This is a genomic window from Nocardia vinacea (assembly GCF_035920345.1).
GTDB lineage: Bacteria > Actinomycetota > Actinomycetes > Mycobacteriales > Mycobacteriaceae > Nocardia > Nocardia vinacea_A.
Map to the genome: position 1 here is coordinate 7,170,490 of NZ_CP109149.1, position 57,671 is coordinate 7,228,160.

Annotated in this window: 49 protein-coding genes (1 of these 49 running past the window's edge); 22 read left to right on the forward strand and 27 right to left on the reverse strand. The window is 65.2% G+C overall.

The window, feature by feature from the left end; genetic code table 11:
• The 4 genes from OIE68_RS32700 to OIE68_RS32715 all read right to left on the reverse strand — a co-directional run.
• Positions 1 to 541 carry the 5' portion of a hypothetical protein gene (locus OIE68_RS32700; RefSeq protein WP_327094825.1) on the reverse strand. The gene continues 275 nt to the left of window position 1, outside the view, so 541 of the gene's 816 nt are visible here — the first part of the coding sequence; its start codon is at positions 539 to 541; its stop codon lies off the left edge, out of view.
• A gap of 124 nt (positions 542 to 665) precedes the next feature.
• Positions 666 to 1,586: an NAD(P)-dependent oxidoreductase gene (locus OIE68_RS32705; RefSeq protein WP_327094826.1), complete on the reverse strand. Its 921-nt coding sequence runs from the start codon at positions 1,584 to 1,586 to the stop codon at positions 666 to 668.
• Positions 1,587 to 1,674: 88 nt separating this feature from the next.
• Positions 1,675 to 5,259 (reverse strand): hydantoinase B/oxoprolinase family protein, encoded by a 3,585-nt coding sequence (locus OIE68_RS32710; protein ID WP_327094827.1) that lies wholly within the window; start codon positions 5,257 to 5,259, stop codon positions 1,675 to 1,677.
• Positions 5,260 to 5,344: 85 nt separating this feature from the next.
• Positions 5,345 to 6,949 carry a DUF4185 domain-containing protein gene (locus OIE68_RS32715; RefSeq protein WP_419150596.1) on the reverse strand — a complete coding sequence of 535 codons (1,605 nt, stop codon included), beginning with the start codon at positions 6,947 to 6,949 and terminating at the stop codon, positions 5,345 to 5,347.
• Between the two features lie 131 nt (positions 6,950 to 7,080).
• On the opposite strand from OIE68_RS32715, the gene OIE68_RS32720 reads away from it, so the two are divergent.
• Complete coding sequence (locus OIE68_RS32720) at positions 7,081 to 7,584, forward strand: hypothetical protein (protein ID WP_327094828.1); 504 nt, start codon at positions 7,081 to 7,083, stop codon at positions 7,582 to 7,584.
• Here the strand turns inward: OIE68_RS32720 and OIE68_RS32725 are convergent.
• Both OIE68_RS32725 and OIE68_RS32730 read right to left on the reverse strand, forming a co-directional pair.
• Complete coding sequence (locus OIE68_RS32725; RefSeq protein ID WP_327094829.1) at positions 7,574 to 8,926, reverse strand: MFS transporter; 1,353 nt, start codon at positions 8,924 to 8,926, stop codon at positions 7,574 to 7,576. The two genes, OIE68_RS32720 and OIE68_RS32725, sit on opposite strands and share 11 nt — an antisense overlap.
• Before the next feature lie 84 nt (positions 8,927 to 9,010).
• Positions 9,011 to 9,472 (reverse strand): NUDIX domain-containing protein, encoded by a 462-nt coding sequence (locus OIE68_RS32730; RefSeq protein WP_327094830.1) that lies wholly within the window; start codon positions 9,470 to 9,472, stop codon positions 9,011 to 9,013.
• Positions 9,473 to 9,768: 296 nt separating this feature from the next.
• On the opposite strand from OIE68_RS32730, the gene OIE68_RS32735 reads away from it, so the two are divergent.
• Together OIE68_RS32735 and OIE68_RS32740 are read left to right on the forward strand one after the other, a co-directional pair.
• Positions 9,769 to 10,551, forward strand: coding sequence for a pirin family protein (locus OIE68_RS32735; RefSeq protein WP_327094831.1), 783 nt, complete (start codon positions 9,769 to 9,771; stop codon positions 10,549 to 10,551).
• Between the two features lie 83 nt (positions 10,552 to 10,634).
• The gene (locus OIE68_RS32740) at positions 10,635 to 11,114 is read left to right on the forward strand and encodes a DUF4190 domain-containing protein (protein WP_327094832.1); all 480 of its coding nucleotides are present in this window, start codon (positions 10,635 to 10,637) and stop codon (positions 11,112 to 11,114) included.
• Here OIE68_RS32740 and OIE68_RS32745 read toward each other — a convergent pair.
• Positions 11,092 to 11,634 carry a hypothetical protein gene (locus OIE68_RS32745; protein ID WP_327094833.1) on the reverse strand — a complete coding sequence of 181 codons (543 nt, stop codon included), beginning with the start codon at positions 11,632 to 11,634 and terminating at the stop codon, positions 11,092 to 11,094. The genes OIE68_RS32740 and OIE68_RS32745 overlap by 23 nt on opposite strands.
• Before the next feature lie 132 nt (positions 11,635 to 11,766).
• Between OIE68_RS32745 and OIE68_RS32750 the strand changes: the two genes are divergently transcribed.
• The 3 genes from OIE68_RS32750 to OIE68_RS32760 all read left to right on the forward strand — a co-directional run bounded on the left by OIE68_RS32750 (position 11,767) and on the right by OIE68_RS32760 (position 15,104).
• Positions 11,767 to 12,618 (forward strand): Scr1 family TA system antitoxin-like transcriptional regulator, encoded by an 852-nt coding sequence (locus tag OIE68_RS32750; protein WP_327094834.1) that lies wholly within the window; start codon positions 11,767 to 11,769, stop codon positions 12,616 to 12,618.
• 10 nt (positions 12,619 to 12,628) lie between these two features.
• Positions 12,629 to 13,006, forward strand: a complete 378-nt coding sequence (locus tag OIE68_RS32755; protein WP_040697841.1) for a DUF397 domain-containing protein — start codon at positions 12,629 to 12,631, stop codon at positions 13,004 to 13,006.
• Between the two features lie 79 nt (positions 13,007 to 13,085).
• Positions 13,086 to 15,104, forward strand: a complete 2,019-nt coding sequence (locus OIE68_RS32760; RefSeq protein ID WP_327094835.1) for a M13 family metallopeptidase — start codon at positions 13,086 to 13,088, stop codon at positions 15,102 to 15,104.
• A gap of 30 nt (positions 15,105 to 15,134) precedes the next feature.
• On the opposite strand, the gene OIE68_RS32765 is transcribed toward OIE68_RS32760, so the two are convergent.
• From OIE68_RS32765 to OIE68_RS32800, 8 genes are all read right to left on the reverse strand, one after another.
• The gene (locus OIE68_RS32765) at positions 15,135 to 16,214 is read right to left on the reverse strand and encodes a sn-glycerol-3-phosphate ABC transporter ATP-binding protein UgpC (RefSeq protein ID WP_327094836.1); all 1,080 of its coding nucleotides are present in this window, start codon (positions 16,212 to 16,214) and stop codon (positions 15,135 to 15,137) included.
• 26 nt (positions 16,215 to 16,240) lie between these two features.
• Complete coding sequence (locus OIE68_RS32770) at positions 16,241 to 17,569, reverse strand: ABC transporter substrate-binding protein (protein ID WP_327094837.1); 1,329 nt, start codon at positions 17,567 to 17,569, stop codon at positions 16,241 to 16,243.
• A gap of 67 nt (positions 17,570 to 17,636) precedes the next feature.
• The gene (locus OIE68_RS32775) at positions 17,637 to 18,428 is read right to left on the reverse strand and encodes a carbohydrate ABC transporter permease (RefSeq protein ID WP_327101903.1); all 792 of its coding nucleotides are present in this window, start codon (positions 18,426 to 18,428) and stop codon (positions 17,637 to 17,639) included.
• A gap of 144 nt (positions 18,429 to 18,572) precedes the next feature.
• The gene (locus OIE68_RS32780; RefSeq protein WP_327094838.1) at positions 18,573 to 19,502 is read right to left on the reverse strand and encodes a sugar ABC transporter permease; all 930 of its coding nucleotides are present in this window, start codon (positions 19,500 to 19,502) and stop codon (positions 18,573 to 18,575) included.
• 449 nt (positions 19,503 to 19,951) lie between these two features.
• The gene (locus tag OIE68_RS32785; RefSeq protein WP_327094839.1) at positions 19,952 to 20,851 is read right to left on the reverse strand and encodes a L,D-transpeptidase; all 900 of its coding nucleotides are present in this window, start codon (positions 20,849 to 20,851) and stop codon (positions 19,952 to 19,954) included.
• 385 nt (positions 20,852 to 21,236) lie between these two features.
• Positions 21,237 to 22,664 carry a cytochrome P450 gene (locus tag OIE68_RS32790; protein ID WP_327094840.1) on the reverse strand — a complete coding sequence of 476 codons (1,428 nt, stop codon included), beginning with the start codon at positions 22,662 to 22,664 and terminating at the stop codon, positions 21,237 to 21,239.
• 16 nt (positions 22,665 to 22,680) lie between these two features.
• Complete coding sequence (locus OIE68_RS32795; protein ID WP_327094841.1) at positions 22,681 to 23,955, reverse strand: serine hydrolase domain-containing protein; 1,275 nt, start codon at positions 23,953 to 23,955, stop codon at positions 22,681 to 22,683.
• Between the two features lie 37 nt (positions 23,956 to 23,992).
• Positions 23,993 to 24,547, reverse strand: coding sequence for a DUF6764 family protein (locus OIE68_RS32800; RefSeq protein WP_327094842.1), 555 nt, complete (start codon positions 24,545 to 24,547; stop codon positions 23,993 to 23,995).
• Positions 24,548 to 24,820: 273 nt separating this feature from the next.
• Between OIE68_RS32800 and lppU the strand changes: the two genes are divergently transcribed.
• Both lppU and OIE68_RS32810 read left to right on the forward strand, forming a co-directional pair.
• Positions 24,821 to 25,456 carry an LppU family putative lipoprotein gene (gene lppU, locus OIE68_RS32805; protein WP_419150827.1) on the forward strand — a complete coding sequence of 212 codons (636 nt, stop codon included), beginning with the start codon at positions 24,821 to 24,823 and terminating at the stop codon, positions 25,454 to 25,456.
• Between the two features lie 106 nt (positions 25,457 to 25,562).
• Positions 25,563 to 27,083: an MFS transporter gene (locus OIE68_RS32810; RefSeq protein WP_327094844.1), complete on the forward strand. Its 1,521-nt coding sequence runs from the start codon at positions 25,563 to 25,565 to the stop codon at positions 27,081 to 27,083.
• A 43-nt stretch (positions 27,084 to 27,126) separates the two neighbouring features.
• Here OIE68_RS32810 and OIE68_RS32815 read toward each other — a convergent pair whose 3' ends face one another.
• Positions 27,127 to 27,801 (reverse strand): S1 family peptidase, encoded by a 675-nt coding sequence (locus OIE68_RS32815; protein WP_327094845.1) that lies wholly within the window; start codon positions 27,799 to 27,801, stop codon positions 27,127 to 27,129.
• Between the two features lie 565 nt (positions 27,802 to 28,366).
• Between OIE68_RS32815 and OIE68_RS32820 the strand changes: the two genes are divergently transcribed.
• The 9 genes from OIE68_RS32820 (at position 28,367) to OIE68_RS32860 (ending at position 37,945) form a co-directional block, all read left to right on the forward strand.
• Positions 28,367 to 29,185, forward strand: a complete 819-nt coding sequence (locus OIE68_RS32820; RefSeq protein ID WP_327094846.1) for an ABC transporter permease — start codon at positions 28,367 to 28,369, stop codon at positions 29,183 to 29,185.
• Between the two features lie 4 nt (positions 29,186 to 29,189).
• A complete protein-coding gene (locus OIE68_RS32825; RefSeq protein ID WP_327094847.1) occupies positions 29,190 to 30,053 on the forward strand; it encodes an ABC transporter permease in 864 nt (287 codons plus the stop codon).
• 6 nt (positions 30,054 to 30,059) lie between these two features.
• Entirely contained in the window at positions 30,060 to 31,553 is a 1,494-nt protein-coding gene (locus OIE68_RS32830; RefSeq protein ID WP_327094848.1) for an MCE family protein, read from the forward strand.
• The gene (locus OIE68_RS32835; protein WP_327094849.1) at positions 31,550 to 32,593 is read left to right on the forward strand and encodes an MCE family protein; all 1,044 of its coding nucleotides are present in this window, start codon (positions 31,550 to 31,552) and stop codon (positions 32,591 to 32,593) included. Before OIE68_RS32830 ends, OIE68_RS32835 begins: the two co-directional genes overlap by 4 nt.
• Positions 32,590 to 33,585: an MlaD family protein gene (locus tag OIE68_RS32840; RefSeq protein ID WP_327094850.1), complete on the forward strand. Its 996-nt coding sequence runs from the start codon at positions 32,590 to 32,592 to the stop codon at positions 33,583 to 33,585. The genes OIE68_RS32835 and OIE68_RS32840 overlap by 4 nt, the downstream gene beginning before the upstream one ends.
• 5 nt (positions 33,586 to 33,590) lie before the next feature.
• Positions 33,591 to 34,703, forward strand: coding sequence for an MlaD family protein (locus OIE68_RS32845; protein ID WP_327094851.1), 1,113 nt, complete (start codon positions 33,591 to 33,593; stop codon positions 34,701 to 34,703).
• The gene (locus tag OIE68_RS32850) at positions 34,700 to 35,806 is read left to right on the forward strand and encodes an MCE family protein (protein ID WP_327094852.1); all 1,107 of its coding nucleotides are present in this window, start codon (positions 34,700 to 34,702) and stop codon (positions 35,804 to 35,806) included. The genes OIE68_RS32845 and OIE68_RS32850 overlap by 4 nt, the downstream gene beginning before the upstream one ends.
• Positions 35,803 to 36,981, forward strand: a complete 1,179-nt coding sequence (locus OIE68_RS32855; RefSeq protein WP_327094853.1) for an MlaD family protein — start codon at positions 35,803 to 35,805, stop codon at positions 36,979 to 36,981. The genes OIE68_RS32850 and OIE68_RS32855 overlap by 4 nt, the downstream gene beginning before the upstream one ends.
• A 220-nt stretch (positions 36,982 to 37,201) precedes the next feature.
• Positions 37,202 to 37,945, forward strand: a complete 744-nt coding sequence (locus OIE68_RS32860; protein WP_327094854.1) for a hypothetical protein — start codon at positions 37,202 to 37,204, stop codon at positions 37,943 to 37,945.
• Positions 37,946 to 38,045: 100 nt separating this feature from the next.
• Here the strand turns inward: OIE68_RS32860 and OIE68_RS32865 are convergent, their stop codons facing one another.
• The 7 genes from OIE68_RS32865 to OIE68_RS32895 all read right to left on the reverse strand — a co-directional run bounded on the left by OIE68_RS32865 (position 38,046) and on the right by OIE68_RS32895 (position 44,345).
• Positions 38,046 to 38,624, reverse strand: a complete 579-nt coding sequence (locus tag OIE68_RS32865; RefSeq protein WP_040697702.1) for a ribonuclease H family protein — start codon at positions 38,622 to 38,624, stop codon at positions 38,046 to 38,048.
• Between the two features lie 10 nt (positions 38,625 to 38,634).
• A complete protein-coding gene (locus tag OIE68_RS32870) occupies positions 38,635 to 39,105 on the reverse strand; it encodes an SRPBCC family protein (RefSeq protein WP_327094855.1) in 471 nt (156 codons plus the stop codon).
• 151 nt (positions 39,106 to 39,256) lie between these two features.
• A complete protein-coding gene (lhgO, locus tag OIE68_RS32875; protein WP_327094856.1) occupies positions 39,257 to 40,435 on the reverse strand; it encodes an L-2-hydroxyglutarate oxidase in 1,179 nt (392 codons plus the stop codon).
• Between the two features lie 19 nt (positions 40,436 to 40,454).
• Complete coding sequence (locus OIE68_RS32880) at positions 40,455 to 41,162, reverse strand: hypothetical protein (protein WP_327094857.1); 708 nt, start codon at positions 41,160 to 41,162, stop codon at positions 40,455 to 40,457.
• Positions 41,163 to 41,510: 348 nt separating this feature from the next.
• Positions 41,511 to 42,296: a TIGR03084 family metal-binding protein gene (locus tag OIE68_RS32885; RefSeq protein WP_327094858.1), complete on the reverse strand. Its 786-nt coding sequence runs from the start codon at positions 42,294 to 42,296 to the stop codon at positions 41,511 to 41,513.
• A 130-nt stretch (positions 42,297 to 42,426) separates the two neighbouring features.
• Positions 42,427 to 43,782 carry a hypothetical protein gene (locus tag OIE68_RS32890; RefSeq protein WP_327094859.1) on the reverse strand — a complete coding sequence of 452 codons (1,356 nt, stop codon included), beginning with the start codon at positions 43,780 to 43,782 and terminating at the stop codon, positions 42,427 to 42,429.
• 119 nt (positions 43,783 to 43,901) lie between these two features.
• On the reverse strand, positions 43,902 to 44,345 hold the full coding sequence (locus OIE68_RS32895; protein WP_327094860.1) for a MerR family transcriptional regulator: 444 nt from the start codon (positions 44,343 to 44,345) through the stop codon (positions 43,902 to 43,904).
• A 184-nt stretch (positions 44,346 to 44,529) separates the two neighbouring features.
• On the opposite strand from OIE68_RS32895, the gene lon reads away from it, so the two are divergent.
• A complete protein-coding gene (gene lon / locus OIE68_RS32900) occupies positions 44,530 to 46,872 on the forward strand; it encodes an endopeptidase La (protein WP_419150828.1) in 2,343 nt (780 codons plus the stop codon).
• A gap of 107 nt (positions 46,873 to 46,979) precedes the next feature.
• Positions 46,980 to 48,599 (forward strand): FAD-dependent monooxygenase, encoded by a 1,620-nt coding sequence (locus OIE68_RS32905; RefSeq protein WP_327094862.1) that lies wholly within the window; start codon positions 46,980 to 46,982, stop codon positions 48,597 to 48,599.
• A gap of 47 nt (positions 48,600 to 48,646) precedes the next feature.
• Here OIE68_RS32905 and OIE68_RS32910 read toward each other — a convergent pair whose 3' ends face one another.
• The 3 genes from OIE68_RS32910 to OIE68_RS32920 are packed head-to-tail and all read right to left on the reverse strand — an operon-like array spanning position 48,647 to position 50,323.
• Positions 48,647 to 49,090, reverse strand: a complete 444-nt coding sequence (locus OIE68_RS32910) for a PaaI family thioesterase (RefSeq protein WP_327094863.1) — start codon at positions 49,088 to 49,090, stop codon at positions 48,647 to 48,649.
• A gap of 12 nt (positions 49,091 to 49,102) precedes the next feature.
• Positions 49,103 to 49,663: a TetR/AcrR family transcriptional regulator gene (locus OIE68_RS32915; RefSeq protein ID WP_327094864.1), complete on the reverse strand. Its 561-nt coding sequence runs from the start codon at positions 49,661 to 49,663 to the stop codon at positions 49,103 to 49,105.
• 60 nt (positions 49,664 to 49,723) lie between these two features.
• Positions 49,724 to 50,323, reverse strand: a complete 600-nt coding sequence (locus tag OIE68_RS32920; protein WP_327094865.1) for a DUF1707 domain-containing protein — start codon at positions 50,321 to 50,323, stop codon at positions 49,724 to 49,726.
• Positions 50,324 to 50,536: 213 nt separating this feature from the next.
• Between OIE68_RS32920 and OIE68_RS32925 the strand changes: the two genes are divergently transcribed.
• Together OIE68_RS32925 and OIE68_RS32930 are read left to right on the forward strand one after the other, a co-directional pair.
• Positions 50,537 to 51,607 carry a DNA polymerase IV gene (locus tag OIE68_RS32925; RefSeq protein WP_327094866.1) on the forward strand — a complete coding sequence of 357 codons (1,071 nt, stop codon included), beginning with the start codon at positions 50,537 to 50,539 and terminating at the stop codon, positions 51,605 to 51,607.
• A gap of 52 nt (positions 51,608 to 51,659) precedes the next feature.
• The gene (locus OIE68_RS32930) at positions 51,660 to 52,655 is read left to right on the forward strand and encodes an oxidoreductase (protein ID WP_327094867.1); all 996 of its coding nucleotides are present in this window, start codon (positions 51,660 to 51,662) and stop codon (positions 52,653 to 52,655) included.
• 48 nt (positions 52,656 to 52,703) lie between these two features.
• Here the strand turns inward: OIE68_RS32930 and OIE68_RS32935 are convergent, their stop codons facing one another.
• Positions 52,704 to 54,584 (reverse strand): ABC transporter ATP-binding protein, encoded by a 1,881-nt coding sequence (locus tag OIE68_RS32935; RefSeq protein WP_327094868.1) that lies wholly within the window; start codon positions 54,582 to 54,584, stop codon positions 52,704 to 52,706.
• Between the two features lie 152 nt (positions 54,585 to 54,736).
• On the opposite strand from OIE68_RS32935, the gene OIE68_RS32940 reads away from it, so the two are divergent.
• Complete coding sequence (locus tag OIE68_RS32940; RefSeq protein WP_327094869.1) at positions 54,737 to 57,514, forward strand: FAD-binding and (Fe-S)-binding domain-containing protein; 2,778 nt, start codon at positions 54,737 to 54,739, stop codon at positions 57,512 to 57,514.
• The last annotated feature ends 157 nt before the right edge of the window (positions 57,515 to 57,671 follow it).

Consider the following 57,671-nt stretch of genomic DNA (forward strand, 5'->3'; position numbering starts at 1 on the left):
GGCGTTTGCGATGCTTCGCCCGGATCAATCCGCTCGCGTCGACGTCGAGTTTCCAATCGGGCTGCTGGGTATCGAGCCAGCCCACGAGCGCCTCGGCGGTGACGGTCCCGTTCAGATCCAGCTGCTGCACCCGCGCCTTCGTCGGCACGCCGGGCACCAGCCGGACCCCGTGCGCGATCACGGTGACCTGCTCGATCGGGTGATCGTCCCAGCGTAGCCGGGACAGCACGGTCTTGGTCTGGAAATGCGCGCCGCGTCTGCGCACCTTGAGCACCTGCAGGGTCGCGTGCAGATCGTGGCCGAGCAGGGTGGCGCTGACCTCCTGGCCGCCGAACCGGCTGAGAATGCCCTCGCTGAGCACGGTCATCAGCACGTCCGGCATGAGCGCGGTCACCGTGCCCGCGCCGAAGTCGGCCAGTGGATCCACCCAGGCGGTCGTGTAGGCGAGCCATTGTTCGAGCAGTGATTGATCGAAGAGGCGTTTACCCATGTCGACGGCCCGCATCGGTGACCATGACATCGGATCGAAGTACGTGGCCATGATTGCTCCGAGCGTACTTGGCGTCGGCGCACCCGACCACGTTCGCGGCTGTGACGATGTGGGCAATTGTGCGTATCCACGGAATGACGCGACTCGGCGGCTCGCGGCTCTACGCGCTGATCGGCTAGCCGTGCTGCGCGGCGGCCAAAGCGCGCATGCCATCGGCGCAGGACGGATAGCGCGGTGTCCAACCGAGCTCCGTCTTCGCCTTGGCATTGGACACTCGCATACTGGCCTGCGTCATGCGGTAGGCGTACGACATGGGCCGCATCATCCAGGCCGGTACGGTCAATGGCTTTGGTGTGCCGAAGGTTTCGGCCACCAGCTTGACGTATGCACCGAAGCCGAGCGGGGTGTCGTCCACGATGTTGTATGCGGCACCGGGCTTTCCGCCTTCGACGGCCAGCGCCACCGCCGCACCCGCATCGGCCAGATCGACCCACGGCAGCACCCGTCCGTGATCGTTCACCGTCGGCAGCTGTCGCTTGCGCAGCATCTCGATAATGGCCTCTGTGCCGCCCGCGCCGTAGAACATGCCGTAGCGCAATGAGATCCCTTCGATCCCATCGGCATTCAGCATCAGCTCTTCCTTGACCCGCATGCCTTCGAGGTGGGGTTCCACCGCTTTGTCGCCGGTCGATGCGAAGGGGTCGTCCTCGGTGAGCACGTGATCGCCGAAATCGCCGTAGCCGTAACCGAGGACCACGGATTCGGCGATGACCCGCCGGGCACCGACGGCGCGCGCGGCCTCCAGCAGGTTGGCGGTGCCGGTGATCCGCAGCGCATTGGTCGCGTACATATCCTTGTGCCGCATGGGCGCCTTGCGCAGTGCCGTCGCCGCGTGCACCACGGTGTCGACGGTGCGACCCTCGACCGCGCGCAGCAGTTGGTCGCGATTCATCAGATCGGCCTGGACATCGGCCCCGGCGCCGCGGGACAGCGAAATCACGGTGTAGCCGGACTGCCGGAGAGCGGTGGTGATGTGGGCGCCCAGCACTCCGCTCGCCCCGGCCAGCAATACGTTCTTGTTGTCGTTCATGGTCATCAGACAGCTGACCTCCTTCCGACGTGACACTGCCGAATGTGAGCTACCTCACTCTCGAAAGCATGCCAGGGCGGCGCGCCGAACGTGATCAGTTCCCGTACCCGCCGCCGCCGGGCGTCTCGATGACCAGCACATCCCCGGGGTCGAGGTGCGCCGAATCCGCCCCGCTCAGGTCCTGCACCGTGCCATCGGCACGCTCGATCCGGTTTCGGCCGAGGGCGCCGGGCGCGCCGCCCGCCATGCCGTACGGCGGCACCCGGCGATGACTCGACAGCGTCGAGACCGTCACCGGCTCGGTGAATCGCAGCCGACGCACCGCACCGTCACCACCACGCCATCGACCGGTACCTCCGCTCCCCGCGCGTACCGAGAACTCCTCGAGCAGCACCGGCAGTCGCCACTCCAGCACCTCCGGATCGGTGAGCCGGGAGTTGGTCATATGGGTCTGGACCACCGGAGCGCCGTCGAAACCGTCGCCGGCACCCGATCCGGATCCGATCGTCTCGTAGTACTGGCTGCGATCATTGCCGAAGGTGATGTTGTTCATCGTGCCCGACCCCTCGGCCTGCACCCCGAGCGCCGCGTACAGCGCGCCGGTAATCGCCTGGGAGGTCTCGACATTGCCCGCGACGACCGCGGCGGGCGGTTCGGGCGCGAGCATCGAACCGGGCGGCACGATGATCCGCAGTGGTCGCAGGCAGCCGTCGTTGAGCGGAATATCGTCGGCGACCAGCGTGCGGAAGACATACAGGACCGCCGCGTTCACAACGGCATAGGGGGCGTTGAAGTTACCGTCGAGCTGCCCGGAGGTACCACTGAAATCGATAGTGGCGCTGCGGTTTTCCCGATCCACGGTGATCCGAACGCGAATGGTCGCACCCAGGTCGGTCGCATAGGCGTATTCGCCGTCGTCGAGCGCATCGATGACGCGCCGCACCGATTCCTCCGCATTGTCCTGCACATGCCGCATATACGCCTCGACGACGTCGAGCCCGAAGTGCTCGATCATCTTCCGGACTTCTTCGACACCCTTGGCATTGGCGGCGATCTGGGCGCGCAGATCGGCGAGGTTGGTGGCCGGATTGCGGGACGGGTACGGCGCTTCGGTGAGCAAGCGCAGCGTCTCGTCCTCGCGGAACCGGCCGTCCTCGACGAGCAGCCAGTTGTCGAAGATGACGCCCTCTTCCTCGATGCGACGGCTGTTCGCCGGCATCGAACCGGGCGCGATACCGCCGATTTCGGCGTGATGGCCGCGTGATGCGACATAGAAGAGGATCTCGGCGCCCGCGGTGTCGAATACCGGCGTGATCACCGTGACATCGGGCAGATGGGTGCCGCCGTGGTAGGGATCGTTGACGGCGTAGGTGTCACCGGGGCGCATGCCTCCGGCCTGCCTGCGCCGGATGACCTCCTTGACGCTGGTCCCCATCGATCCGAGATGGACCGGAATATGCGGCGCATTGGCGACGAGATTGCCGTCGGGATCGAAGAGCGCGCACGAGAAGTCCAGGCGCTCTTTGATATTGACCGACTGCGCGGTCGACTCCAGCCGCGCGCCCATCTGCTCGGCGATGGACATGAACAGATTGTTGAAGACCTCCAGCAGCACGGGGTCCGCTTCGGTGCCCGCCTCTGGTCCGGCCACCGCTTCGACCCGTTCCATGATCAGATGTCCGAGGTCGTTCACCACGGCCTGCCAACCGTCGTCGACGACCGTGGTGGAGTTGGCCTCGGTAATGATCGCGGGCCCGCGCACCGCTTTCGTCGGCACCAATTCCGCACGCCGGTAAAGGAATACCTCGCGCAGAACGCCACCGGTATGCAGTCGCACCGACTCCGGCTCGCCTGATTTTGCGCGCGGCCCGGCCAGGTCGGCGAGATCGGGTGGTTCGGTGAGCCCGATCGCCTCGACCGAAAGCGCCTCGATCACGATCGGGCGGTCCAGCACGAAGGAGTAGGTGCTGCGGTGTCGTTCGACGAAATCCGCTGCCATCTCCGCCGGTTCGGTGAGTTCGACGGTGAGCGTGGTGTCGGTGCCGTCGTAGCGCAGCTGGGCGCGCCGCACGATACGCACCCGGTGCACAGGCACGTCCTCATCGAGTAGTTCGGCGCGAGCGATGGCCTCCAGATCATCGGCGATCTCGCCGACATGGTCCATCGACTCCTCGTGCAGCGGCAACTCCACCGAACGTTCGCGCATGGCGGTGGTATCGGCGAGACCGATACCGAGGGCGGAGAGCACACCGGCCATGGGCGGCACCACAACGGTGCGAATGCCGAGGGAATCGGCCACCTTGCAGGCGAGTTGGCCGCCCGCGCCGCCGAAGGTGGTCAGCGCGTACCGGGTCACATCGTGGCCCTTCTGCACCGAGATCCGCTTGATGGCGGCGGCGATATTGGCGACCGCGATTTCGAGATAGCCCTCGGCGACCTGTTCCGGTGTGCGATCGTCACCGGTGCTCTCCGCGATTTCGGCGGCCAGTTCCGCGAATCGGTTGCGTACCAGCGCATCATCGAGCGGCGCATTGCCATCCGGCCCGAAAACCCTTGGAAAATGTGCGGATTGGATGCGGCCGAGCATCACGTTGGCATCAGTGACCGTCAGCGGTCCGCCGCCGCGATAACAGGCCGGTCCGGGTGCCGCGCCCGCGGAATCGGGTCCGACACGGTAGCGGCTGCCGTCGAAATGCAGGATCGAACCGCCACCCGCCGCGACGGTATGGATATCGAGCATCGGCGCGCGCAACCGGACACCGGCGATCTGCGTGATGAACACTCGCTCGTACTCGCCCGCGAAATGCGATACGTCCGTGGAGGTTCCACCCATATCGAAGCCGATGACGCGGTCGAATCCGGCGAGTTCGGACATCCGCACCATGCCGACGATGCCGCCCGCCGGACCGGACAGGATGGCGTCCTTACCGCGGAACTGCCCGGCCTCGGTGAGTCCGCCATTGGACTGCATGAACATCAGCCGCACACCCGTGAGCTGGTCGGCGACCTGCTGGACGTAGCGGCGCAGCACCGGTGAGAGATAGGCGTCCACCACCGTGGTGTCCCCGCGCGGCACCAGCTTCATCAGCGGGCTCACCTCGCTGGACAGCGAGATCTGCGGAAATCCGATTTCGCGCGCGACCCTGCCGATCGCCTTTTCGTGTTCGGGATAAAGATGGGAATGCATGCAGACGACGGCGACGGCGCGGATACCACTGTCGTACAACGGCTTCAGTTCGGCCGCCAGTGCTTCGAGATCCGGCGGGGTCAGCACCGTGCCATCCGCCGTGACGCGCTCGTCCACCTCGATCACGTGCTCGTGTAGCAACTCCGGCAGCACGATCTCCCGCGCGAAGATCTGCGGCCGATTCTGATAGGCGATGCGCAATGCGTCGCGGAAGCCGCGCGTGATGACCAGCACGGTGCGTTCGCCTTTGCGCTCGAGCAGCGCGTTGGTCGCGACCGTTGTGCCCATCCGGACGGCATCGATATCGGCGGTGCCGCCCGCGTCGGCGAGGATTTCGCGAATGCCTGCCACCGCGGAGTCGGCATAGCGCGCCGGATTCTCCGAGAGCAGCTTGTGCGTGACGAGCTTGCCGTCGGGTCGACGGGCCACCACATCGGTAAATGTGCCGCCCCGATCGATCCAGAACTGCCAGCCCGGTGTCTCGCTCGTCACCGGCGCCGCCCGTGCGAAGTACGTATGCGCTGGTCGATCACATGCGCACCATACCGAATCACCGTCGGCGCGGATCCGAGCGCGGTCAGTGCGGCGGATCGATCTTCGCGTGCATGAGATACACGTTGTAGCTATCCCACGCCGAGATGGTGAAGTACAGATCCTCGCTCGTCGACCACGGATGGATGAAGCCGCCGTAGGCCTTCGGATAGTCGTCGGTGGAGACCAGCTGGACACCGTCGGTCCAGGCACCCTGCGGGCTCGCCGCGCTGCGCATCACGATCGCGCTGCGCGCCGAATCCAGATAGACCATCTGCCACTGTTCGGTGTCCTTGTCGAAGCGCACCGACAGCTCGCTTGCCATACCGAGAACCAAAGGCGTGGCCTGGTTTTCGGCCGCAGGTGCCCAGGTTCCACCCACCCAGTACTGGTAGGCCGATTTGTTCAGCACCTCGGTCTTCGGCACCCTGGCCAGGCCGATCACGCCGACCCGGCCGTTGGGCGTGCCGAACATATAGACGTAATTGCCCTGCGGGACCATGGCCGCCACCTGGAACCGGCCGAGCCCGAAGAAGTTGTCCCACCGGGCATGCTGATCCTTGACCCAGGTGCGGCCGTTGTCGTCGGAGTACGCGAGCCCGCCGTAATTGGTCGACCACAGGCCGGGGATGCGGCTCCAGTGGTTCACCGACATATAGCTCATGAACTGGCGCCGCCCGATCGCGAACCCGGAGGTCGGGATGGTGGTCGTCTCCCAGTTCTTGATCTTGCGGCTGGACAGCAGTTCGGTGGCGTGACAACGGCTGTCCTGCACCATGGTGTCGATGCCGAGTCCGTCGGCGAGATCGTGGTCGGTGCTGTAGCCGAGTACATTGCTGCGCCAATCGGGTCCGCCCACGCCGCCACTGGTCCAGCCGTCGCCGAAGGTGTCGCCGAAGGCCACGGCGACCTCGCCCGGTTTGGTCTCCCACATGATGCCGAGGTCGGTGCCGTCGACCTGCCAGCGCATATCGGTGCGGTTAGCCGAACCGTGCCCGGTCACCTGACCGACCAGATCCACCGACTCCACCAGCGGCGGGGCGATGGCGGCTGTCAGCGGTCCGGGTTCGTCCGGGTGCACGATCGGCGGTGGTGCGGGTTGCGGTTCGATTCCGTCGGGGCCGGGCACCGGGATCGGAATGGGTTCGATCTCCGGGCGGAACTCTATGCGCGGCAGACGGATCGAGCCGGAACCCGAAGTCGAACCGGAGCTCGAGCCGGATCCGGAACCGGAGCTGGACCCGGTGTCGGGCGCGCCTTCCGGTTCCGGATCGGTGGCGGGATCCGACGGCTTCGGTGTATCCCGAATATCCGGGCACGGATTGCGGCACGGGTCGGTGGGCAGCGGTTCCGGATCGATCCGGGTGTTGTCCGGCGGCGGATCAGGGACCGGAACCGGCGTGATCTCGGGAACCGGTACCGGGATATCGATCTGCGGGGGCAAAGGGGGCAGCGGTGGAGGCGGCGGTGCGTTCGGGTCCGGCGCCCGGTTCAACGGGTCGAATCCGATCTCGCCACAACTGTTCACCGGCGGCGGCGCCCACGGATGCTGCGCCGCCTGCACGACGGGCGTCGGTACGGTCAGTGCTCCGGCGAGCAGCACGCCCAGGATTACGGGCGCACAGGAATAATTGGCCGACGACGCGAACACACGCGTACTGCTCGGCCGAAATCCCATCCGTTGCTGACTCCCTGTCGATTCGGGTCGATGGGAGATCAACTTACCCGACCGAATCGTGCGAAGCGTGGAACCGGATGAGGCGCATTCGCGTCCAACCAGATATGAACGAGATCGAGTACGTGTTCGGAACCGGTGACGGCACGGTGCACGTCTGGACCAGCCAGGCGGATTTGGATCTATCCGGCTCGGGCGTCGGCGATGCGGTGGGACTCGACTTCGACGGCGACGGCCTGGTCGATGATGTGCTGTGGGATTCGCACGGCACCGGCGTTGCCGATGTGGCCGGGCTGGATCTCGACGACGACGGCGTACTCGACCATTTCTTCACCGATCCGACCGGCAACGGCACCTGGAATCACCAGATCACCGGCAGTCCGGCCGATGCGGACAGCGAACACCTGGCCTGGATCGAGCGCACCGAGCCCGAGCCGGATCATCTCGCCGCCGATCAATTCGGCGCTGCCTTGTCGAATGACGATGAGCCGCCACGAGATTCGCGCTCGTTCGATCCGCAAGCTCCGATCGAGCATGTCGCCGCGCTCCGGGATCACCGGACCTGGTCGGGCGATGAATCCACTTATCCGACAATGCCGTTCAACGAGTAACCGGCACCCGCCGACTGTTGACGGCAATGGCCACTATTCCGGCGCAATAGATTCCGGCACCGACCAGCACCACGCCGATAGAGCGCCCATCGGCCGGTATCACCGATGCGGTGAGCGCGATCGCCAGCACGAACGCGATATTGAATACGGTGTCCTGCAATGCGAATACCTGACCGCGCCTGGTGTCATCGATATCGATCTGCATGGTCGCATCGCCGGTCAGTTTGATGGTCTGCCCCGCGAGCCCGAACAGGAATGCCGCGACCAGAAGCAATTGATGCGCCCGATGCGCCGCGGTCCCCGCCGTCACGATCGCGGTCGGGGTGACCAGCGCCAACTGCACCACGGTCGCGGTTAACAGCCCGAGGACCACCGTGCGTGAGCGGCCGAGCCGCGGAATCAATACCGGTGCGACGACCGCCGCCACCAACATCCCGGCGGCGGTACAGCCGATGGCGAGCCCGAACCGGGTCAGCCCGGTATTCGCGCCGCCACCGTCGACGGGCGCCTGCCGCAGCACCAGCACCATGATCAGCGTATTGGTGCCGAATACGATCCGATGCGTGCCGATGCCGATCATCGCGGTGGTGACCTGAACCGCTCCCCAGACCGCGGCTGCACCGTGGCGCAGGCCGGTCGCGATCGCCCGCACCGCACTGTCGCGCGTCGCGGTTCCCGGCTCCGGACCGAGCACCCCGGGCCCGAACCCGGCCGCGAATACCGCACCGCAGGCCGACCACACGGCACTGATCGCCACCGCGACCGCCGACGCGAAATCACCTGCACCGATCAACCCGATGATCGCGACCGCCGCCGCGGCGCCGACACCGGCACATCCGGACGCCACCGTGGCCAGCACCGAATTCGCGGGCACCAGCCAGTGCAGATCGAGCACTCGGGGCAACGCGGCCGACACGCCCGAGAGCACGAACCTGCTGATCCCGACCACGGCAAGCGCGAGCAACAACAACGGCGTCGCACTACTGCCCGCCAACAGCCCGACGCTCACCGCACCGATCAGCACCGCCCGCAGCACATTGGCGACCAGCAGCACCGCCCGCCGATCCCAGCGGTCCAGTAGCGCACCGGCATACGGCCCGATCAGCGAGTACGGCAGCAGCAATACCGCGAACGCGGCCGCGATGGCGAGCGGATCGGTCTCCCGTTCCGGGTTGAACAGAATGGCACCGGACAGCGCCGCCTGGAACATGCCGTCACCGAACTGACCGGTAAAGCGGATCAGCGCCAAACGCAACACGCCGGGACTCTCGCGCAGCGCCGTCTGTAGCGAAACCGGCCGCGCGTCCGCGGGAGTGTTGCCGTCGGGGCGACCAGTAGACACGCCCAGAGGCTACTGTGTTTGATTTGCCGCGCCTGCGGCGCGGCGTGTTCGCGGCCCCCTGGTGCAATGTGGGCCTGTGACGGATCAAACGCAGTCCACCAGTGTGGAGATTGTTTCGCGCATATCCGGTGCCATCGGCAAATCGGCGAGCGCGGCCGCATCGATCCAGGCGAAGGCGTCGTGTTCGCCCGGGGCCAGCGCCACCGCGCCGGGCTCCACCTCGACGATGAAGCTGTACTTGCGCACTCGGGGTTTGGTCCTGGTGGCGTAGTCGAAGTCGCCGAGGAACTCGGTGATGGCGCGCACCCGCAGCCCGGTCTCCTCGTACAGTTCCCGCACCACGCATTCGGCCAGGGTCTCCCCGGATTCGACTCCGCCACCGGGCAGTTCGTACATGCCGCCGTGGTAATCGTCGGGTACGCGGCGCACCACCAGGAGTTTGCGATCGCGGAATACCGCGACACCGACGACGAAATCGCTGATTCCGTCGCGCTCTGCCGCATCGCGGAGTTGCTGCTCGATGCGTGCGAGCACCTCGGTTCGCATCCGTTCGTCACCTCCGATTCCGTTGTGGCACATGATGTTACGAATCCGCCGTGCACGCGTACAGAGCCCCGCCGTGTGCTGGCGGGCCGTGCCGACCGCCGACTCGACTAACCGGTCGGTACTGCTCGCCTGCCGTTCACCCGCAGCCGCGAGTGACTGCTTGCACGTCACTCGCGAAGATCAGCTCGCGTAAAATGCCGAGTGCAGGACAATTTACTAGGAATTCGGAGTACCAACGTCGTAAGTGCTCCTACCCTGAAAGGTGATCGGTGCACGGTCCCGAGAGGAGGACCACGATGTCCACACTCACGACACCACACATCGATGTCCATCGCGGCGGCGATCGCATGAAAACGCGCGTGTCCTGGCTGGATTCGAAGCACTCGTTCTCCTTCGGGGAGCACTACGATCCCGACAACACCCATCACGGGCTGCTGCTCGTCAATAACGAAGATATTGTTTCCCCTGGTCAGGGCTTCGAAACCCATCCGCATCGGGATATGGAGATCGTGACGTGGGTGCTCGGCGGCTCGCTGGTGCACCAGGATTCGCTCGGGCACAGCGGTGTCATCTATCCCGGTCTGGCGCAGCGGATGAGCGCGGGCACCGGAATTCTGCATTCGGAGAAGAACGACTCCTGGCGTCTGGACCACAGCACCGAACATGACCAGCCGGTCCATTTCGTGCAGATGTGGGTCGTACCGGACGAACCGGGCCTCGAGCCCGGATATCAGCAGCTCGAGATCGACGACGAATTGGCCCGCGGCGGCCTGGTGACCGTGGCCTCCGGCCTGCCGCGTTATCGCGATCGGACCGCGATCGCCATCGGCAGCAGCCATTCGGCGCTGCATGTGGCGCGGCTGGCCGACAGCGGGGAAACCGAGCAGGCGATCGACCTACCGGACGCGCCGTATCTGCATCTGTTCGTCGCAAGGGGCGAGGTGGAGATGGAGGGCGTCGGTCCGTTGTACGCGGGTGACGCCGTGCGCCTGACCAGATCGGGTGGGCAGCTGGTGACCGCCCACGGGCCGGCGGAGATCCTGGTCTGGGAGATGCACGCGCGGCTCGGCTCGGAATAACCGGCTCGTCACTAACATCCCTGCTCAGGCAGTGCGATCAGAAGGCGACTGCAGCGCAAGCGCACCGGCTGAGAGGAAGTCCCATGGCGCAATATCCGCCGCCCGGTCAATATCCGCCACCGGGTCAGTACCCGCCGCCACCGGGCCAAGGGCAGCCGAACTACTGGCAGGAATCCCCCAAGCGCAAGGGCATGGCGATCACCGCACTGGTGCTCGGCATCGTCGGCTTCCTGAGTTGCTGGACACTGATCGGCGGCTATCTGTTCGGCTTCTTCGCGCTGATCTTCGGCATCATCGCGCTGGTCAAGATTCGTTCCGGCAGTGCGGGCGGCACCGGCATGGCGGTCACCGGATTGATCCTGGGTGTGCTCGCGCTGGTCGCCGCGGTTGTGCTCAGCATCGTCGGCTGGAGCTTCTTCGTCGACTCCGGCGGCAAGGACTATCTGGACTGCATGCAGCAGGCGGGCGACGATCAGACCAAACAAAACGAGTGCCGAGACAAGTGGGAGCACAGCATCGAGCAGAGCTTCAGCGTGACGCTCACTCCGCGACCGACCCCTTGACGACACCCTTGACGACCGACCGGCCGCCGCTGTGCGCGCACGTCCGGGTGGCGGCGATGACATCGCCGAGTTCGGGGCGGTAGTCGCCCTCGGGCGGTGCGATCCAGATCCGGTAGCCGCTGAGCTCATCGGTCGGTGAGGGCAGCACGATCCGGGTGCCCGGCAGCGCCACCGAAGTGCAGACCCGGAACAACTCCGGGAACAGCGTCATATCCAGGTACGAGTTATCGGTCGGACCGGTCAGGAAGGACCAACGGCTGGAGCGCGGATGCGCGATGATCGGTCCGGTTCGCCCGTAGTTGGCGAGGAGGTAGGCGCGCACCCGCTTGCCGAGTTCGGCGGGCATGACGACCGCGCCGACCGCGCCGACTTCCAACAGAATTCGCCCGAGTCCCGGATCGACCACCCCGTAGAGACCGTTGTCCTTGCGATAGCGGCGACATCGCGCCAAGGCGTCCTGGGTCGCCGCGAAATCTTGGGCTGCCAGGTAGCTACCCGATTCCATTCGCGACGTACTCATGAGGAACCTCGCCTCGACTCTGAGTGGATCGACGTAAAAACCAAAGTTGCCGCTGAAATCGACCCTAGACCCGCACAAGTTCCTTGACAATAGTCACACGCCGAGTAAATTTCCGGCGTACCATCTCGGGCCATGGCGCCCGTTTCCCCGACCGTTGCTCGCTGGGAGCTGGTGCTGCGCCTGCGCGAATTACGCGAACAGCGCGGCTTCGATTCGGCCACCTTCGCCAAGCGGGTCGGCTTCACCCCGGCCAACTGGTCGCATGTCGAGAAGGGGCGACGGGTGCTCACCACGAACACCATCGGCCCAGTGCTCGAACTGCTCGAGGTGGATTCCGAAGAACGCGGGGAGTTGCTGACACTGCTCGAGTCGAGTAAGCAGCGCGGCTGGTGGGCCAAATCGTCGGCCCTGATCGGGCCGGAACTGCAGCGGCTGTACGGCATGGAGTTCGGCGCGCAGAGTATTCGCAGCTATGACAGTTTGGTTTTCCCTGGCCTGCTGCAGTCCGAGGACTACGCGCGGGCGCTAATCAGTGCCGATGTGATGATCCGGCCGGTTCAAGTCGAGCAACTGGTAGCCATTCGGATGCGGCGGCAGGAGCGGTTGCGCGGTAAGGGACGGGTGGAACTGACCGCGGTCATCGGCGAGGGCACCCTGCTGCAGCAGACCGGTGGGCCGGAGGTTTTGCGCGGACAGTTGGAGTATCTGGCGAAGACGATCGAGCAGCTCGACAATATCGAGGTGCGCGTCATCCCGTTCGCGGCGCGGGCGGGCGCGGTGCTCGGCGGGTCCAGTTTCCACCTGATCGACTTCGCCGGTGAACAGCTGCCGACCTTCGCGTGGGCCGAGAGCGCGGTCTTCGGTGGCGCGGTCGACGATCCGGAACAGGTGCGCGATTTGAGCTTCGCTTACGTTCGCGCACTGGAACAATCGTTGAATCGTGCAGCATCATTGGCCCTGATCAGCAGGTATGCACGAGTGTAAAATCCTGCCCATGGCCACCACCGCTACCCTCCGGTCGGTTTTCACTGACTGGTTCACGTCGAGTCGATCGAACAACGGCAATCAATGCGTCGAAGTCCGGTTCGATGGTGACGCGGTGCTCATCCGTGACAGCAAATACCGCCGCAACCCGGCCAACCGCCCCGCTGAAGAGCCCATCATCACCGTCACCGCGAGCCTCTGGACCTCGTTCATCAACCTTCTCAACAGCGGCCGATCGCATAACGAGCTGATCGCACAAACTTGCGCCGACGGCAGCGCCACCCTGCGCCACGGCGATATCACCCTCTCCTACACCCCCGAAGAGTGGGATGCGTTCATCGCCGGCGCGCGCGACGGCGAATTCGATCGCATCATCCTGCCCGCCTGACCGCTTACCCCGGCCGTGACACGGCCGGGGCCAACCTCGGCGACGGCAGCCTGCGCCCCATCTCTGCATACTGGAGATCGTGACTTCCGATCTGAGCAGTCCCTCCGGTATCGATCTCTCCCACCTCGACCACGCCGTGCGCGTTCAGGACGATCTGTTCGCCCATGTCAACGGCGGGTGGCTGGATACCTATGAGATACCGGCGGATCGTGCGGTCGACGGCGCCTTCCGGACGCTGTACGACCAGGCGGAGCTGGATGTGCAGACGATCATCCGGCAGGCCGCGGACTCGGCGGCGCCGCACGGCAGCGACGCGCGCAAGATCGGCGATCTGTACTCGAGCTTCATGGACACCGATACGGTGGCCTCGCTCGGGCTGGCACCCATCGCGGGGGAACTCACCGAGATCCACGAGGTCGCCGATCGCAGTGCCTTCGCCGCGCTACTGGGTCGCCTGCAGCGCACCGGCGTCGGCGGCGCGCTCGGTTTCTATGTCGACACCGATGACAAGGACTCCAACCGGTATCTGGTGCACGCCACCCAGTCCGGGATCGGGCTGCCCGACGAGTCCTACTACCGGCAGGACGAATTCGCCGAGATCAGGGACCGATATGTCGAGCACATCGGCCGGATGTTCGCGCTGGCCGCCGCCGAACCGCAGATCGCCGCGCTGCTGCCCGCCGACCTGGCGACGGTCGGACAGCGGATCTTCGAGTTGGAGCGCAAGCTCGCGGCCGGGCACTGGGATGTGGTGCGCCGCCGCGATGCCGAGTTGAGCTACAACCTCACCACCTACGACGCGCTGGTCGCCGAGCATCCGGAATTCGATTGGCACGCGTGGACTGCCGCGCTCGCCGAGGGTATCTCGAAGTCGGGTCCCGAACTGTTCGCTGAAGTGGTTGTGCGCCAGCCGGATTACGTGCGCGCCTTCGCACAGACCTGGGCGGCCGAACCGCTCGCCGACTGGCAGGCGTGGGCGATCTGGCGGCTGTTGCGTTCGCGGGCGGCCTATCTCACCGATCCGATCGTCGAGGAGAACTTCGACTTCTACGGCCGCACCCTCACCGGCGCGCAGGAGAACAGGGAACGCTGGAAGCGCGGTGTTTCGCTGGTGCAGGATCTGCTCGGTGAGGCGGTCGGCAAACTGTATGTCGGCGAGCACTTTCCGCCAGAGGCCAAGGCTCGGATGGTCGAGCTGGTCGCCAATCTGCAGGAGGCCTACCGCCGCAATATCGCCGAGCTGGACTGGATGGGGCCGGATACCAGGGCGGCCGCGCTGGCCAAACTGGAGAAGTTCACCCCCAAGATCGGCTATCCGGACAAGTGGCGCGACTACTCCGCCATCGTCATCGTCCCGTCCGATCTGGTCGGCAACTACCGACGCGGCTATGCCGCCGAACACGATCGCGATCTGAACAAGCTCGGCGGTCCGGTCGATCGCGGCGAATGGTTCATGACCCCGCAGACGGTGAACGCCTACTACAACCCGGGCATGAACGAAATCGTCTTCCCCGCGGCCATTCTGCACCCGCCGTTCTTCGATATGCACGCCGACGACGCCGCCAACTACGGTGGCATCGGCGCGGTGATCGGTCACGAGATCGGCCACGGTTTCGACGATCAGGGCGCCAAGTACGACGGCGACGGCAATATGATCGACTGGTGGACCGATGCCGATCGCACCGAATTCGGTAAGCGCACAAAGGCTTTGATCGACCAGTACAACGTGCTCTCACCCAAGGCGCTGTCCGACGACAACACCGTCAACGGCGAATTCACCATCGGCGAGAACATCGGTGACCTGGGCGGACTGTCCATTGCCCTGGCCGCCTACCGGATTTCGCTCGAAGGCGAGGAGCCGCCGGTCATCGACGGACTGAGCGGTCTGCAGCGCGTCTTCTACGGCTGGGCACAGGTGTGGCGGACCAAGGCCCGCAATGAGGAGGCCATCCGCCGCCTGGCCACCGATCCGCACTCGCCGCCCGAGTTCCGCTGCAATGCGGTGGTTCGCAATATCGACAGCTTCCACGAGGCCTTCGATGTGAAGCCGGGCGACGAGCTGTATCTGGAACCCGCGCAGCGCGTCAAGATCTGGTGAGCACGCGGCGGGGCCGAGGACGCCGAGCGCTCAGCGCAGGCGTTCCTCGGTTTCGCCGTCGAAGAAGAAGATCTCGTCGAGTTTCGGGCGCAGGCGCAGGCGATCGCCGAGGGCAACCTGGAAGCGGCGGTCCACCCGGGCCACCACCTTGCCGGAGCGGCTGTTCCATTCATCGGTGACGCCGTGGCTGTAGATGAAAGATTCGGCGCCGAGTTCCTCGAGCAGTTCGGCGGCCACGGCGAGGCTGTTCTCGGTCTCGGTGGTGGTTTCCCAGGATTCCGGACGGATGCCGACAATGACCCGCCCGCCGGTTGCGGTGCGGGGCAAGGGAATTCGCAGGTCACCAAGGACGGCGGCACCATCCCGAACAGGGGCGTCGAGCAGATTCATGCCGGGTGAGCCGATGAACCCCGCGACGAAAGTATTGACCGGATCGTCGTAGAGCTCACGGGGTTTGGCGATCTGCTGGAGTTTCCCTTCGCGCAGCACCGCGACCCGATCGCCCATGGTCATGGCCTCGACCTGGTCGTGGGTGACGTAGACGGTGGTGGTGCCGAGACGCTTCTGCAGCGCGGCTATCTGGGAGCGGGTGCTCACCCGCAGTTTCGCATCCAGGTTGGACAGGGGCTCGTCCATGCAGAAGACCTGGGGTCGGCGCACGATGGCGCGCCCCATCGCGACGCGCTGGCGTTGCCCACCGGAAAGTTTCGCCGGTCTGCGGTCGAGCAGATGCTCGAGTTCGAGCATCTTCGCCGCCTCCTGCACCCGAACCGCGGTGTCCGCCTTGTTCATTCCGGCATTGCGCAGTGCAAAGCCCATATTCTGTGCGACCGTCATATTCGGATAGAGCGCGTAGCTCTGGAATACCATCGCCACATCGCGGGCGCGCGGCGGCAGTGCGGTGACGTCCTTACCGCCGATCAGGATGCGACCCGCCGCTACGGATTCCAATCCGGCCAGCATCCGCAGACTGGTCGATTTGCCGCAACCCGATGGGCCGACGAGGACGATGAATTCCCCGTCGGCGATATCGAGTTCCAGGTTGTCGACGGCGGGCGCCGGCGCACCGGGATACCGATGCGTCACCCCGTCGAAGTGCACTGTTGCCACGGCGTCGATCTCCCTCTTCGTCGGTACTACTTGGGCAGCTTCGGCGTGATCTGCCGGTCGATAATGGTCTGCAGCTGGCTGGCGACATTCGCAAAAGCCGTTGCCGGATCGGCATTCTGCAGGCCGATCTGCTCCAAACCGGTGCCGATGATCTGGTCACCGCCAGGCACGAAGACCCGCGCGTAGTCCTGCGATTTGGTCACCGCGAGCTGCTCGATAGCGACCTTCGAATTCGGGTTCTTCGCGAGGAAGTCGACCTCGCTCGGATCGGTCACCGCGGACTTGCGCACCGGCATATATCCGGTGCCCTGCGAGAAGTACGCGGTATTCGCGGCATTGGTGATGAACTCGATGAACTTCAGCGCGTTCACCTTCCGCTGATCCGAGATCCGGGACGGAATCGCCAGCCCGGCACCGCCGGTGGTGACGCCGGGGCCGTTGGAATGCGGCAGGAATGCGGTGCCGAATTGCAGTTTGCCCTCGGCGTTCTTCTGGATGCCCTTCAGATCGCCGGTGGAGGCGATAGTGGAGGCGATGACGCCGGTGCCGAAGTCGACGGCGATCTGCGGTTTGATGCCCGCGTACTTCTTGGTGTGGATCATATCGCGCAGGAATTGGCCCGCCGCAATGGTTTTGGGGTCGGTGAACTTCAGCGTCCACTGGTCCGAGTAGGCGCCGCCGAAGGTCCAGTTCGGGCCCTGGAAGGTCCAGGCCAGGTAGTTCTTGGCGTCACCCCAGCCGTGCGCGAGCTTGCCGTCGCCGACCACCGACTGGATCTTCGGGCCCCACTCGTCGAATTCCGGCCAGCTCTGCGGGCCGCGGTCCGGCAGACCGGCCTTCGCCCAGACATCCTTGTTGTAGTAGAACAGCGGTGTCGAGCGCGCGTACGGCAGTGCGTAATGCTTACCGTTGAAGACGTAGTCGGCGGCCAGCGAATCGACGTAGTCGTCGAGCTTGACCCCGGCGTCGGCGAAGTGCGGGTCGAGCGGTTCGATGGTGCCGTTCAGCGCGTAGTTGAACCACCAGACATCCGACAGCACAACGACATCGGGCAGCTCGCCGCCGGATAGCGCCGCATTGAACTTCTGCGACACCTCCTCGTAGTTCTTACCCGCGTCGACCAGATTGACCTTCAGATCCGGATACTTCGCCTGGAACCGGTTGATCAGCTCGGCCTCGAGTTCCTTCGAGGTGCCAGGGTGATTCGACCAGAAGGTAATGGTGTTGGCGTCACCGGACTGCTTGCCGCCACCGCCGCTGCCCGCGCATGCGGTCAGTGCGGTACCCGCCGCAAGCGCACCGGCCAGGCCGATGAATCCGCGCCGCGACAGTGCCGGAAATTGTGAAGTGGACACTGGAATCTCCTTGTCTCAGTATCGCGTAGCGATTCCGTGAGGGGTGGTGGTCGGGTGACGGGTGGGCTCAACCCTTCACTGCACCTGAGGTGAGGCCCTTGATCATGTGGCGCTGTAGCAGCAGGAAGACGACGAGGATCGGCAGCATGGTCAGCAGCGTCCCCGCCATCACCGGTCCCCAGTTGGTGACGCTCGGATTCTCGGTGTTCTGCAGCAGGGTCAGGCCGACCGGTAGTGTGGCGACCGTGGTGTCGTCGGCCATCAGGAACGGCCAGAGGTATTCGTTCCACTCGTTGACCAGCGTGACCACCGCGAATGCCACCATCGTCGGTCCGGACATCGGCAGCACCACCCGGGTGAGCAGGCGCCACCAGTTGGCACCGTCCATCCGGGCCGCCTCGATCACCTCCGAGGGCAGCGAGAGGAAGTGATTGCGCATCAGGAAGGTGCCGAAGGCCACCCCACAGAGCGGAATGATGATGCCCTGGAAGGTATTCCGCCAACCCAACTGGGCGATCAGTGCGTAGTTGGAGATCACCGTGATCTGGTTGGGCACCATCAGCGCCGCGATGATCACCAGGAACACCAGGGTCTTGCCCGGAAACCGCAGGAACACCAGGCCGTACGCGCTGAACACTCCCAGCACGAATTTCACCAGCGCGATGATCCCGGTGATGATCAGCGAATTGCGCAGGAAGGCCCAGAACGGCAGCGTCGTGGTGGCGTCCTCGTAGTTCGCCGGATGCCAACTGTGCGGCCAGTACACCGCGGGCTGGGTGTAGATATCCGGACGTGCCTTGAACGAGGTGATGAAGATCCAGAACAGCGGAACACCGACGATGATCAGCACGCACACCATCGCGCCGTATCCGAGCACCGTCACCACGCGCTGCCTGCGGCTATACGAAAGAGTCTCGCCGCTGTTTCCATGGCGGCCTGCGCCGGTCGCTACGTGGTTACGCATGCTGCCTCCTCCGCGCCCGTCGCTGCGGCCGCGCGTATTTCACTGCTCGCCCCGATCCATGATGCGCACCTGGACCAGCGTGACGACTAGCAGCACGAGGAACATGATGGTGGCGACCGTCGCGCCGTAGCCGGCCCGGAAGTTGCGGAAGGACTCTTGGTAGACCTGGTAGACCATGGTCGTGGTGCCGGTGCCGAGCGGCCCGCCGCGCGTCATCACATTGATGATGTCGAAGACCTGCAGCGAGTTCAGCAGCACCGTGATGGACAAGAAGAAAGTGGTCGGGCGTAGTTGTGGCAGCAGCACTTTGGTGAAGGTGGTCCAGCGGCCGGCGCCGTCCATCTCGGCTGCTTCCATGAGATCGGCACGGGTGCCCTGCAGTGCGGCCAGGTAGATGACGAAGGTGTAGCCGAGGTTCTTCCAGATATAGGTGACCGTCACCATGAACAGCGCCCAGTGCGGGTCCTGGTAGAAGTCCGGGACCTTGTCGACGCCGATGCGGTGCAGCACATCCTGGATCAGCCCGAAGCTGGGATCGAAGATGAACTGGAAGGCCACGCCGATGGCCGCGCCGGAGATGACGAACGGGGCGAAGATGGCCGAGCGAACCACATTGCGGCCGAACAGCTTACGGTCCAGCAGCAGGGCCAGCGCCAGGCCGAGCACCATGCTGCCGACCACCGCGGCCAGGGTGAAAACCACCGTATTGGTGACGATCTGCCAGGAGTCGTCGCGGCCCCACCATTCCCGGTAGTTCGCGAACCCGATGTAGGTCACGAAGTTGTCGGAGATATTGAAGTCGGTGAACGAGAGCCGGATATTGTCGGCCAGCGGGCGGTAGACGAACAGCGTCAGCAGCACCAGATTCGGCCCGAGCAACACCAGGAACAGCGCATAGTCCTGCCACGGCCGATTACGCAGGCCACGCCCGCGCGGTTGGGGCAGTACTCGTTCCGGCCTGGCTCGCACGGCCGAGACTCTACGGCGCACAGCAAATAGTCGGTTAACGCCGAATGTCGACACGCTGAACGTCTCGCGCGCTACCCGAAACTCTTGCCGGTCGTGGGGTACGAGGCTACCTTCGTCGCGGGCCGACGGTCGGGCTGGTGGCTGGATGCTGGGCGTACCCGACGAGTTACCCATGTGCTGGTCCGCCTCCCCGAAACTTTTGCCGGTCGTGGGGTGCGGTGCGAGTTTCGTCGCGGGCCGACGGTGGTGTCGGTGACTGGATGCTGGGCGTACCCGACGAGTTACCCATGTTCTCCCGAAATCAGTTGTAGCGTTGCGCCACTCGGGAGATTATCCGGCAACTGGTCTGTCGTCCGGAAAATCCGGAACACCGGGACGTGAACAGAAAGAACTCAGCCCAGGCGGTTTGTGCCTGGGCTGAGTTGGGCTCGGGAGCTATCTGTCGATACTCAGTCGTTCCAGTCGCCATAGCCGTCGCCGGCGTTCAGGGTGCCGCCCTTGGTGTTCTGGACGATGACCGGGTCGCCCTTCTTGGCGTTCTCGAAGAACCACTTGGCGTTCTCGGTGCTGACGTTCAGGCAGCCGTGGCTGGCGTTCGAAACACCTTGCTGCGCAACCGACCACGGGGCCGCATGCACGAAGATGCCACTGTTGGAAATCCGGGTGGCGTACTCGACCTCGACCTTGTAGCCCTCGGGATCGGTGGTCGGCACACCGTAGGTGGACGAATCCATGGTCATCTTGCGCAGCTGCTCGCCGACGAAGTAGGTGCCGTTCGGGGTCTCGTGCTTGGTCTTACCCATCGAGGTCGGCATCGTCATGATCTCCTCGCCGTTGCGAGTGATCGTGATGGTGTGGGTGTCGTCGTCGGCGGTGGTGATGAAAGCGTCACCGATCCGGTATGCGGTGCGGGTGCCGCCCGCCTCCACGGTCACATCAGTATTGGCCGGCCAGAACTCGTTCGGCCGCCAGCGCACCTGCTTGTCGCTGAACCAGTAGAAGTGACCCGGCGCCGGATTCGAGGAGGTGATCTTGATGGCCTGCTCGGCGGTGACGTGATCGGTCACCGGTTCCTTGAAGTTGATGATGATCGGCTGCGCGACGCCGACGGTCTCGCCGTCACCGGGGCTGATACTCGGCGGCGCGAAGTTCGCCGTGGCACCTGGATCGGTGGCGGTCGAGTTAGCGGAGCCGGTGCCGGGCAGTACCGGATCGGCCTGAGCCGGCGCGACGGCGGTGATACCGACCGCGGCGATCGCCGCCGACAATAGGATGCCCTGCCGGAGTCGGCGGGCTAGCGCTCCCCGACGAGGAGCAGTCGACGTCCCGGTGTGCAAAGCGGCATGCATAGGTTTCTCGTCCAATCCATCTCTCGCCTACGCCGGTGGCGCGGTGAGATCTCTCATCGGTGTGGAACTCGCAGGGCGGTTTCACGAAGACTCTTCGTGGATTCCGTGCGAACGCCCACGGAAAAACGGCGCGGGGCACACGAAGCACCCCACGGGTATATGACGCACCCGACCCTGGCGTCCTTCCTACCGTCCAGAGCCATCCGCGGCCACTGGCGTTTCGGATTGATTCGTGCAGACCACGTGGTGTGGCGAGCGACACATATGCTGTTGGGGGTCAAGATCATTCGTGAAACTGGCCGGTCAGGTCCGTGAGCCTCGATGGCTCAGGACGGCCGTCAAGTCGTCCGACCCCCAGATGAGCCAAACTCCTTCGTGAGATAAATCACGAAATGACATCGAATGGGATCGACCGATGCGGCCCCGTCGCGATGTTGTGCGGCACCGACAGCGGCGCCCGCCCGCGTGCATACCGCGGTGGCAATCGCAGCCGCCGTCGACCGAGAATGGTCGCGAGCACGATCCGCAGTTCGTAGTCGGCCAGCGATGCCCCGACGCACCGTCGATGTCCGCCGCCGAAGGGTGCGAACTCGTACGGCCGGTACTTGCGGTCGATGAACCGCTCCGGCCGGAACAGCTCCGCATCCGTCCACACCGCGGGATCGGAATGCAGCAGCGGCAGCGCGATGCCCATGGTGTCGCCCGCCGCGAGCTCGACACCACGCAGTGTGAACGGCACGGTGTTGTTTCGAGCGACCTGCGAGCAGTCGCTCGCGGCCAGCCTGCGCAGCACGATCGGCACCGCGGGATGTAGCCGCAGTGTCTCCTGGCACACCGCGTCCAGGAACGGCAGCCCGGCCAGCTCGAGCGGGGAGGCGTCGGATCCGGCCGCGTCCAGTTCGGCGCGCAGGCGCTGCAACGCCTCGGGTTCTCGATGCAGATGGAACAGCGCCCACACCAGACTGGTCGCGGTGGTCTCGTGTCCGGCGACGAGCAGGGTGCGCAATTGGTCGCACAGATCGTCATCGGTGATCGAGGTGCCGTCGTCATAGCTGGTCGCGCGCAGTAGACCGAGAATGTCGGCGCCGACCGAGCCGACGGCCCGACGCCGCGCGATATCGGTCAGGATCAGCTCGTCGAGCCGCTCGCGCGCGGCCACGAACCGATCCCACGGCGCCCGACCGAACAGCCCGCGGCGCAGTGCGGGCACCAGCATCAGCGGTCCGGAGTAGGCGGTGAGGAATTCCGCGACCGCGGTGGTGTATTCGGCGCGGCGCTCGCGGCTGTCCACCCCGAATACCGCCTCGAGAATCACCCGCAAAGTGATCGCCCTGGCTGCCGCCCGCGAGTCGATGCGCGTGCCCGGCGTCCAGGCCGGGCGGGATTCGCCTGTGCTGCCCGATATTTCGGCGATGGTGGACTCGCGGATGAGTTCGCCGTAGGCGCGGATCTGCGTGCCGTGGAACGCGGGTGCGAGCAATGCCCGATCGCGCCGATGTCGTTCGCCGGCGGTCAGGATGAGCGATGCGGAGCCGACCAGCGGTTCGATCGGATTCGGTCGCGGCGGTTCGAGCAGATCGATCGGCGCGCGGAAGAATTCGCGGGCGCCGTCGGCCGTGCCGGTGAACAGCACCGCGCCGAAACCGGGAAACCGCACGTAGAACGGATCACCCTCGCGTTCGCGTCGCCACCGGAAGTACCGCTCGAAATCGATGCCCGCCGCCAACGCGTGCGCAACCACCATTCTCGGTGCGCGCGGCGTCGAAGGCGCGGCGTCCAGCGCCGCTTCCTCGGGTGCGCCCGCGTGCTCCATATCTATAGCTACGAACTTACGCCGGTCCCGGTTCGACTGCCCCCTTCGGGCGCACCCTGCGCACCGTATTGCCGGCGAGGGCGGCCAAGCGCGCGAGCCGGGCGTCTCCGAGCGCGGTCACCGCATTGCCGAGCCGGTTGGTGACGAAGGCGATCGACATGCCCAGTTCGGGATCGGCATAGGCGCCCGAACCGCCGAGTCCATAGTGGCCGAAGGCTTTCCGCGGCTGCTGCTTGGACATCACCACCGGACGGTGATAGCCGAGGGTGAATTTCAGCGGCACCCCGAGCACATAGTCGCGGCTATCGGCCCGCTGCGTCTCATTGATGATCGCGATCGTCTCCGGTTGCAGGAACTGCGCCGCGTCGATGGCGTGACCACCGCGTTCGGGATCAAGCGCCTCGACCCGCCCTTCATTCGCGAGGGCCCCATACATTCTGGCCAGTGCGCGCGCCGAGAAGACACCGTTCCAGCCCGGCATCACCGCATCGTGCACGCGCGGATCGCGGACGAGTTCGTCGAAGCTCTCCGGCATACCCGCCTCGGCGAGTCCGCGCACCGGCCGCACCCAGGACAGCACCGATGACGCGGTATTCCAACGGATTCCGGGTGGATTCAGATGCGGAAAGATCTTGGCGATCCGATAGCGCTCGGATTCCGGTACCCGGAACCAGAATTCGTCATAGCCGAGTGGTTCCGCGATCTCGCGCCGCACCACATCGGTGAACAGATCACCGGTGACGCGCTGCACGATCTCGGCCACGAGCCAGCCGAAGGTGATCGCGTGATAGCCCGATGTGCGGATGCGCCGCGGGTCGGCGGGACTCTCGGCCAGCGCCGCCACCACGGCGCCGTAGTCGAGAATGCCCTCCCGGCCGGGGACCAGGCCGCGCACCCGGTGCAGTCCGGCGCGGTGCGAGAGCACATCGCGCACCGTTATGTCGTCCTTGCCGTGTGCGCCGAACTCTGGCCAGTAGGTGGCGACCGGGGCTTCGTATTCGATCTGCCCGCGCTCGGCCAGCCGGTGCACCACGGTCGCGGCGACGCCCTTGCCGGTGGAGAAGGTGAGCGCGACATTCTCACCGTTCCAACGTCGATCCTTGGCCGCCCAGCCCGCCCAGATATCGACGACGGGTCGACCGTCGAGATAGATCGCGAGCGCACCGCCGCCGCGTGTCGGCTGGGCGAACATGCCGAAGAAATGGTCCGCAAGGCGAACGAATCTCGGATCGACGAGCATCTCCAGTGGCGCGGCTGGCCACCGGTCCGGTGCGGGGAAGGCCGAAACCATGGGGCACACCTCCTGCTGGCTGGCTGGGGCCGAATTCTCAGCCTAACTCGGATCGTGGCGTTTGCCAGCGACCGAAAGGCGTGGTCAAACAGGTCGCGCCGGTTGCCGAATTCCACGCGAAGGCTGCCGCGCCCAGGCACACCACCGTGCTGTCGGCCGTCGCGACCTGTGCGCGCGAGCCGTCGAAGGCGATCGATACCGCGAACAGCGGGATGGGCGGGCTCGGGTGGTCGGTCTCGGAATCCGTTGCCGGAGCGGCGATCGAGGTCAGCGCAACGGCATCGGCGCCGTAGCCGAGCGCGATCGGAATTCCACCGACTCCGTCGCTGGCGCCCACACCGCCCGCCGCACCGATACCGAACGCGGCGGCACCCAGGCCGGCACGGGCGTAGCCGACTCCGTCGTATCCGGCCGCCCGTGCCCGGCCGAGGGATTCGGCCGCGGCCCGGCATGCGGTGCTTCCGTCGATCACGGTGACATCCGCCCCGCCGTCGGTAGCGCAGTGCACATCGGTTGCCGAGGCCATCGCGGGGAGGATCAGCGCGGCGCCGAACGCGGCGGTGGTGCAAGTCATCGCGCTGATCAGCCTCACGAACGAACTCCTCTCACACCGGAAACCTCACCATACCCAGATCGGTTGCTGTGACACCGATTTCGCTGGTACGCCGCAGTGCCACAGTGATCGAACCAACATTTGGGCCGGCACTGTGCTTCTCCGATGCGGTTGCTGTCGACTCGACGCACCTGCGCTCGGTGGTGTATGCATGGCGTGGTATTTCACGCATTGCTAGATCACTTCGGATTCCGACGGGGGTATGAGTTCGGAGCGTTACAGCCGGGAGGACTGTAAGTGTCTCGTCAACCGATCTCTGGTCGCCTCGCGACGGCGGCCGTCGCCGCGGTCGCCGTCGTCGCCGCGCTCTCGCTAGCGGGCTGCGGCAATAAAATCAGCGGCAATGCCCAGCCCGCCGTAAACGGGACCATCGATGCGGTCTCGTCCACCAACACGCCGAGAACCTCAGGGGCCAGGCCCACCACCAGCGCCCGTCCGTCCTCCAGTAAGCCGACGGCGACCACCTCGGCGACCAAGGGCGGCAGCACCGATTTCCAGGCCAATGTCGGTGACTGCGTGACGCTCGGCGGCACCACCGATAACGCCACCATCGCCAAGGCCTCCTGTGGCAGCCGGGCCTCGAACTACAAGGTCATCGGCAAGGCGGCGACCAGTTCGCAGTGCGTCGCCGACCGCGACTCCGCCTACTTCGAAACCATGAACGGCGCGCAGCAGGGCGCGATCTGCCTGGATATCGACTGGGTCGTCGGTGGCTGCATGGATATCAGCGGCGAGGATCCCAAGCGCATCGACTGCACCGAACGCGTCAGCCAGGGCGTGAAGGTGACCAATATCCAGCAGGGCGCCGACGATGCCAGCGTCTGCGGCAGCAGCAGCGGCTTCGAGTACCCGACGCGGCGCTTCGTGGTCTGCGTCCAAAATCTCTGACGCCCACGAAAACCGGCCGGTAGCGGCTACGTTTGGCCCGTGAGCGAGCGAACCATAGACGCAGCGTCGGAACGAACGGCGGAACCGAGCGCAGCGAGGTGCAGCCGTGAGTTCTGAGCTACCCCGGCTGGGTTCGGCAACCGGCCGCTGGATCCTGCTGGCCACCATCCTCGGTTCCTCGGTGGCCTCGCTGGATGCCACCGTCGTCAACATCGCGCTGCCGCGCATCGGCGAATCCCTCGACACCGATGTCGCGGGGCTGCAGTGGACGCTCAACGGCTACACGCTGACCCTGGCCTCATTCATCCTGCTCGGCGGCTCGCTCGGCGATCATCTCGGCCGCCGCAAGGTGTTCGTCTGGGGTGTCATCGGATTCGCACTGGCCTCGGTGCTCTGCGGTGCCGCGGTCAATATCGAGATGCTCGTCGTCGCCCGGATCCTGCAGGGTGTGGCGGGTGCGATGCTCACCCCAGGCAGCCTGGCGCTGATTTCCTCATCCATCGATCAACGCGATCAGGGTGCGGCGATCGGCCTGTGGTCCGGTTTCGGCGGTGTCGCGGGCGCACTCGGTCCGTTCCTCGGCGGCTGGCTGATCGAGTTGGCCGGCTGGCAGTCCATTTTCTTCATCAATGTGCCGCTCGCGGTGGTCGTCGTACTCGTCACGTTGCGGCATGTGCCGGAGAGTCACGACCCGAATGCCTCGGCGCGACTGGATGTTCCGGGTGCGGTGGTGGTCGCGGTGGCCCTCGGCGCGCTGACCTTCGGTCTGATCGATGCGATGCCGCTGCTGGTGGTCGTCGGACTGCTGCTGCTCACGGTCTTCGTGGTGATCGAAATGCGCAGCGACCATCCGCTGGTGCCGCCATCGCTGTTCGCTGGGACATTTTCGCCGGGCGCGGGTCCCTCCGTGGTTACGCAGGCTGCCTCCCCCGGGCCTGTCGCTTCCGGCGGGCGGGTCTTCACCGCCGCGAATCTGGTCACCTTCGCGGTCTATGCCGCGCTCGGCGGTGTCTTCTTCCTCCTGGTCATGCAGCTGCAATTGGTGGCGAAGTACACGCCGCTGATGTCGGGGGTGGCAACCGTCCCCGTCACTTTGATCATGCTGGTGCTTTCCGCGCCCGCGGGTCGTTGGGCGCAGGTGCACGGTGCGCGCATTCCGATGACGGTCGGTCCGCTGCTCGCCGCGCTCGGCCTGGTGTTGCTGCTGCGGATCGGACCCGACACCACCTATCTGACCGATGTACTCCCGGGTGTGCTGGTCTTCGGTCTCGGGCTGTCGGTATTGGTCGCTCCACTCACCGGTGCGGTACTCGGCGCGGTGCCCGCCAGTGAGGCCGGTATCGCCTCCGGGGTGAACAATGCCGTGGCCCGTACCGCTCAGCTGCTCGCGGTCGCCGCGCTGCCCGGCCTCGCCGGCATCTCCGGATCGCTCGGCGACCCATTGGAATTCGACCGCGGCTTCGGCGTCGCGATGTGGATCTGCGTCGGCCTGCTGGTGGCCGGTGCGCTGATCGCGGCAGTACTACTGCGCGCGCCGCGCCGCGCCGCGACACTGGACAATGTCGACTGCATGCCGCAGTGCGGGGTGGCGGGTCCAGCGCTGGCGCCGCTCCACAAAACAGAATGAGCGGGTCATTCGACCCGCTCATTCGGTATTCGACTGATCTTCGCTAGATCGGGTTGAAGCCCGCCCCGACGCTGCCACGAGCATTGATATCGCCCATGATCGAGCTCATATTGGTGCCGACCTCGGGTCCGAAGCAGGCGATGGCGAGATACGCGTTCACCATCCCGACCAGCGTGGTGCCGACGACGACCGGCGCCCCGGAATCGCCCTCCACCACACACATCTGCGACCAGGTCTCCATATTCGTGCCGAACAGGTCACCGTAGGCGATGCCGCAGGTATTGCCGGTGGTGCGGCCCTCCTTGCAGACGATCATCGGGAACTGGGCCGGGCCGCCGATCCCGGTGATGGTGACATTGCCGATCCGGTTCACCGGGGTCATCTTGGCCGGATCGAATTGGATGATGGCGTAGTCGAGATCGTGGTTGGAGTAGACGAACCGGCCGATCACGCCTGCGCCGCGGTCGAGTTCGGCGTACACCTGAGCGCCCGGGTCGCCGCAGTGTCCCGCGGTCAGTCCGACCAACCGGCCTCCGCCGTCGTAACCGACCGTCGTGACAGTGCACTCGAACTGATTATCGATAATGATTCCCGACCCACCGCCGATGACGGGCGGCCCCGGCGCGGCGTCCGCGGTGCCGGCCCCCGTCGCGACCAGTGCCGCACCAAGAGCTACGGCGAAGGCAGCGTTGGCCACCTTGGCGAGTTTGCTGAACATGTCCCTCCAGACGTCGGAAGTCCGCACGATATCAATCTGTCGCACCCATCGTGTCAGTATTCGGCTCCGGGCGCGTCCTGTACTGCGCTCTGGTGTCGAACGCGTCGGTGTGGACCGCACTTTTCGACATTTATGATGCAGCGTCTCATTTTCTCGCGATAGCGAAGCACTATTACTGTAAACATGGCAATGCTACTGATTGCGTTTCAGTTGTATGTTGATCGGTGTCGCAGAAGCCATTCGAATCGCGTGCAGATTTTGCATGAATATTATCCGCGTAAATAGTAGAACAGGTCATATGCGGGGCTGATCGGAGCCGTGGAACTGTAGCTCGTTCCAGAAGTATCACCGTTAACTTTGGGACCGATCCCAAGCGTCGGGCCACTGCTCATAGCGTTTTCCCTACAGTGACTCCAATCTATGACTGCAATCACACGGTGGTGGGTGTGTTCTGCACTACTCCGTAGTAGGGTGCGTCAAGCAAACAAGTCGTCGGGGTTTGGTTACCGGCGTCGAGAGGGGTTAGCCAGTGCAGTCGACCAAGAGTCCACCAACGCCGTCACGGATGAGTGACGCGGTCGATTGGACGAAGGCCTACTGGGAAGACCATCCGAAGCGCTCCTTGGAGACCTTCGGCAGGCAGATCACGATGGGGTTCGCGGCGGTCGCGGAGTTGTTCATCGCGATATTCCGACGCCGCTTTCCTTATCGTGAGTTCATCCGCCAGTGCGCGTTCATGTCCAGTGTCGCCGCGGCACCGACGCTGCTGGTCGCCATCCCGATCGGCGTGATCGTTTCCATCCAGGTCGGCGCGGTCGCGAGCCAGGTCGGTGCGACCTCGTTCATCGGCGCGGCGAACGGTCTCGGCATCATTCAGCAGGGTGCGCCGCTGGTCACCTCGCTGATGATCGCGGGCGCGGTCGGTTCGGCGATCACCGCCGATCTCGGTTCCCGCACCATCCGCGAAGAGATCGACGCGATGCGGGTGATGGGGGTGGATCCGCTGCGTCGTCTGGTCGCGCCCCGGCTCGGCGCGGCCATGCTGGTCAGCGTATTGCTGTGTGGCTTCGTCGTATTCGTCGGATTTTTGACTGGCTACATTTTCAATATTTTTGCGCAGGAGGGCACCCCGGGTTCCTATATCGGCACCTTCTCCTCGTTCGCCGTCACCATCGATCTGCTTGTCGCACTGGTGAAATCATTGATCTTCGGGTTGCTCGCTGCGATCATCGCCTGTGATACCGGGCTCAATACCCGGGGTGGTCCGGGCGGAGTTGCCAACTCGGTGAACTCCGCGGTGGTCAGTTCCGCCATCATGTTGTTCGGCGTGAACTTGATCATCACCCAGATCTACAACGTTCTCCTCCCCCCACAGGTGGTCTGAGCCGGTGTCAACAACCTATGTACCGCCGCTGCTGCGGCCACTTCGGCAAATAAAGAAGTCCGCGCAGGTCCCGGTGGATATGGTTGCGCGCCTGGGGCACCAGGTGTTCTTCTTCCTGCGGTCGGTGGGCTCGATCCCGTTGGCGCTGCGGCACTATCCGAAGGAAGTCTGGCGGCTGCTTTCGGATGTCACCTGGGGCAACGGCAGCCTGGTCGTCGGTGGCGGCACCATCGGCGTCATCCTCATCCTCAGCGCGTTCGGCGGGATGACGGTCGGCATCCAGGGCTATACCTCGCTGAATCTGCTCGGCTTGAGCCCGATCACCGGCGCCATCTCCGCATTCGCGACCACCAGGGAGTTGGGTCCGCTGCTCGCGGCACTCGCCTTCGCCGCCCAGGCCGGCTGTCGATTCACCGCTCAGCTCGGCGCGATGCGGATCTCCGAGGAGATCGACGCGCTCGAGTCGATCGCGATCCGGCCGCTGCCGTATCTGGTGAGCACCAGGATGTTCGCGGCGATGATCGCCATCGTTCCGCTCTACTGCCTGGGCCTGGCCATGGCCTACATTTCGTGCTCGCTCACGGTGCAGCTGATCGGTAACACCTCCAGCGGTACCTACGCGCACTACTTCTATCAGTTCCTGATTCCAGGAGACGTGCTCTACTCACTGCTCAAGGCGATGGTGTTCGTCGCGATCACCACCTTCATCCAGAGCTACTACGGCTTCTTCGCCTCGGGCGGCCCGGAGGGCGTTGGTGTCGCGGCCGGTCGGGCCATCAAGATGAGCATCATCGTCGTGGTGTTCGCTGACCTGTTCATGACATTGGCGATCTGGGGCGTCAATCCCGGCATCCGGATCTCGGGGTAGGACGAGATGATCATCGATCCCAGTGGGCGTGGCCCCACCATGCGACAACTGTTGGTCGCCGGCGTATGCGGACTCGTCGTCTTCGCGCTGATCCTCGGCTTTCTGATGGCGAGATACCAAGGCTATTTCGTGCCCAAGGTGCATGTTGTCGCTGATGTGGGCGACACCGGTGACGGGCTGCCGAGCGAGGCCGACGTGAAGTTCCGCGGCGTGCTGGTCGGCGTGGTCAAGGATGTCGAGGTCGTCGCAAAGGGTGCGCGGCAGAAGGTGAAGATCGACCTGAAACCGGAATTCGCCGGCGATATCCCGTCGAATGTGACCGCCCGGGTGGTGCCGAGCAACCTGTTCGCCGTCACCTCGGTGGAATTGGTCTTCAACGGTCCTACGGACAAGTACCTGCACGAGGGCTCGATCATCGAGCAGGACCAGAGCCAGGGCACCATCGCGCTGCAGGACACCCTCACCAACGTGCGAAATATCCTCACCAAGCTCGACCCGGTGCAGTTCGGCCGGGTGCTCGGCACGCTCTCCCAGGCGCTGGACGGCAGCGGCCGGATGCCGGGCTCCACCATCGAGCGGCTCGACAGGTGGCTCACCTCGGTGGACGAGTCCATCCCGAATCTCGGTGTGCTGCTCGACGATTTCTCGGCCTCGGCCCGCGCACTCAACCAGTCCGCACCCGAATTGCTCGATGTGCTCGGCAGTTCGGTGAAGACCGCGCAGACCATCGCCGATCACCGCTCCGCCCTGGTCGCGTTGATCAGTGGGACGGCGGGCACGGTGGATACGGTCAACGGACTGTTCGCCCGCAACGGTGATGTCGGTAAGCAGGTCACGGCGGGGACCAGCGATATGTTCGGCGCGCTTGCCTCGGACGCGAATTCGATCCCGGACACCATCGCCTCGCTGAACAACTCGCTGCGCAAGTTGAGTACGACCTTCCATTGGGGTCCGCAGCGGCAGATGGTCTGGAATGCCGGTGCGACGCTCACCCCGTACCGGCCGTACGAACAGGCGGACTGCCCGCGCTACGGCAACCTGGCCGGGCCGAGCTGCGCGACCGCACCGGTGGTCTCCGATCCCGGCTATCTACCGGATTCGATGAAGCCGCGTTCGCTGGAAACGGCACAGGGTTTGGCGAAACTGCCGCTGCCCGCGGGCTTCCCGGAGATCCCGGGTCTGACCTCGCCGGGTGATCCGCTCGCGCCGACCTCGGCCGAGCCGAAGCCGGCCAGCCCGTTCGCGGGTACGCCGCTGGAGGGGTTGTTCCCGAATCTGGCGCCACCCGCGCCGAGTGCCCAGCCCTCCGCCGACCAGCCCGCGGCTCCGGCCGTGCCCACCCAACCGGCGAGTGCGCCAGTAACCGCCGGTCCGATTTCGTACGAAGGAGATGCCGCGATCGTGGCCCTGCTCGGTCGTCGGCCGACCACGGCCGAATATCTGCTGCTCAGTTCGGTAATGCGCGGGGGCACCCTGCAGGTCCGAGGTGCCGCCGAATGAGCGTTCGTAAACCACTGATCGGCTTCAGCATCTTCGCGATTGTCTCGATCCTGGTCACCGTCGTCGTCTGGAATACGCTGGCGCGGGTCGTGGAGGGTGATACCAACACCTACTCCGCAACCTTCAGCGATGTGCTCGGCCTGCGCGAGGGTGCCGACGTCCGGATGGCCGGCGTGCGGGTCGGCAAGGTCGAAAAGATCGAACTGACCCGCGATTCCAAGACCAAGAAGTCCGTCGCCAACGTGACGTTCGTCGTGCAGCGCAACCAGACGGTGTACGACGACACCAAGGCACTGGTGCGCTACCAGAACCTGATCGGCCAGCGCTATATCGCGCTGGCTCCTGGCAAGGCGGCGAGCCCGGCGGCGTTGAAGAACAAGGCCACCATCCCGCTGGAGCGCACCGAACCGTCCTTCGACGTGTCCGGACTGCTCAACGGATTTCAGCCGCTGTTCCAGGTGTTGCAGCCCGAACAGGTGAACCGGCTCTCGGAGACCTTCATCCAGGCATTACAGGGTGACGGTGTTTCGTTGAGCTCGTTCATCACCCAGGCCGCCACCCTGGCCACGGATTTCCAGCGCAGGGACGCGATTCTCAGCGATGTGATCACCAACCTCAGCGGCGTCATGTCCGGGTTGGCCAAGCGAGGTGATGAATTGGAGACCCTGGTTACCCAGACCCGGGCACTGATCGGCGGCCTGTACGACCAGGGCCAGTCGCTGCAATCGTCCACGGTGCAGATCGCGGACGCGACCAGCTCCCTGGTCGACATGTTGGGCAAGATCCAGCCGAAGCTGGCCACCGCACAGGATTCGACGAGCGCGGCGCTGACGTTGTTGATCGCCAACGGCGCCAAGCTCGACCAAGCCGCGATCGACCTGCCCGCGGCGCTGGCCGCCCTCGGCAAGTTCACCCAGGACGGCGCCTACGCGAACGCGTACTTCTGCAAGCTGGACGTCTCGCTCTACGGCATCCTGCTCCCCCGCGGTCTGCTCCCACAGATCGGTGGCAACGGACAGTCGGCGGTGTGCCGCCCATGACCAAGATCAAGGACAGGTTCAACAACAACCGCTACTTCTGGCTGGGTGTCATCGGTGGCATCCTCATCATCGTGCTGCTGATCGGCTCGAGCGCTTACAAGCTGATCGGCGTCGGTGAGAAGACGGTCAAGGCCGAGTTCGTGCAGACCGCCGGGGTCAAGGTCGGCGACAAGGTCAATGTGGCCGGCATCCCGAGCGGCCATGTGGCCGGTGCGAAGCTGGAGAACGGGCATATCCTGCTCACCCTCAGCGTGAATGACGATGTCAAGCTCGGGCCGGACGCCAGGGCCTCGATCAAGATGGCGACGCTGCTCGGCGCACGCTATGTCGATCTGGACCCGGGTGATGGGTCGGGGCTGAAGGACAGCCGAATTCCGTTGTCCAACACCTCGGTTCCGTACAACTTGGCCGATGTGGTCGAGTACGGCACGCCGAAGTTCGAGGCGCTCGACACCAAGCAGTTGGCCACCTCGCTCGACCTGATCAATAAGCAGATGGGCGATTCGCCCGCGCTGACGGCGCAGGCGCTCGACAGCATCGGCGCGCTGGCGAAGGTGATGGATTCGCGCAAGGCGGAGGTCGACAGCCTGCTCAAGGATCTCGACCGGGTCACCAGGATTCTCGGCGACAACCGAAACAGTGTGCTGCTGGTGATCACCCAGGGCGAGGCCATCGCCAACCGGGTGATGGAGCGGCAGAGCCTGTTGCGCCAGCTGCTCGACAATGTGTCGACGTTGAGCCGCCAGCTGCAGGCGATCGGCGCGGCCAATAACAACCAGCTCGGCCCGACCATCGCGCAGCTGAACACCATGGCGGAGGGGCTGCAGAAGAATAAGGACAACCTCGACCGGATGCTGCAGATCATGCCGGTGTCGGTGCGCACCTTCAACAACGCGTTCGGCAACGGTCCGTACGGTGAGGTCGGCCTCCCCTGGCTCTTCCCCGACAACTGGTTGTGCTTCGCCCACCTGATCGAGGGGTGCCAGGGATGAGACTGATGCGAATCAACCTGCGCCGGCCGAATCTGCGGCGGGTGGCCAAACCATTGATGATCAGTGCCGCGGCGCTGGCCATCGGCAGTTGCTCACTGATGCCGAGTTCGATGAACAGCGCACTGGGCAACACGATCACGATCACCGCGGACTTCGAGAACATTGCGGGTGTCTTCGAGGGCAATCCGATCACCGTGCTCGGCCTGCAAGTCGGCAAGATCGACAAGATCATTCCCAAGGGCACCATGGTCGAGGTGCATATGACGATCGATAAGGACGTCAAGATCCCGAAAGATGCGATGGCAGCGATTGTTTCGCCGTCCATCGTCACCGACCGGCACGTCGAACTCACCCCGGTCTACACCCAGGGCGAGACCATGTCCGATGGCGCGCATCTGCCGAAGGCGAAGACCAAGACACCGGTCGAGCTGGACACGATGCTCAAGACCATCGATCAGTTCGCTGCCGCGCTCAAGCCGGAACCGGGTACCGAGGGCATCGGTCCGCTGTCGGGGCGGGTGCTCTATCCGATGTTGAACGGCAACGGCGAGAAGATGCGTGACACCCTCAACGCGCTCTCCGGCGCGTTGAAGGTCGGCGTCGACAATAAGGACGCGGTCTCCAGCATCATCGTCAAGTTGAACGAGCTGACCACGATGTTGGCCGAAAACGACCAGTCCGTACGCGATTTCAGCAATCGGATGACACAGATGACCGGACTGCTCAGCGATCAGGCCCCCGGTCTGCAGGCTACGCTGCAGCAGCTCAACGACTTCCTGGCCAATACGAGTTCGGTCTTCGTGCAGTACCAGGATCAGCTGGGCAGTTCGCTGGAGGGTCTGACCAAGGTGACCGATCAGTTGCGTGCCAACGCCCGCGGCCTCACCGAGGTCGTCGACCTCGCGCCGCTGCTCATGCAGAACCTGGACCGGTCGATGAACCGGGAGTTGGGTTACGTCCGGCTGCACGGCAACCTGCCGACCTTCCTCAACGGCGAACTGCTCAGCGTGTTCTGTGAACGGATTCAAATGCGCTCGGATGGTTGCCGGACCGGCAAACTGGAGGACCTCGGTCCCGATCTTGGTGTTACGGCGGCACTGCTGGGGATGACCAAATGAGCGACCGGTTCACATTCAAAGCCCGCCGCGCGGTGATCGCGCTGGCCGCGGCGTCCGGAGTCGCCATCACCTCCGGCTGTGGTCTCACGGTGGAGAGCCTGCCGCTGCCCAAACCGGGCGTGACCGGTGAGACCTACACCCTGCACGCGAAATTCGAGAACGCGCTGAACCTGCCTGATCAGGCGAAGGTCAAGATCGGTGGCTCCGATGTCGGCGTCGTCTCGAATATCCAGACCAAGAACTTCGAGGCCGTTGTCGATCTGAAGATCAGCAAGGACATCGACCTTCCGGTCGGTAGCACGGCCGAACTGCGGCAAGCCACCCCGCTCGGCGACGTGTTCATCGCGGTGTCGAAGGCCAAGGCGGATCCGGGCGCCCCGATGCTGCACAACGGCGACACCCTCGGTTTGGACAAGACCTCGGCGGGCGCCACCGTCGAGGAGTTACTGATCTCGGTATCCATGTTGTTCAACGGCGGTGGCGTCGCGGCGCTCACCAAGCTGACCTCGGAGCTGGACTCGATCGTCGGCGGCCGCGGTGACCAGATAGCGCATCTGATCACCGAAATGACCGGCGTGGTCGGCAGTTTGAACGACAACAGCGCTCGGATCGACAGTGTGCTCGCCGAGTTCGGCTCGCTGGCCACCACCATCGAGTCGAGGCATTCGGAGTTGGGGCAGGTCGCGGACACCCTGCCACAGATGATCGGTGCCGTCGCGGAGAACAACCGCGCGATCGGTGATCTGCTGCAGAAGATTTCGGTGACCAGCGCGGCGCTCGGCGACTATGCCAACACCTCCAGCGACCAACTGAGCGATCTACTCGACAATGTGCACAAGCTGATGGACGCGCTGTCGCGGACCGAGCAGAACTTCGGTCCCGCACTGGATGCGCTGCACGAGATCCGCGGTCCGATCGAAGCGTCCTTCCGCGGTAACAGCCTCGCGGTCTATGCCACTGTCACCAATATCCACAACTTCAGCTTGTTGTCGGATCCTGCGCAGGGCAAATTCTTCGATGGCCGCGATCTCAGCGACTTCGCGGGCAGCCTGATCACTGTCCTGCAGGCCATTCAGGGACGACTGCAGGGGGGACACCGATGAGTTGGCTCGGCAAACTGATGCAGCGCAAGATGCTGCTGTCCACCATCGGTCTGGTACTGATATTCATCGTCGGCGCCAGCTATCTGCTGGTGAGTGTCATGCGGGTGAATCCGCTGAAGTCGACCTATGCCGTCACGGTGGACCTGGACCGCTCCGGTGGTCTGCAGCCGGGCAACGATGTGACCCTGCGTGGCTATCGCGTCGGTAAGGTGACCTCGATCGAGTTGGTTGATCGCGGACAGTCCATCGCCGCGAAAGCCGAAATCGACACGAAGTACAAGATTCCGGTCGACACCAAGGTCTCGGTGGGCGCGCTCTCCGGCGCCGGTGAGCAGTACATCGACTTCCGGCCGAATACCGAGCAGGCGCCGTTCCTGAAGGACGGTTCGGTCATCGAATTCGATGCGGAGAAGATCAAGACCCCGACCCCGATCTGGTCGGTGCTCGACAACTCGAGCGCGCTGATCGCCCAGGTAAATCCGGATCAGTTCAGTGTCATCCTGGCCAATTTGGATACCGCGCTCAGTGGTGGCCCGGATCAGTTGCGCGGCATGGTGAATGGCATCAGCCTGGCCATGGCCGGATTCGACAATCTGCTGCCGCAGACCCAGAACCTGATTACCAACCTGCGCACCATCGCGAACACCACGTCGAATGCGCAGCCCGATCTGGGGACGCTGACCCGCAATTCGGGTCAGCTGTTCGATCAGTTCAACAATGCCAACGCCGAATTGCTGGCGATCCTGGAGAAGGCCCCGGGACAGCTGACCAGCCTCGGCGCGGTGCTGGATAAGACGGCCGACCCGATCACCAGTCTGGCGGCCAACTTCGCGGCGGTGACCAAGGCCGCGCAGTTGCGGATCCCGGCGTTGCAGGCGCTGTTCCCGTCGTTGAATATCGGGTTGTCCGCCGCTGGTGTGCCGGCGCACGACAACGAGTTCTACGCCGTCGCGGATATCTGGGTTCGACCGATCTGCCAGTACAAGCACACGCCGATTCGCAATGAGGTCGTCCAGGACGGCTCGGTGCCCAAGTGGAACTACTGCGAGAATCCGCCGCCTGGGCTGCAGGTGCGTGGTTCGGCGAATGCGCCGCGGCCGAATGTTCCGGACAATGGTGCGCAGATGCCGCCGGGTGCGGATCCAAATGAAATGACCCCGCCGCCACTGCGCTAGCGACTGCTTGCAGGTCGTTCGAAAGGATCAGCGGTGATCCGAACACTGCGGTGAGTTGACACAGCGAGCGGTACGTATTCGACGGTGAGTTACCCCGGCCCGGGCGTGCGATCCCGGGCCGGGAATACTCCCCCGCAGAGTGCGAACGGTTCGTCCGATGCGGACCGACAAGGCAATATCGGTGCGCTCGAGTGCGCCGGGAAAGTGCAGGATTGTATCGATGTCCACTGATGATGCCCGCGCCGAGAACCAGAACTCGGATGCCCCCGAAGACGACGCCAAGGTCGATGCGCCCGCCGAGGACAAGACGGTCGAGATCGGGAAGGCGGGCGATGCGGGAGCCGCGGAGCCGACCCCGGCTGCCCCCAAGTCCGAGCCGAATCAGCCGGCGGCCACGCCGGCCAAGGGCGCTGCGCAGCCGGTCACCCAGAATCGCGGCAAGGAGCGGGGCGCACTGGTCCCGATTATCGCGGCGTTCGTCGCCGGTGTGCTGCTCGTCGCGGCGGTCACCGCCGTCGTGGTGTTCTACCGGCAGGCGAGCAATCGCGGCGACGAGTTGGACGCGCATGCCGACGCCACCGCGGCGGCGTGCGAATACGGCAAGCTGATCTCGACCTACGATCCGCAGACCATCGACGAGTACCTGAAGAAGGTGGATGCCGCGTCGACCGGTGACTGGAAGGATCAGTTCGCCAAGCTCGGCCAGGACCTCAAGGGCGTCGTCATCGATGCCAAGGCCACCTCGTCCACCTACGACATGCAGTGCGGCTTCCAGTCCGGCGATACCGAGAACGCGAATGTTCTGGTGGTGATCGGTCAGACCACCACCAATGTGAATATCGCCGCTGCGAACAAGCCGCCGAGCAAGGTGGAGCTCGTGGTGGTGGCCGGTCTGAAGAAGGTCGGCGACAAGTGGCTGGTCGACAAGTTCGACCTGCCCATCCTGAAGCAGATGGGCAACTGATCGGATTATCTACTCCGAAAAGCGCCTCCGGGCGGGTGGGAATGGCACCACCCGCCCGGAGGTCTTTCCGGCGGTCTTGCGTCCGGTCGCGCCGGCGGACTCAGAACAAAGTCAATGCCTGAGGTGCTGGTGCGACCGGCTTCCCCGCTGACCGCGGCCGGGCGGATTTTGTGGTCTTCTCGGAGGAGTCCTCGAGCACCGGCTGCAGCTCGGGGAGTTCCGCGGTCGGGACCTCACCGGCCGCCGCGGAGGCCGCGGCCTGTCTGGCCGCCTCGCCCGCGAGGGTGTCGGCCATTTCGTTGAAGTAATTGCCGACGTGTCCACGCACCCAACGGAACCGGACCGGTCCCGGCCGGGAAGCGATGGCCCGGTCGATCTGTTTGATGAGTTCGATATTCTTCACCGCGCCGCCGCTGGCGGTGCGCCAGCCGTTGGTCCGCCAGCCGAAGATCCACTCCGAGGCGCATTTGATCGCGTAGAGCGAATCGCTCTCGATGAACAGCGGTTCCTCGCCCGGATGGGCGAGTACCGCCTCCAATAGCGCGCGCAGCTCCGCGACCTGGTTGGTTCCGGTGGCGGCTCCCCCGCTGCGTGAACCGCCCTGATGATTGACCCAAGCCCAGCCGATAGCGCCGCCGGGATTGCGGAGGCAGGATCCGTCGGTGCTCACGATGATCATGGATGGCACCCTACGCAATCCGACCGACAAGATCGGTACCGTGGAATTCCTCTATCTCCCTTCGCAACTGGGATTCGGTGCGGCGCAGCGCCGAGCGCACGGCGGAATCCACCAAGCGCAGGCACAGCCGACCGAACAGCCCACTCGGTGGAGCGTACTCCGCTTGCGAGGTCAGCACCGAGCGTCCGTAGCCGAGCGGGTCGAAGCGCAGCGTCAAAGTGCCCGCCAAACCCCCGTGCAATGTGTAGCCGATCACGACATTGCGCCGGTATTCGGTGATTTCGCATTCGATGGTCGGCCGCCACAGTCCCAGACTGATCCGAGTCGTGAAGACCGCACCGAGACCCTGGTCGAGCTCGCCTTTCGGCTCGAACGCGGCGACGGCGAACATCCAATCCGGCACGAACTGATGATTGTCCGTATAGGTGAAGGCCACCTCGACCGGGGCTCCGACGTCGCTCGCGTACTTGATGTGGCCCATAGGGCCCCTCCCTGTTGGCTGCCGCTAAAAGTACTACAGCTCTCCTCTTTATTCGAGGGGTTGCCCGGAATTTGGTTGGCGGACTTACCACATTCATGACCGGGTGGTCGCTTGGTTTGCTGGAACGCGCAACCCAGCTAACTCGGCGGGGTCACAGTTGTTCGACGATGTATTCGGCGATCGGCATGGCGGAGGTAGCCGCCGGTGACGGTGCGTTGAGCACGTGAATCGAGCGCGGTGTCCGTTCGATCAGGAAGTCGTGTACCAGGGTGCCGTCGCGCAGTACCGCTTGCGCGCGGATGCCCGCCTCGCGTGGTCGCAGATCCGCGATCGTGAGCTCCGGACAGTACCTTCGGCATTCGGCCAGATAACCGCGTTTGAACAGGGAGTTGCGCAACTCGCGCAGTCCGGTGCGCACATGGGCGCGGGCCACTCGGTGGAAGCCGGGAAAACCGAGCACCGCACGGGTGTCTCGGGCGTCGAAGCTGCTCTTGCGGTAGCCCTCCCTGGCCAGGCCGAGCACGGCATTGGGGCCGACGGTCAGGGTGCCATCGATCATCGGGCTCAGATGAACCCCGAGGAAGGGCAGATTCGGATCGGGAATCGGATAGATCAGCGTGCGCACCAGTCCGGATCGGCTGGGCGGTAGCTGGTAGTACTCGCCGCGGAACGGCACGATGCGGAAATCGGTTTGCAGACCGGCGAGTGCGGCCATCCGATCGGCCTGTAGACCCGCACAGACCACCAGGGTGCGCGCCGTCCAAGAACCCGCGGGACTCGCCGCGGTGACCGCGTCCGCGGTTTCGGTGAGTGCGGTGACCTCGGCGTTCAGCACGATTTCGCCGCCCGCGGCCCGGACCTCCTCGGCGAGTGCGTTGGTGACGCGGGTGAAGTCGATGATGCCGGTGGCGGGCACGAATAATGCGCCGACGCCGGTCACATGCGGTTCGCGGCGAGTTAATTCGGCAGTGTCGACGAGTTCGACATCGACCTCGTTGCTGACCGAGCGTTCGTGCAGCGCGAGCATTCGCCGATATTCGGCGGCATTTGTGGCCACCAGCAGCTTTCCGCAGACCTCGAACGGAATGCCGTGTGCCGCGGCGAATTCCTTGGTCCAGGCAGCGCCCTTTCGGCACAGGCGCGCCTTCAGACTGTCCGGCGGATAGTAGATGCCGGAATGGATGACGCCGCTGTTGTGCCCGGTCTGATGGGTCGCGAGTGCCTCGGCCTTGTCGACGAGCACCAGGCTCGCACCCGGATGCCGTCGCAGAATCCGATGCGCCGTCGCGACCCCGACGATCCCGCCCCCGATGACACAGAAGTCGTACATGGGACGCAGCGTAGGCGGACTAGACCGCGATGGTGTCGTTCGCCGTCGTCATGGTCGGATTCGGGGTCGCGTCGACCATGCCCGACGTGGCCGAATCGTCTACGGTCGCAGCATGTTCGGCGCTCGGCGCGGGGTTGCGATCGAGCCGCAGCCCGTGTTCACCGAGGGTCGGATCCGAGAAAGTGAATGTCACTTCGCCGTTGTGCGTATCGATCTCTGTGCGCAACTGGGTGACCCCGCCCGGATCGGCGTGGATGCCGAGCCGGTTTCGAACCGGTTCGGTGAGCAGAAAATCCGTCAGTGCCGTCAGCGCATTGGTATCCACCGTGAAGGCGACGGAATTCGCGCGGCCCGGTGCCACCTCCGCGCCGACATAGGCGGTGCCGAGGCGCAGTTTGCCGCTGATTCCGGCGGAGGCGGGCGAATCTGTATGGGCCTGAGAGGTTTTCACCATGCCGTCGCTGGATTCCGCGGGGAAGCGGCCGAATAGTGCGGGCAGGTCGCGAGTTCCACCGGTCAATATGGCATCGGAGAGTACGGGTCCGTAGTCGGTATCTACATCCGGAATCCGGACCGCAGGTGGTGCGGCCACATCGTTGGTGGCGTGCTGGGTGTCGGCCATCTGGTGGACGATGTAGGCCCCCGCGGTAACGGTGAGACTGAGGCTGGCGGCGCCCGCGAGCACGATGGCGGCATACCGAGCGATCTGGGCAGGCTTATGTGTCACGATGCGTTCCTTTCCGTCCGCCCCTGATCCCCTCACCGCGCGGCCCGCATCGTTGAAAGCCGTACGCTTGTCCAGGTTACAGGGGCGGCCGCGGGTGGCACCGCATGAGGGAGATCAGCATCACAAAGCCGGATGACGCCCGCGGTACCGAACTCGAGCCGAATGGCGTCGTCAATGTTTCTACAAGCTGACAAGCGGGTAAATACACTTAGCTGGCGAGCGCCATTCTCGACTGCCACATCGAGACACCCGGCCAACGGCGTCCGGCCGACACGAACGGCGCACCCAAGTGTGGCGCTCGCCCGCACCCAGAATTCCGGTCGGACCCGATGGTTCGGATGCGGCGGGTCAGGCGAACTGGCCCGCCGACCGCCCGTCACCCGTCGGCCCCGCGAAAGCCTGTGCGATGGTGAGCCATTCGGCGGCGTCCGCACCCACTGTTGCCAGCGCGAGATCGTCACGGTGACGTCGCTGCGTCACCAGTAGGCAGAAGTCGAATGCGTGACCGGTCACTTTCTGCGCGGCATCCTCGGGACCCCAGGACCACACGCTGTCGTCCGGTGCGGTGAGTTCGACTCGGAATTCCTCGGCCGGCACGGTCTTACCGCGCACTGTGTAGGCGAAGTTCCTGGTCCGCACGCCGATATGGGCGACCGTGCGCAGCCGGGCGGTCGGTGTCCTGGTCAACCCGAGTGCGTCGGCGATGTCCTGGCCGTGCGCGAAGGTCTCCATCATGCGCGCGCTGACCATGGATGCCGGGCTCATCGGCGGTCCGAACCACGGCAGTTTGGTGCCGGACGGCAGCGCGCGCAGCGCTTCGATCAGACCGACACGGCCGTGGCGCCATCGGTCGAGCAGTTCGGCGGCGGGTGCGGTGGCCGCCTCCTCGGCGGCCTCGTCGACGAAGGTGAACGCCTTCGGGCCCGCCTCCTCGACCAGCTTCGCGAAACCGTCCGGATCGGTGGCGGCCAGCGCGGCGACCTCGTCGGTCCAGGCCAGATGGCCGATCTGATGGGCGATACTCCAGCCGGGCGCCGGCGTCGGCGCGGACCAGTCCGCCAGCGGGGCGACGATTCGTTCCAGTTCCGCGCAGTCGTCGGCGAAATCGCGCAGGAGCGCGTCTAGGTCGGCCATCAGATCCCTGTCCCGTCCAGGCGCACTGCTTCGTACACCGTCGTGGTTCAGCATCGCAGCGGGTCCGAAAAAATGCAAGCATGCGTGCTTGTATTTGCCCCGAGCCCGCCGCCGACCGGATTCAGGCCGGTTACCAGCCGAAAATCGTCAGGTGGGCGGCGCCGACCAGCAGGCCGAGCAGTGCGCCGTGCAGGTATAACAGCCAGGCATCCTGTTCGACGGAGGCGTAGAACATCTCCATGAACTCCCCCGGGGTGAGGTCCTGGAGCTTGCGTGCGGCGAACTCGTCGATCTTCTTGGCCTGTTCGAGGGTGAACGCCTCGTCCTCGACCAGGCTGGGCGCCAGCCCGACCGCCGCGCCCGCGGCGCCGACCTTGAGATTGTCGAACTGGCGGCGGCCGAAGGCGACGCGCACGATCGAGGTGGTCGGGCCGAGTTGGCGATGGATCTCATCGGAGACCAGCCGCTCGATCAGCTGCCTGGTCTTATCGCCGTTCGGACCGTCGAGCAGTTCCTTGGACAGGTTCGGCAGCGTCAGCACCTGGTAGGCGAGGATGTGCGCGAGATCGGTCGCCGCCTGCGGCTGCCGCTTGGCCAGCAGCGCCTGCTTCCACAAATACTTGTAGCGCGGCTGCGGATCACCCGGTTCGAAGACCATTTTGACCGCGACGACATTCACGATCACGCCGATCGCCGCCGAGGCAAGCAGCACGATCACCCAACCCGGCACCCAACCCAACACCGGAATGGTGTGGTGCACATGCATATACAGTGCGAGCAGCAGGCCGAACGGCGCACCGAGTAGGCCGATGCGCACCATGAAACGCAATTCGGGGGCGGCAATGGTGGTGGTCAGATCCTTGAGGATGTACGGGTTTTCCTGCAGATACCGGATGACGAAGGTTTTGATATCGATGAGCTGGTCGACATTGTCGCCGAGCGATTCGAAGGCCCGCCTGGTCAATCCGGGCAATTCCCGGTCCACCCGCTGATAGATGACCTGCTTCATCGCCTTCGGCACACCGCGCCACAGGTCCGGATTCTCCCGGTACATCACCTCGTCGACGAGCGGTTTGACCTGCTTGCTCGCGAGTATCGCGAGGTAATCGGCAATACTCTCCAGATCCAGTTCGTGGATGAAATCCCGCGGACTGCCGATGCGCATCAGTGCCTTGTCGACGCAAATACTCGCCATCTTCTCCGCGCGCGCCGGAATGAATCCCTGGAATCCGAACCGGCGGCCGTCACCGGAGAATGTCGGCAGCACCTGGACTCGGCGCGGAAAATACGGATACAACACCTGGAGGCCAGGAATCCGGATTCCGCGAAAAACGACCGGCCAGAACAGCATCAGCACACCGGTCCAGTTGGTGAGCCAACCGGCGAGCGCACTGAAGATCGGAAAGGTGATCAGATCGACGGAGAACTTGGACAGGCCGGTCAGTGCTTCCCAATCGATGAACACTCCGGAGGTGAGTGTTGTCATCGTGGGATCCCCCTGAAGCCGCCCAAGTGGTGAGATATCTAGCTGCCAACATTCTCATTGGCTCCGACGGGGTGTCAATGCGGGACTACCTGGATCGACGGTGACCGGACTCCGACGTATCAGCCCGGGTGCGCAGTGCGGTCGCCGATCGCGATCCGACCTCGGTAGATATCGAGCTTGCGGTCGATGAGCGCGAGGTTCTCCTGGATCTCGGCGAGCTTGGCGACCACTTCGGCACGGTGTGCCTCCATCAGCGCGATGCGTTCGGGTTCGTTGCCGTTTCCGGCGGCCACGAGTTCGGCGTAGCGACGGATGGTCTGGATGGGCATTCCGGTGGCGCGCAGCCTGGTGCATACGTAGATCCAGTCCAGGTCGAGCTGGTGGTAGCGCCGCCGCCCGCTGGCGGTGCGGTCGATGGGGGTGATGACCAGGCCGGCGCGCTCGTAGTAGCGCAGGGTGTGCACGCTGACCCCGGTGCGGCGGGCGGCCTCGCCGATACTCAGCCCGTCCGGGTTGTCGCAGCGAACCGGTCCGGATACCGGCTGCCCATCGACTTCGAACACGCTCTGAATTCTAGTGCCGCATCGAACGCTGATCGCTCTGAGCGAACGTGGGCCGCGGTGTGGAACAAACGTGGAATGCCCGGGGTTGACTGGGCATCGCTCAACTTTTGGAAGGGTCGAACACGTGACTACACCACAGAACCTGCCGGTGCTGTTCCTGACCGATCCGATCGTGCTGCCGGGCATGGTCGTGCCCATCGAACTGGACGAATCGGCGCAGGCCGCCATCGACGCCGCGCGCGCCGCGAATACCGACGCGGTGCTGCTCGCGCCCCGATTGACCGAGGGCTACGCCTCCTACGGCGTCGTCGCCACCATCGAACAGGTCGGCCGGATGCGCGGTGGCGCGCCCGCCGCGGTGCTGAAGGCCGAACGGCGCGCCAAGATCGGCCACGGGGTCACCGGGCCGGGCGCCGCGCTGTGGGTCGAAGCCGAACCGGTCGAGACGCCCGTCGCCGACGGTCGCACCAAAGAGCTTGCCGCCGAATACAAGAAGCTGGTCGTTTCGGTGCTGCAGCGCCGCGAGGCCTGGCAGATCATCGACGCGGTCAATCAGCTGACCGATCCGTCGGCGATCGCCGACACCGCGGGCTACGCGCCGTACCTGACCGCCGAGGAGAAGCGTGAGCTGCTCGAAACTCCGGATACCGCACAGCGTTTGACCAAGCTGATCGAGTGGACCAAGGCACATATCGCCGAGGCGGAGGTCACCGAGAAGATCAGCGAGGATGTCCGCGAGGGCATGGAGAAGAGTCAGCGCGAATTCCTGCTGCGCCAGCAGCTCAATGCCATTCGCAAGGAACTCGGCGAGGACGAGCCCGACGGCGCCGACGACTACCGCACCCGGGTCGAGCAGGCCGATCTGCCCGATGACGTGCGCGCCGAGGCGTTGCGCGAGGTCGGTCGACTGGAGCGGGCCAGCGATCAGAGCCCGGAATCCGGCTGGATCCGGACCTGGCTGGACACCGTCCTCGACCTGCCGTGGACCGTGAAAACCACCGACAGCGCCGATGTTTCGGCCGCCCGCGCGGTGTTGGACGCCGATCACCACGGCCTGGACGAGGTCAAGGATCGCATGGTCGAGTACCTGGCCGTGCGCTCCCGCCGGGCCGCGCGCGGACTCGAGGTCGTCGGCGGACGTGGTTCCGGAGCCGTGCTCGCGCTGGTCGGTCCGCCCGGTGTCGGCAAGACCTCGCTCGGTGAGTCGGTGGCACGGGCCATGGGCCGCAAGTTCGTTCGCGTCGCCCTCGGTGGTGTGCGCGACGAGGCGGAGATCCGCGGGCACCGGCGCACCTACGTCGGTGCGTTGCCGGGCCGGATCGTGCGTGCCATCAAGGAGGCGGGATCGATGAATCCCGTTGTCCTGCTGGATGAAATCGACAAGGTCGGCTCGGACTTCCGCGGTGATCCGGCCGCGGCACTACTCGAGGTGCTGGATCCGGCACAGAACCACACATTCCGCGACCACTACCTGGATCTGGACCTGGACCTGTCCGACGTGCTGTTCATCGCGACCGCGAATGTCTTGGAGACCATTCCCGGCCCGCTGCTGGACCGCATGGAAATGATCAGCGTCGACGGTTACACCGAGGACGACAAGGTGGCCATCGCCCGCGACTTCCTGGTGCCACGGCAGCTGGAACGCAATGCGCTTACCGCCGCGGAGGTTTCGATCACCGACGAGGCATTGCGCGAGGTCGCGGCCAACTACACCCGGGAAGCCGGTGTGCGGCAGCTGGAGCGGTTGATCGCGAAGGCATTGCGCAAGGCTGCGACTCGGCTGTCCGAGGACGGAACTGGTTCGGCCGACAACGTGGTGTCGCTGGGTTACGACGCCGAGCTGGGTTACGACGCGCTGGAGTCGTTGACCATAGACCTGGAAAACCTGAAGGACTACCTGGGTCGCCCGCGCTTCACCCCGGATTCGGTGGAACGCACCGCGGTCCCCGGTGTGGCAACGGGTTTGGCGGTCACCGGTCTCGGCGGCGATGTCCTCTACATCGAGGCAAATGGCGCCGAGGGCGAGCGTGCGCTCACCCTGACCGGTCAGCTGGGTGATGTCATGAAGGAGTCGGCGCAGATCGCCCTCACCTACGTGCGCTCGCACCTGGCAGAGATCGGCATCGAACCGTCCGTGCTGGATCGCAATATCCACATCCACTTCCCGGCGGGTGCGGTGCCGAAGGACGGGCCGTCGGCGGGTGTCACCATGGTCACCGCCCTGGTGTCGCTGGCGCTCGGCCGGCAGGTGCGCGCGGATGTCGGCATGACCGGTGAGGTCACGCTGAACGGCCGGGTGCTACCGATCGGCGGAGTGAAGCAGAAGCTGATGGCCGCGCAGCGTGCGGGGCTGAAGACGGTGTTCATCCCGGCCCGCAACGAGCCGGACCTGGATGATGTGCCCGCCGAGGTGTTGGCCGCCCTGGATGTGCGCCCGGTCGCCGATGTGGCCGACATCCTGGCCTACGCCATCGAACCGGTCGCCGAACCGGCCCTGAGCGCCCCCGCCTTCGCGGCGAGCGCCTGATATTCCCCTGAAACGGGCCGTACCTGCGGGTACGGCCCGTTTCGTATGCATGGTCGCCGTGACCGCGACGCAAGGGCGGTGCAAGCCCGTGCGCACACGATCGTGGCATGACTCCTACGCAGCGGATTCCCGTTCTCGTTGTCGGCGGCGGCCTGGTCGGACTATCGGCCGCGCTGTTCCTCGAATATCACGATGTCCCTTATGTTCTCGTCGAAAAACGGACCAAGGCATCGGCGTTGCCGAAGGCGCGCGGCCTGCATACCAGGACCACCGAGCTGTTCCGTCAGGTCGGCGTCGAGGGGCGGGTCGAGCAGGCCGCCGCGACCGCATTGCGGGCGGGCAGCTTCGGTGGCGCGAGCCGAGGCACCAGCCTGATCACCGCCGAGCCGCTCGACCTCGGTCACTTGCGGGCGGCAATGGCGGCGGCCGATCCCAGCCCGTCGCAGTTCTGCTTCCTGCCCCAGGTACTGCTCGAGCCGGTGCTCGCGGAGCAGGCACGCGAACGCGGTGGTGACCTCCGATTCGGGGCCGAGCTCATCGACTTCGAAACCGATGACGCGGGTGTCACCGCAACCCTGCGTGACGAGTCGGGCCGCCGCTCGGTTATCCGGGCCGACTACCTCATCGCGGCTGACGGTGCGGCCAGCTCGATCCGTCGGGCACTGGGTATCGATGGCTGGGAGCTGCCGCCGACGCGCTACTACATCAATGCCTTTGTGCGGACGGATCTTACGGGGGTGCTGGGCGGTCGCACCTTCAGCCAGTGCGAGATCAGCAACGACACCATGCGCGGACTCGTCTTGTCCAAGAACAACACCGACGAATGGTCCTTCCAGCTCGAATACGATCCGACCCGTGAGTCGGCCGCGGACTATCCGGACGAACGCTGCGTCGAGCTGATCCGCGCCGCGATCGGCGTGCCCGATATCGAGGTCGAGGTGCTGGCGCGAAGTGCTTGGGACACCGGCAGTTTCGTGGCCGACGAGTACCGGCGCGGCCGGGTCTTCCTCGCCGGTGACGCCGCCCACCGGCACGCGCCGTGGGGTGGTTTCGGCGGCAATACCGGTGTCGCCGACGCACATAATCTGGTCTGGAAGCTGGCCGCCGTGCTTTCGGGTACCGGCGGACCCGCACTGCTCGATTCCTATCAGACCGAACGCTGGTCACGTGCGATCATCGCCGCCGAACAGGCCAATCTAGGAGACGACTTCGAAACCCGCTACGGCATCGAAACCCCTGACAACGCAGAGATGTTGGCGCGGCGGTTGGATTTCGGGGCGGTCATGTCGCGCTTCCGGTACGCGTCGAGCGCGGTATCGCGTAAGCCAGCGGATTGCGTCGAATGGGTCGAACCGCATGTCGATCGGCTGACCGGACAGGTCGGAACGCGACTGCCGCACCTGTGGCTCGACGCCGAGCACACCACCTCGACCTTGGATCTCTGTGGACCCGGTTACGCGATACTGATCGCCGGGAGCTCGGCTGCCTGGCGCGATGCCGCGGCCGATGCGCAGCGCGAGACCGGTATCGAGATCGCGGTGCACGGCTTGGGCGCCGAGTGGGGTGCCTGCACCGATCTGCCGGAGGGTGGGGCGCTGCTGGTGCGTCCGGACGGGCATGTGGCGGCACGTTCCGATCAGGGCCTGTATCCCAGGTCGCTGGTCGCGACGTTACGGTCGCTCATGGGCTGGTCGGCGTCGGTGCTGGACACCAAGGCCATGGCTTGATCCTGAGGGGCGTTTCCGGTGTGCCGCACAGTGATTCGCAATGGACCTCAGCTGCCGTCGGCCCCTGGTTCGCGCTCGACGGAGCGTGCATTGCCCTGGGCGACCGCGCACAGCACTGGTTCGGCGTCCGCACTCTCGGCATAGATTTCGCACGCGACGACGGCCTGCCGCCGCGTCGACCCGGTGACGGTGGCTTCGGCGCGCAGCCGGGTACCGGCGGCAGGCCGCAGGTAGGTGATAGTGAAGCCGCCGGTCAGCACATTGGCGCCGAGCACCGTGCCCGCAGCGAAGGTGAGGGCGTTGTCGGCCGCGTAGGACACCACACCGCCGTGTACGAAGCCGAATTGCTGGCCCAGCTCGGGACGGACGGGAATGATGAGGGTCGCGGCGCCGTCGCCGAATGCGGTGATCTCGGTGCCGACCAACTGCGCGAACGGCTGCGCGGCGAGCACCTGCTTCGCGAGATCCAGGTCGAGGGTGATCGTTGGCATGGATGACTCCGTTCAGTCGTTGGTTGTGCCCAGCGCCTGCCAGGCGGCATCGGCTAGTTCGCGCGCGACATCGATGGGGGCGGTGCGGATTTCACCGCCGAGCCAGTGTCGCGAGTACTCCTGCGCCGGGCCGAGCCACAGTGCGTAGACAAGGTCGAACTCGAGATCGCGCACCGCGCCGTAGCGGGCGTGGGTACGCCACCAGCGCAATACATTGCGCAGGAATTCGCGGTTGCTGTCGCTATCGCGGACGCCGGGCGGCCGAGCCGAGGTGAGAACCTTTGCGCGGTACTGATTTTCGGTAACCCACCGCAGATGTTCGGTGACGCCCGCGGTGACCCCCGCGCGTGCATCGGTGCTTTCGCCGACAACCACCCAGAAGTGCTCCTGATAGTCGGCGAGCGCATGCGTCCACACCTCGCGATACAGCTCCGCCTTGTCCGGAAAGTGGTGGTAGAGCGCACCGACACTGGCCCCCGCCGCATCGCGGATCTGGGTCAGCGTGGTCTCCAGCGTCCCCCGTTCCGCGAACTGTCGCTCGGCCGCCAACAGCAACCGATCTCGAATCTTCATGACCAGAATTTAGTTCTGTTTTGTGGGTCGCGCAATGCCCGGCCGGTCAGCGCGGAACGGTCAGACGGTCGGACGGGGCCGGCGCAGCAGCCAGGCCAGGAACGATCGCCGCGGCGGGCGCGGATACTTCGCCACCACGGCCCCAGAGCCGATTTCCCCGTCGACTCGGAGCTGCGGCGACCCGGGCAGACTGCCCTCGGTCACCTTGTTCTTGACGGTGCCGCTGCTGGCCTGCACCCGATCGAGGTCGACCCGCCAGCCGCGCGGCACGATCAATTGGACCCTGCCGGAACCCACGGCGACATGCACCACGACCTCGCGATGCGGGCACAGTGCCTGTGTGAAGTCGATTTTGATGCTGCCGGAGCTGCATTCAGCTGTGATCTCGGCCGGGACGATCCACGCGCCGACCTTCGCCCGCGCCCCACTGCTGGTGCGCAGTTCGATGGGTTCGCGTGCAGCGGCGATCACCGGCAGATCGGCGGTGATGGCGAAGAGTTCCTGTGCCGTCTGCGCCGAATAGACCGCTACCAGCCGTTTATCCAGTTCGAGCAGATCGAGTTGCCCCTCGTCGACAGCGAGCTGCAGCTGCTTGGCCGCGACCTCGCGATCGATATCGCCGACCCGAACCGCGGGCAGGTTGTCCGGTGCGTCGGTCATGCAGACACGCGCTCCTCCGCCTCCCCGCGCCTTTTGCCGGTCGTGGGGTGCATCCAAAATCACGTCGCGGGCCGCCGGTTGGTCGCTGGGCCCAGTTTTGGACGTTCCCGACGAGTTACCCATGTCCGTGCGAAATCAGTTCTTGCGTTGTCGAGTTTGGACGATACACCCGTCGTACGATCGCAGCAGCCGAACAAAGGGAAGCCCTAGTTCATGCCCAGGTGGCTGCTGCACGTCGATCTCGACCAGTTCCAGGCGGCGGTGGAATTCCGCCGCCATCCGGAGCTGCGCGGCCTGCCGGTCATCGTCGGCGGCAATGGCGATCCCGACGAACCGCGCAAGGTAGTGACCTGCGCGTCGTATCCGGCCAGGGCATTCGGGGTGCGCGCGGGGATGGCATTGCGCTCGGCCAAGCGCAAATGTCCCGACGGTATCTTCCTGCCGCTGGATATGGCCACCTACGAGGAGGCTTCCGACGAAGTCATGGCGCTGCTGCGGACCTTTCCCGGCCGCGTCGAGGTGTGGGGCTGGGACGAGGCCTTCCTCGCCGCCGATACCGACGATCCGGAGCAGCTCGCACGCGAAATCCGCAGCACCATCGCACAATTGGAACTGACCTGCGCGATCGGCATCGGCGACAACAAGCTCACGGCCAAGCTGGCGACCGGCTTCGCCAAATCCGCCGGCAAGTCCTCGGCCGCGCCCGCCGATACCGTTGGCGCGGCGGCGGGGATCTTCCGGCTCACCGCCGCGAACTGGGTCGAGGTGATGGCGCACCGCCCGACGAATGCGCTGTGGGGCATCGGAAATCGGATCGCCGCGCGGATGGCCGAACTCGACATCGAAACCGTCGCCGATCTGATGGCCGCCGATCGCCGGCGGCTCGCCACCGAGTTCGGTCCGAATACCGGCCCGTATTTCTGGGTGCTCGGCCACGGCAAGGGCGATACCGATGTCACCACCGAACCGCGAATTCCGGTGGGCCGCAGTAAATCCGAGACCTTCCCACACGATCTGACCGATCCCGAGGAGATCCGCGCACAGGTGGCGCGACTGGCCACCGAGGTCGGCGAGGAGATGGCCGCCGCGGGCCGCACCCCGCTGCGCGTATCGGTGACCGTCCGCAGCAATACCTTCTATACCCGTAGCAAACAGGAGAAGCTCCCCGAGCCGACCACCGATATCGCGGCCATCGTGGAGACCGCCCTGCGCATCATCGACCGGTTCGAATTGGATCGCCCCGTCAGGCTGCTCGGCGTGCGCCTCGAACTCGTACCGCAATAGCCGGCGGCGAAGATCCACCCCGGCACCGCCCGACGCTCGTATGCTCGTCGGCATGGAGTTCTGGGCGATGGTGGCACACGAATCGGACAGCGGGATCGTGCTCACGCGGCAGCAGGTCAACGAGGACTTCCTCGGGCCGGGTGAGGTCACGATCAAGGTGCACTACTCGAGCGCGAACTACAAGGACGGGCTTGCGGTCACCGCGGGCGGTGGCGTGGTCCGGAATTATCCGATCATCCCCGGTATCGATATCACCGGGGAGGTCGTCACCTCCGAGGTCGACGATTTCGCGCCCGGTGACCAGGTGGTGGCGCACGGCTATGACATCGGCGTTTCACATCATGGTGGCTACGCCGAATATGCCAGGGTGCCCGCTGACTGGGTGGTCAAGCTGGACGGTCTCAGCACCCGTGACGCTGCTGCGCTCGGTACCGCCGGTTTTACCGCCGCACTCAGCGTGCAGGGCCTGCTCGATCACGAGCTCACCCCGGAGACCGGCGCCGTGCTCGTCACCGGAGCGACGGGCGGTGTCGGCAGCGTCGCCATCGATATCCTGTCGGGCCTCGGTTTCGAGGTGATCGCCTCCACCGGAAAGACCGATGCGGGTGATCTGCTCGCCGAACTCGGTGCGAACGAGGTGATCGGTCGGCTGCCGGAGGATCCGAATGCGAAACTGCGTCCACTGTCGAAGGCCACCTGGGCCGGTGCGGTGGACAGCGTCGGCGGCAAATCCCTCGCCTATATTCTCAGCGCGATCGGCTATGGCGGTGCGGTCGCGGTCAGCGGCCTCACCGGCGGGCCGGATCTGCCGACCACCGTCATGCCCTTCATCCTGCGCGGCGTATCGCTGCTCGGCATCGACTCCGCGTACGTCCCGATCGACAAGCGGCGCGTGCTGTGGGCGCGGCTCGCCAATGAGCTGCGGCCCCAACACCTTTCGACCATCGAGAACTTCGCTCCCATCACCGAGGCCGAGAAGGTCCTGCACGCCATTCAGCACGGCAGCCACTCCGGCCGCACCGTATTCGGCGTCGCCGGCGAATTCTGACGGTACCCACCGAAGCCCGGAACGAGCCGGGCTTCGGTGGGTTCGGGCTCAGGCCGCGACTTCGACCGGTTCGTCCGCGAACTGCGTGCGGTACAGCTCCGCGTAGCGTCCATCGGCGGCGAGCAGTTGGGTGTGCGTGCCGCGCTCCACGATTCGGCCGTCCTCGAGCACCAGGATCTGGTCGGCGGCCCGAATGGTGGAGAGGCGATGCGCGATGACCAGTGCGGTTCGACCTTCCAGCGCTTCGGAAAGCGCCTCTTGGACAGCGGCCTCCGAGGTCGAGTCCAGTGAGGCGGTCGCCTCGTCGAGGATCACCACGCGTGGTTGCTTGAGCAGCAGCCGGGCAATGGTCAGACGCTGGCGTTCACCGCCGGAGAGGCGGTAGCCGCGTTCGCCGACGACGGTATCCAGGCCGTCCTGCAGTGACGTCACCAGCTCACGCAACCGAGCCCGATGCAACGCATCCCACAGCTCGGGCTCGGTGGCCTCCGGTCGGGCCAGCAGCAGATTGGCGCGGATGGTGTCGTGGAACAGGTGGCCGTCCTGGGTGACCAGGCCGACGGTGTCCCGGATCGAGGTCGTGGTCAGCCCGCGCACATCGGTACCGTTGAGCCGCACCGCACCGCCGTCCACGTCGTAGAGCCGGGAAACGAGTTGGGCCACAGTGGATTTCCCGGCACCGGAGGAACCGACCAGCGCGACGAGCTGACCTGGCTCGGCCCGCAGCGAAACATTGTGCAGCACCTCCACCCCGCCGCGGGTATCGAGTGTCGCGACATCCTCGAGCGAGGCGAGCGACACTTTATCGGCCGACGGGTAGCCGAAGGTGACATTGTCCAGTTCCACCGCGACCGGACCCGCGGGCACCGCGACAGCATCCGGTGCGTCCTCGATCAGCGGCTTCAGATCCAGCACCTCGAAGACCCGCTCGAAGCTCACCAGCGCGGACATGATCTCCATCCGGGCACTGGCCAGCGCGGTGAGCGGTGTGTAGAGGCGGGTCAGCAGCAGCGAAAGCGACACCACCGCACCGGCATCCAACTGACCGCGCAGCGCGTACCACCCGCCGAGTCCGTAGACCAGGGCCAGCGCCAGCGCCGAAACCAGGGTCAGCGAGGTGACGAAAACAGTCTGCAGCATCGCGGTGCGCACCCCGATATCGCGCACCCGACGAGCGCGGAGTGCGAATTCGTCCGACTCCTGCTGCGGCCGTCCGAACAGCTTCACCAGCGTCGCGCCGGGCGCGGAGAACCGTTCGGTCATCTGGGTGCTCATCGCCGCATTGAGGCCCGCGGCTTCGCGCTGCAATCCGGCCAGTCGATTGCCCATCCGCCGCGCCGGAACCACGAATACCGGCAGCAGCACCAGCGCGAGCAGCGTGATCTGCCAGGAGATGCGGACCATGACGGCGAGGGTGAGCGCAAGGGTGACCAGATTCGTGACGACACCGGAGAGCGTGTCGCTGAACGCGCGCTGCGCCCCGATCACATCGCTGTTCAACCGGCTGACCAGCGCACCGGTGCGGGTCCGGGTGAAGAACGCGACCGGCATCTTCTGCACATGATCGAAAACGGCCGTGCGCAGATCCAGGATCAGCCCCTCACCGATCCGCGAGGACAGCCAGCGAATGATCACCCCGAGTGCGGCATCGACCACCGCGAGCCCGCCGATCAGGACGGCGAGGGTGACCACGGCGCGCGGCGCCGCGCCGCCGACAATGTCGTTGACCACCCGCCCCGCCAGCACCGGCGTCGCCACCGCGAGCAGTGCGGACACCACGCTGAACAGCAAGAACGCACCGATCCGGCGGCGGTGCGGCCGCGCGAAGCGCAGAATCCGCTGCGCGGTCGCGAGCCGGAACGGCCGCTGCTCCTGCGGCGCGTTCGCCCGCCGATACATCTGGCTCCAGGCCACCGATTCGATACTCACTGTGTTGCTCCCTCTCGCTCCCCACCCATCGAACACCTGGTCACCGACACTAAGACCTCAACAGAGGTTGAGTGCAAGCCCATTCCGTATCGATTCCGCGCACAGCGAACAGAGTGCTGATCTTGCGTCGTGCGGGCGCATAGGCTGGCGGGGTGGGTGTGCAGGGGCTGGCGGCGGTGTTGGGGCGCGGGATTGCGGGCGAGGTCGATGCGTCCGCGCGTAGGCGTGCCGAGTACTCCTCCGATGCGTCGAATTATCGGGTGCTCCCGGCCGCGGTCGTTTTTCCGCGTGGTGCCGAGGATGTGGCGCGCACGCTCGAATTCGCCAGGGGTGATGGGCTGTCGGTTACCGCGCGGGGTGCGGGGACGTCGGTGGCGGGCAATGCCATCGGGCCCGGGATCGTGGTGGACTTCAGCCGGTATATGAATGGCATCGGTGAGCTGGACCCCGGGCAGCGCACCGCACGCGTCCAACCTGGTGTCGTCCTCGGCGAACTCCAGCGAAAGGTAGCTGTGCACGGGCTGCGGTTCGGGCCCGATCCCTCGACACAGAATCGGTGCACGCTGGGCGGGATGATCGGTAACAATGCGTGCGGACCGCATGCGGTGGCGTGGGGGCGCACCTCGGATAATGTGCGTGAGCTGCGCATTCTCGATGGAACAGGAGCCGAGCGGACGCTGGCGGCCGACCCATCGGTAATTCCCGGCCTGCCCGAATTCACCAGGGCCGGTCTCGCGGTGATCCGCACCGAACTCGGCCGATTCGATCGGCAGGCCTCCGGCTACGGGCTGGAACATCTACTGCCGGAACGTGGTTCGGCGGTTGCGAAGTCATTCGTGGGCACCGAGGGGACCTGCGGGCTGCTGCTCGAAGCAACGGTAGATCTGGTCCCGTTGCCGCGGGCCACCGTTCTCACAGTGCTCGGCTATCCCGATATCGCAACGGCCGCCGACGATGTCGCGGCGGTCATGGCCTGCGACCCGATTGCGGTCGAGGGTATCGATGCGCGACTGGTCGATATCGTGCGCGTGCATCGCGGGGCCACCAGCGGTGTGCCGGAACTGCCGCGCGGTAGCGGCTGGCTGTTCGTCGAGTCCGCCGGTGATACCCCCGCCGAGGCGTATGCCGCGGCCGAGAAGCTTTGCCGAACCGTCGATGCGCTGGACTCCAGGATTGTCACCGATCCTGGTGCCGCTGCGGCACTTTGGCGCATTCGAGCCGAAGGCGCGGGCCTGGCCGGTCGCACTCCGGCGGGTCATCCGGCCTGGCCGGGCTGGGAGGATGCGGCCGTACCACCGGAGCACCTCGGTGCGTATCTGCGCGATTTCGCCACGCTGACAAAGGACCACGGCGTGGACGGACTGCTCTACGGTCACGTCGGCGACGGCTGCATCCACGTCCGTCTCGATCTGCCGATTGCCGATGCGCCGCAACGCTTTCGGAACTTCATACAGGATGCGACCGAGCTGGTGGTTCGCTACGGCGGCTCGCTCTCCGGCGAGCACGGCGATGGCCGGGCCCGCTCGGAATTGCTCTCGATCATGTACTCCCAGGACGCGCTGGACGCATTCGCGGGGTACAAGGCGCTTTTCGATCCAGATGATGTGTTGAACCCGGGCGTCCTGGTTGCGCCGCGCCCCATCGATGCCGACCTGCGGCTGGTCGGAGTGCGGCCGATCGGAACGGACGGCTTCGCATTTCCGCACGACAACGGCGATATCACCACCGCCGTCCATCGCTGCGTCGGTATCGGCAAATGCCGCGCCGACACCCACGCGACCGGTGGTTTCATGTGCCCGTCGTATCTGGCCACCGCCGACGAGAAGGACAGCACCCGCGGCCGAGCGCGTGTGCTGCAGGAGGTGGTGCGCGGTGCACTTCCCTGGTCGTCCGAGGCGGTCGCCGAATCGCTCGATCTGTGCCTGTCCTGCAAGGCATGTCGCTCCGACTGCCCGGCCGGGGTCGATCTGGCGACCTACAAGTCCGAGGCGCTCTACCGCCGCTACCGGCACCGCCCGCGTCCGATTGATCATTACGCGCTGGGATGGCTGCCGCGCTGGCTCGGTGTCGCGGGTCGCATGCCGCAAGCGGCGAATGCGCTGACCGAAATCGGGTGGTTGCGCCGAATCGCCTTGCGTGCGGGCGGAATTGATCCGCGACGTGCGGTACCGCGACTCGCCGACCGCACCTTCCGCAGGAGCTGGCACGACCGGGGGGATTCGGACGGGGCACCCGAAGTGCTGCTGTGGATCGATACCTTCACCGATGCCTTCGATCCCGAAATAGCCCAGGCCGCAGTGCAACTGATGGAATCCCTCGGCTACCGAGTCCGCATACCGCGGCGGCGCGTGTGCTGCGGGCTCACCTGGATCAGCACCGGACAACTCGACGGTGCTCGGGCTCGGCTCCGCGCGACACTGACCGAACTGGACGAGCACGTGCGCGGCGGCGGCATAGTCGTCGGCCTCGAACCGTCATGTACGGCGGTCCTGCGCTCGGACCTGCCGGAACTGCTACCGGACGACCCGCGCGCGGCCGCTACCGCCGCGGCTGTGCGCACACTCGCCGAATTTCTTGCCGAACAGCCGAACTGGCGGCCGCCGCCGCGACCGGGACAGTCGGTGGTCGTCCAACCGCATTGCCATCACCATGCCGTAATCGGCTTCGACGTAGATCGCCAACTATTAGCCAGCATGCAGATAAATGTGACAGAGGTCACCGGATGCTGCGGTCTGGCCGGAAACTTCGGAATGCAATCCGGCCATTACGACATTTCGGTCGCCGTCGCCGAGAATGGCTTGCTCCCGGCGCTACGGAATGCCGACGACGATTCGATCTTGATAGCCGACGGCTTCTCGTGTCGAACCCAGGCCATGCAGCTGAGCGGCCGCCGAGGCCAACACCTCGCGCAATTCCTGCTCGGCGAATGAATCTCAGCTGCCGAACGGCAGCGTGCCGGGAGAAATCTGGTAGCCCGAGCTGCCCGCGGAAGCCACACCCCAGGCATTGAGCAACCAGTTGAGCGCGTTGGTGATCATTTCGTACCTCCGTTTGGCGACTGCCAGCTGTTTGCCGAACGCATAAATA

Bases quoted from the DNA above. Each gene is read 5' to 3' on its own strand.
- OIE68_RS32905 (WP_327094862.1), top strand. From the start codon at position 46,980: ATGACTCCTACGCAGCGGATTCCCGTTCTCGTTGTCGGCGGCGGCCTG.
- OIE68_RS32830 (WP_327094848.1), top strand. From the start codon at position 30,060: ATGATCATCGATCCCAGTGGGCGTGGCCCCACCATGCGACAACTGTTG.
- OIE68_RS32855 (WP_327094853.1), top strand. From the start codon at position 35,803: ATGAGTTGGCTCGGCAAACTGATGCAGCGCAAGATGCTGCTGTCCACC.
- OIE68_RS32835 (WP_327094849.1), top strand. From the start codon at position 31,550: ATGAGCGTTCGTAAACCACTGATCGGCTTCAGCATCTTCGCGATTGTC.
- OIE68_RS32790 (WP_327094840.1), bottom strand. From the start codon at position 22,664: ATGGAGCACGCGGGCGCACCCGAGGAAGCGGCGCTGGACGCCGCGCCT.
- OIE68_RS32920 (WP_327094865.1), bottom strand. From the start codon at position 50,323: ATGACCGACGCACCGGACAACCTGCCCGCGGTTCGGGTCGGCGATATC.
- OIE68_RS32730 (WP_327094830.1), bottom strand. From the start codon at position 9,472: ATGCGAACCGAGGTGCTCGCACGCATCGAGCAGCAACTCCGCGATGCG.
- OIE68_RS32870 (WP_327094855.1), bottom strand. From the start codon at position 39,105: ATGGGCCACATCAAGTACGCGAGCGACGTCGGAGCCCCGGTCGAGGTG.
- OIE68_RS32720 (WP_327094828.1), top strand. From the start codon at position 7,081: ATGAACGAGATCGAGTACGTGTTCGGAACCGGTGACGGCACGGTGCAC.
- OIE68_RS32885 (WP_327094858.1), bottom strand. From the start codon at position 42,296: ATGGCCGACCTAGACGCGCTCCTGCGCGATTTCGCCGACGACTGCGCG.
- OIE68_RS32850 (WP_327094852.1), top strand. From the start codon at position 34,700: ATGAGCGACCGGTTCACATTCAAAGCCCGCCGCGCGGTGATCGCGCTG.
- OIE68_RS32930 (WP_327094867.1), top strand. From the start codon at position 51,660: ATGGAGTTCTGGGCGATGGTGGCACACGAATCGGACAGCGGGATCGTG.
- OIE68_RS32745 (WP_327094833.1), bottom strand. From the start codon at position 11,634: ATGAGTACGTCGCGAATGGAATCGGGTAGCTACCTGGCAGCCCAAGAT.
- OIE68_RS32735 (WP_327094831.1), top strand. From the start codon at position 9,769: ATGTCCACACTCACGACACCACACATCGATGTCCATCGCGGCGGCGAT.
- OIE68_RS32925 (WP_327094866.1), top strand. From the start codon at position 50,537: ATGCCCAGGTGGCTGCTGCACGTCGATCTCGACCAGTTCCAGGCGGCG.
- OIE68_RS32820 (WP_327094846.1), top strand. From the start codon at position 28,367: ATGAGTGACGCGGTCGATTGGACGAAGGCCTACTGGGAAGACCATCCG.
- OIE68_RS32755 (WP_040697841.1), top strand. From the start codon at position 12,629: ATGGCCACCACCGCTACCCTCCGGTCGGTTTTCACTGACTGGTTCACG.
- lhgO (WP_327094856.1), bottom strand. From the start codon at position 40,435: ATGTACGACTTCTGTGTCATCGGGGGCGGGATCGTCGGGGTCGCGACG.
- OIE68_RS32860 (WP_327094854.1), top strand. From the start codon at position 37,202: ATGTCCACTGATGATGCCCGCGCCGAGAACCAGAACTCGGATGCCCCC.
- OIE68_RS32740 (WP_327094832.1), top strand. From the start codon at position 10,635: ATGGCGCAATATCCGCCGCCCGGTCAATATCCGCCACCGGGTCAGTAC.
- OIE68_RS32775 (WP_327101903.1), bottom strand. From the start codon at position 18,428: ATGGTGTGCGTGCTGATCATCGTCGGTGTTCCGCTGTTCTGGATCTTC.
- OIE68_RS32910 (WP_327094863.1), bottom strand. From the start codon at position 49,090: ATGCCAACGATCACCCTCGACCTGGATCTCGCGAAGCAGGTGCTCGCC.
- OIE68_RS32815 (WP_327094845.1), bottom strand. From the start codon at position 27,801: ATGTTCAGCAAACTCGCCAAGGTGGCCAACGCTGCCTTCGCCGTAGCT.
- OIE68_RS32845 (WP_327094851.1), top strand. From the start codon at position 33,591: ATGCGAATCAACCTGCGCCGGCCGAATCTGCGGCGGGTGGCCAAACCA.
- OIE68_RS32750 (WP_327094834.1), top strand. From the start codon at position 11,767: ATGGCGCCCGTTTCCCCGACCGTTGCTCGCTGGGAGCTGGTGCTGCGC.
- lon (WP_419150828.1), top strand. From the start codon at position 44,530: ATGGTCGTGCCCATCGAACTGGACGAATCGGCGCAGGCCGCCATCGAC.
- OIE68_RS32890 (WP_327094859.1), bottom strand. From the start codon at position 43,782: ATGACAACACTCACCTCCGGAGTGTTCATCGATTGGGAAGCACTGACC.
- OIE68_RS32865 (WP_040697702.1), bottom strand. From the start codon at position 38,624: ATGATCATCGTGAGCACCGACGGATCCTGCCTCCGCAATCCCGGCGGC.
- OIE68_RS32785 (WP_327094839.1), bottom strand. From the start codon at position 20,851: ATGCATGCCGCTTTGCACACCGGGACGTCGACTGCTCCTCGTCGGGGA.
- OIE68_RS32795 (WP_327094841.1), bottom strand. From the start codon at position 23,955: ATGGTTTCGGCCTTCCCCGCACCGGACCGGTGGCCAGCCGCGCCACTG.
- OIE68_RS32915 (WP_327094864.1), bottom strand. From the start codon at position 49,663: ATGAAGATTCGAGATCGGTTGCTGTTGGCGGCCGAGCGACAGTTCGCG.
- OIE68_RS32705 (WP_327094826.1), bottom strand. From the start codon at position 1,586: ATGACCATGAACGACAACAAGAACGTATTGCTGGCCGGGGCGAGCGGA.
- OIE68_RS32840 (WP_327094850.1), top strand. From the start codon at position 32,590: ATGACCAAGATCAAGGACAGGTTCAACAACAACCGCTACTTCTGGCTG.